This window comes from Streptomyces sp. MS06, from assembly GCF_047200655.1.
Classification (GTDB): domain Bacteria; phylum Actinomycetota; class Actinomycetes; order Streptomycetales; family Streptomycetaceae; genus Streptomyces.
In genome coordinates this window covers 1-57,671 of the sequence record NZ_JBJZOJ010000049.1, presented here as the reverse complement: position 1 = coordinate 57,671, position 57,671 = coordinate 1, and the positions used below count along the sequence as shown (strand labels likewise).

The 57,671-nt window shown below is 72.8% G+C and carries 50 protein-coding genes and 2 tRNA genes; 42 read left to right on the top strand and 10 right to left on the bottom strand.

Going from position 1 to position 57,671, the window contains the following annotated elements:
• Window positions 1–119 precede the first annotated feature (119 nt).
• Together ACL02U_RS23990 and ACL02U_RS23985 are read right to left on the bottom strand one after the other, a co-directional pair.
• Window positions 120–680: a CGNR zinc finger domain-containing protein gene (locus ACL02U_RS23990; RefSeq protein WP_412792977.1), complete on the bottom strand. Its 561-nt coding sequence runs from the start codon at window positions 678–680 to the stop codon at window positions 120–122.
• Between the two features lie 329 nt (window positions 681–1,009).
• The gene (locus ACL02U_RS23985) at window positions 1,010–1,423 is read right to left on the bottom strand and encodes an SsgA family sporulation/cell division regulator (protein ID WP_004002642.1); all 414 of its coding nucleotides are present in this window, start codon (window positions 1,421–1,423) and stop codon (window positions 1,010–1,012) included.
• A 191-nt stretch (window positions 1,424–1,614) separates the two neighbouring features.
• On the opposite strand from ACL02U_RS23985, the gene ACL02U_RS23980 reads away from it, so the two are divergent.
• Complete coding sequence (locus ACL02U_RS23980; RefSeq protein ID WP_412792976.1) at window positions 1,615–2,085, top strand: TIGR02611 family protein; 471 nt, start codon at window positions 1,615–1,617, stop codon at window positions 2,083–2,085.
• A gap of 95 nt (window positions 2,086–2,180) precedes the next feature.
• Window positions 2,181–2,252: transfer RNA gene (locus ACL02U_RS23975), tRNA-Val, on the top strand.
• Window positions 2,253–3,272: 1,020 nt separating this feature from the next.
• Here ACL02U_RS23975 and ACL02U_RS23970 read toward each other — a convergent pair.
• Complete coding sequence (locus tag ACL02U_RS23970) at window positions 3,273–5,756, bottom strand: SCO7613 C-terminal domain-containing membrane protein (protein WP_412792975.1); 2,484 nt, start codon at window positions 5,754–5,756, stop codon at window positions 3,273–3,275.
• Between the two features lie 103 nt (window positions 5,757–5,859).
• Between ACL02U_RS23970 and ACL02U_RS23965 the strand changes: the two genes are divergently transcribed.
• Window positions 5,860–6,306 carry an SRPBCC family protein gene (locus tag ACL02U_RS23965; RefSeq protein WP_412792983.1) on the top strand — a complete coding sequence of 149 codons (447 nt, stop codon included), beginning with the start codon at window positions 5,860–5,862 and terminating at the stop codon, window positions 6,304–6,306.
• A 39-nt stretch (window positions 6,307–6,345) separates the two neighbouring features.
• Window positions 6,346–6,417, top strand: a tRNA-Val gene (locus ACL02U_RS23960).
• A gap of 164 nt (window positions 6,418–6,581) precedes the next feature.
• Here ACL02U_RS23960 and ACL02U_RS23955 read toward each other — a convergent pair.
• The gene (locus ACL02U_RS23955; protein ID WP_412792982.1) at window positions 6,582–7,307 is read right to left on the bottom strand and encodes a 3'-5' exonuclease; all 726 of its coding nucleotides are present in this window, start codon (window positions 7,305–7,307) and stop codon (window positions 6,582–6,584) included.
• 169 nt (window positions 7,308–7,476) lie between these two features.
• On the opposite strand from ACL02U_RS23955, the gene ACL02U_RS23950 reads away from it, so the two are divergent.
• The 3 genes from ACL02U_RS23950 to thrS all read left to right on the top strand — a co-directional run bounded on the left by ACL02U_RS23950 (window position 7,477) and on the right by thrS (window position 11,366).
• The gene (locus ACL02U_RS23950; RefSeq protein WP_412792974.1) at window positions 7,477–8,043 is read left to right on the top strand and encodes a DUF4365 domain-containing protein; all 567 of its coding nucleotides are present in this window, start codon (window positions 7,477–7,479) and stop codon (window positions 8,041–8,043) included.
• Window positions 8,040–9,266 carry a hypothetical protein gene (locus tag ACL02U_RS23945; protein ID WP_412792973.1) on the top strand — a complete coding sequence of 409 codons (1,227 nt, stop codon included), beginning with the start codon at window positions 8,040–8,042 and terminating at the stop codon, window positions 9,264–9,266. Before ACL02U_RS23950 ends, ACL02U_RS23945 begins: the two co-directional genes overlap by 4 nt.
• Window positions 9,267–9,389: 123 nt before the next feature.
• Entirely contained in the window at window positions 9,390–11,366 is a 1,977-nt protein-coding gene (gene thrS / locus ACL02U_RS23940; RefSeq protein WP_412792972.1) for a threonine--tRNA ligase, read from the top strand.
• Window positions 11,367–11,463: 97 nt separating this feature from the next.
• On the opposite strand, the gene ACL02U_RS23935 is transcribed toward thrS, so the two are convergent.
• Window positions 11,464–12,120 carry a potassium channel family protein gene (locus ACL02U_RS23935; RefSeq protein ID WP_412792971.1) on the bottom strand — a complete coding sequence of 219 codons (657 nt, stop codon included), beginning with the start codon at window positions 12,118–12,120 and terminating at the stop codon, window positions 11,464–11,466.
• Between the two features lie 78 nt (window positions 12,121–12,198).
• Between ACL02U_RS23935 and ACL02U_RS23930 the strand changes: the two genes are divergently transcribed.
• Window positions 12,199–12,744 (top strand): HIT family protein, encoded by a 546-nt coding sequence (locus ACL02U_RS23930; RefSeq protein WP_412792970.1) that lies wholly within the window; start codon window positions 12,199–12,201, stop codon window positions 12,742–12,744.
• A 50-nt stretch (window positions 12,745–12,794) separates the two neighbouring features.
• Here the strand turns inward: ACL02U_RS23930 and ACL02U_RS23925 are convergent, their stop codons facing one another.
• Together ACL02U_RS23925 and ACL02U_RS23920 are read right to left on the bottom strand one after the other, a co-directional pair.
• The gene (locus tag ACL02U_RS23925; protein ID WP_412792969.1) at window positions 12,795–14,456 is read right to left on the bottom strand and encodes a hypothetical protein; all 1,662 of its coding nucleotides are present in this window, start codon (window positions 14,454–14,456) and stop codon (window positions 12,795–12,797) included.
• A 209-nt stretch (window positions 14,457–14,665) separates the two neighbouring features.
• Window positions 14,666–16,861 (bottom strand): elongation factor G-like protein EF-G2, encoded by a 2,196-nt coding sequence (locus tag ACL02U_RS23920; protein ID WP_412792968.1) that lies wholly within the window; start codon window positions 16,859–16,861, stop codon window positions 14,666–14,668.
• Window positions 16,862–17,136: 275 nt separating this feature from the next.
• Here ACL02U_RS23920 and pgsA point away from each other — a divergent pair, with 275 nt between their 5' ends.
• The 16 genes from pgsA to ACL02U_RS23840 all read left to right on the top strand — a co-directional run bounded on the left by pgsA (window position 17,137) and on the right by ACL02U_RS23840 (window position 34,027).
• Window positions 17,137–17,871, top strand: a complete 735-nt coding sequence (gene pgsA, locus ACL02U_RS23915) for a phosphatidylinositol phosphate synthase (protein ID WP_412792981.1) — start codon at window positions 17,137–17,139, stop codon at window positions 17,869–17,871.
• Window positions 17,868–18,800 carry a phosphatidylinositol mannoside acyltransferase gene (locus ACL02U_RS23910; RefSeq protein ID WP_412792967.1) on the top strand — a complete coding sequence of 311 codons (933 nt, stop codon included), beginning with the start codon at window positions 17,868–17,870 and terminating at the stop codon, window positions 18,798–18,800. Before pgsA ends, ACL02U_RS23910 begins: the two co-directional genes overlap by 4 nt.
• The gene (locus ACL02U_RS23905) at window positions 18,797–20,014 is read left to right on the top strand and encodes a glycosyltransferase family 4 protein (RefSeq protein WP_412792966.1); all 1,218 of its coding nucleotides are present in this window, start codon (window positions 18,797–18,799) and stop codon (window positions 20,012–20,014) included. The genes ACL02U_RS23910 and ACL02U_RS23905 overlap by 4 nt, the downstream gene beginning before the upstream one ends.
• A 492-nt stretch (window positions 20,015–20,506) precedes the next feature.
• Complete coding sequence (locus ACL02U_RS23900) at window positions 20,507–21,337, top strand: alpha/beta fold hydrolase (protein ID WP_412792965.1); 831 nt, start codon at window positions 20,507–20,509, stop codon at window positions 21,335–21,337.
• Between the two features lie 99 nt (window positions 21,338–21,436).
• Window positions 21,437–21,979, top strand: a complete 543-nt coding sequence (locus ACL02U_RS23895) for a hypothetical protein (protein WP_412792964.1) — start codon at window positions 21,437–21,439, stop codon at window positions 21,977–21,979.
• A gap of 256 nt (window positions 21,980–22,235) precedes the next feature.
• A complete protein-coding gene (gene pdxS, locus ACL02U_RS23890) occupies window positions 22,236–23,141 on the top strand; it encodes a pyridoxal 5'-phosphate synthase lyase subunit PdxS (protein ID WP_412792963.1) in 906 nt (301 codons plus the stop codon).
• Window positions 23,142–23,188: 47 nt separating this feature from the next.
• Window positions 23,189–23,788 (top strand): pyridoxal 5'-phosphate synthase glutaminase subunit PdxT, encoded by a 600-nt coding sequence (gene pdxT, locus ACL02U_RS23885; protein WP_412792962.1) that lies wholly within the window; start codon window positions 23,189–23,191, stop codon window positions 23,786–23,788.
• 65 nt (window positions 23,789–23,853) lie between these two features.
• Window positions 23,854–24,606: a YebC/PmpR family DNA-binding transcriptional regulator gene (locus ACL02U_RS23880; protein WP_412792961.1), complete on the top strand. Its 753-nt coding sequence runs from the start codon at window positions 23,854–23,856 to the stop codon at window positions 24,604–24,606.
• Window positions 24,607–24,773: 167 nt separating this feature from the next.
• Window positions 24,774–25,361: a crossover junction endodeoxyribonuclease RuvC gene (gene ruvC, locus ACL02U_RS23875; protein ID WP_412792960.1), complete on the top strand. Its 588-nt coding sequence runs from the start codon at window positions 24,774–24,776 to the stop codon at window positions 25,359–25,361.
• Complete coding sequence (gene ruvA / locus ACL02U_RS23870) at window positions 25,358–25,963, top strand: Holliday junction branch migration protein RuvA (protein ID WP_412792959.1); 606 nt, start codon at window positions 25,358–25,360, stop codon at window positions 25,961–25,963. The genes ruvC and ruvA overlap by 4 nt, the downstream gene beginning before the upstream one ends.
• A gap of 26 nt (window positions 25,964–25,989) precedes the next feature.
• Window positions 25,990–27,057: a Holliday junction branch migration DNA helicase RuvB gene (gene ruvB / locus ACL02U_RS23865; RefSeq protein WP_412792958.1), complete on the top strand. Its 1,068-nt coding sequence runs from the start codon at window positions 25,990–25,992 to the stop codon at window positions 27,055–27,057.
• Between the two features lie 166 nt (window positions 27,058–27,223).
• Window positions 27,224–27,733, top strand: coding sequence for a preprotein translocase subunit YajC (gene yajC, locus ACL02U_RS23860; RefSeq protein WP_412792957.1), 510 nt, complete (start codon window positions 27,224–27,226; stop codon window positions 27,731–27,733).
• A 129-nt stretch (window positions 27,734–27,862) separates the two neighbouring features.
• The gene (gene secD, locus ACL02U_RS23855) at window positions 27,863–29,638 is read left to right on the top strand and encodes a protein translocase subunit SecD (protein WP_412792956.1); all 1,776 of its coding nucleotides are present in this window, start codon (window positions 27,863–27,865) and stop codon (window positions 29,636–29,638) included.
• A 1-nt stretch (window position 29,639) separates the two neighbouring features.
• Window positions 29,640–30,749 carry a protein translocase subunit SecF gene (gene secF, locus ACL02U_RS23850; RefSeq protein ID WP_412792955.1) on the top strand — a complete coding sequence of 370 codons (1,110 nt, stop codon included), beginning with the start codon at window positions 29,640–29,642 and terminating at the stop codon, window positions 30,747–30,749.
• Entirely contained in the window at window positions 30,746–31,285 is a 540-nt protein-coding gene (locus ACL02U_RS23845; protein ID WP_412792954.1) for an adenine phosphoribosyltransferase, read from the top strand. The genes secF and ACL02U_RS23845 overlap by 4 nt, the downstream gene beginning before the upstream one ends.
• A 171-nt stretch (window positions 31,286–31,456) precedes the next feature.
• A complete protein-coding gene (locus tag ACL02U_RS23840) occupies window positions 31,457–34,027 on the top strand; it encodes a RelA/SpoT family protein (RefSeq protein WP_412792953.1) in 2,571 nt (856 codons plus the stop codon).
• A gap of 197 nt (window positions 34,028–34,224) precedes the next feature.
• Here the strand turns inward: ACL02U_RS23840 and ACL02U_RS23835 are convergent, their stop codons facing one another.
• Complete coding sequence (locus ACL02U_RS23835; RefSeq protein WP_412792952.1) at window positions 34,225–35,454, bottom strand: DUF349 domain-containing protein; 1,230 nt, start codon at window positions 35,452–35,454, stop codon at window positions 34,225–34,227.
• Between the two features lie 157 nt (window positions 35,455–35,611).
• Complete coding sequence (locus ACL02U_RS23830; protein ID WP_412792951.1) at window positions 35,612–36,430, bottom strand: peptidylprolyl isomerase; 819 nt, start codon at window positions 36,428–36,430, stop codon at window positions 35,612–35,614.
• A gap of 177 nt (window positions 36,431–36,607) precedes the next feature.
• Here ACL02U_RS23830 and ACL02U_RS23825 point away from each other — a divergent pair, with 177 nt between their 5' ends.
• The 5 genes from ACL02U_RS23825 to rpsD all read left to right on the top strand — a co-directional run bounded on the left by ACL02U_RS23825 (window position 36,608) and on the right by rpsD (window position 41,818).
• On the top strand, window positions 36,608–37,324 hold the full coding sequence (locus ACL02U_RS23825) for an MBL fold metallo-hydrolase (protein ID WP_412792950.1): 717 nt from the start codon (window positions 36,608–36,610) through the stop codon (window positions 37,322–37,324).
• A gap of 13 nt (window positions 37,325–37,337) precedes the next feature.
• On the top strand, window positions 37,338–38,600 hold the full coding sequence (hisS, locus tag ACL02U_RS23820) for a histidine--tRNA ligase (protein WP_412792949.1): 1,263 nt from the start codon (window positions 37,338–37,340) through the stop codon (window positions 38,598–38,600).
• A 227-nt stretch (window positions 38,601–38,827) separates the two neighbouring features.
• Window positions 38,828–39,490 carry a vitamin K epoxide reductase family protein gene (locus ACL02U_RS23815; protein ID WP_412792948.1) on the top strand — a complete coding sequence of 221 codons (663 nt, stop codon included), beginning with the start codon at window positions 38,828–38,830 and terminating at the stop codon, window positions 39,488–39,490.
• Between the two features lie 53 nt (window positions 39,491–39,543).
• Window positions 39,544–40,899 (top strand): replication-associated recombination protein A, encoded by a 1,356-nt coding sequence (locus tag ACL02U_RS23810; protein WP_412792947.1) that lies wholly within the window; start codon window positions 39,544–39,546, stop codon window positions 40,897–40,899.
• A 304-nt stretch (window positions 40,900–41,203) separates the two neighbouring features.
• On the top strand, window positions 41,204–41,818 hold the full coding sequence (rpsD, locus tag ACL02U_RS23805; RefSeq protein WP_412792946.1) for a 30S ribosomal protein S4: 615 nt from the start codon (window positions 41,204–41,206) through the stop codon (window positions 41,816–41,818).
• 19 nt (window positions 41,819–41,837) lie between these two features.
• On the opposite strand, the gene ACL02U_RS23800 is transcribed toward rpsD, so the two are convergent.
• Window positions 41,838–44,033, bottom strand: coding sequence for an ATP-binding protein (locus tag ACL02U_RS23800; RefSeq protein ID WP_412792945.1), 2,196 nt, complete (start codon window positions 44,031–44,033; stop codon window positions 41,838–41,840).
• Between the two features lie 152 nt (window positions 44,034–44,185).
• Between ACL02U_RS23800 and ACL02U_RS23795 the strand changes: the two genes are divergently transcribed.
• The 13 genes from ACL02U_RS23795 (at window position 44,186) to nusB (ending at window position 57,596) form a co-directional block, all read left to right on the top strand.
• Window positions 44,186–44,641 carry a DUF948 domain-containing protein gene (locus tag ACL02U_RS23795; protein ID WP_412792944.1) on the top strand — a complete coding sequence of 152 codons (456 nt, stop codon included), beginning with the start codon at window positions 44,186–44,188 and terminating at the stop codon, window positions 44,639–44,641.
• A 9-nt stretch (window positions 44,642–44,650) separates the two neighbouring features.
• Window positions 44,651–45,016 carry a hypothetical protein gene (locus ACL02U_RS23790; RefSeq protein WP_412792943.1) on the top strand — a complete coding sequence of 122 codons (366 nt, stop codon included), beginning with the start codon at window positions 44,651–44,653 and terminating at the stop codon, window positions 45,014–45,016.
• Window positions 45,016–47,688, top strand: a complete 2,673-nt coding sequence (alaS, locus tag ACL02U_RS23785) for an alanine--tRNA ligase (protein WP_412792942.1) — start codon at window positions 45,016–45,018, stop codon at window positions 47,686–47,688. Before ACL02U_RS23790 ends, alaS begins: the two co-directional genes overlap by 1 nt.
• A 10-nt stretch (window positions 47,689–47,698) precedes the next feature.
• Window positions 47,699–48,163: a Holliday junction resolvase RuvX gene (ruvX, locus tag ACL02U_RS23780; protein WP_412792941.1), complete on the top strand. Its 465-nt coding sequence runs from the start codon at window positions 47,699–47,701 to the stop codon at window positions 48,161–48,163.
• A 121-nt stretch (window positions 48,164–48,284) separates the two neighbouring features.
• A complete protein-coding gene (mltG, locus tag ACL02U_RS23775; RefSeq protein WP_412792940.1) occupies window positions 48,285–50,144 on the top strand; it encodes an endolytic transglycosylase MltG in 1,860 nt (619 codons plus the stop codon).
• On the top strand, window positions 50,141–50,992 hold the full coding sequence (locus ACL02U_RS23770) for a shikimate dehydrogenase (RefSeq protein WP_412792939.1): 852 nt from the start codon (window positions 50,141–50,143) through the stop codon (window positions 50,990–50,992). The genes mltG and ACL02U_RS23770 overlap by 4 nt, the downstream gene beginning before the upstream one ends.
• Window positions 50,993–51,190: 198 nt before the next feature.
• Window positions 51,191–52,375 (top strand): chorismate synthase, encoded by a 1,185-nt coding sequence (gene aroC, locus ACL02U_RS23765; protein ID WP_412792938.1) that lies wholly within the window; start codon window positions 51,191–51,193, stop codon window positions 52,373–52,375.
• A complete protein-coding gene (locus ACL02U_RS23760) occupies window positions 52,372–52,887 on the top strand; it encodes a shikimate kinase (protein WP_412792937.1) in 516 nt (171 codons plus the stop codon). The genes aroC and ACL02U_RS23760 overlap by 4 nt, the downstream gene beginning before the upstream one ends.
• The gene (gene aroB / locus ACL02U_RS23755) at window positions 52,884–53,978 is read left to right on the top strand and encodes a 3-dehydroquinate synthase (protein WP_412792936.1); all 1,095 of its coding nucleotides are present in this window, start codon (window positions 52,884–52,886) and stop codon (window positions 53,976–53,978) included. Before ACL02U_RS23760 ends, aroB begins: the two co-directional genes overlap by 4 nt.
• A 168-nt stretch (window positions 53,979–54,146) precedes the next feature.
• Window positions 54,147–55,028: a Pro-rich N-terminal domain-containing protein gene (locus tag ACL02U_RS23750; protein ID WP_412792935.1), complete on the top strand. Its 882-nt coding sequence runs from the start codon at window positions 54,147–54,149 to the stop codon at window positions 55,026–55,028.
• 398 nt (window positions 55,029–55,426) lie between these two features.
• On the top strand, window positions 55,427–56,530 hold the full coding sequence (locus ACL02U_RS23745) for a M24 family metallopeptidase (RefSeq protein WP_412792934.1): 1,104 nt from the start codon (window positions 55,427–55,429) through the stop codon (window positions 56,528–56,530).
• 59 nt (window positions 56,531–56,589) lie between these two features.
• A complete protein-coding gene (efp, locus tag ACL02U_RS23740) occupies window positions 56,590–57,156 on the top strand; it encodes an elongation factor P (protein ID WP_412792933.1) in 567 nt (188 codons plus the stop codon).
• A 2-nt stretch (window positions 57,157–57,158) separates the two neighbouring features.
• Window positions 57,159–57,596, top strand: coding sequence for a transcription antitermination factor NusB (nusB, locus tag ACL02U_RS23735; protein WP_412792932.1), 438 nt, complete (start codon window positions 57,159–57,161; stop codon window positions 57,594–57,596).
• Window positions 57,597–57,671 lie beyond the last annotated feature (75 nt).

The window sequence follows — 57,671 nt, the reverse complement described above, 5'->3', positions numbered from 1 at the left end:
CCTGCTCGCCGTCTCCCGTACCCGCCGTGGATCCCGCCCGGCCCCACCGGCCCTCGCCCCCTCCGCCGGCCCGCTCCGGCCCGCCATGCGCCGACGGCTCCGCGGGCACGGCGGCCGCCTCAGCCCGTCGCCTCCTTGCGGCGCGCCCGGTAGGCGGCCACGTGCAGACGGTTGCCGCAGGTGCGGCTGTCGCAGTACCGGCGCGACCGGTTGCGGGAGAGGTCGACGAAGGCGTGCCGGCAGTCGGGTGCCTCGCAGCGCCGCAGCCGCTCCTGCTCCCCGGCCATCAGGAAGAACGCCAGCGCCATCCCGCAGTCCGCCGCCAGGTGGTCGGCCACCGAGGCGCCCGGCGCGAAGTAGTGGACATGCCAGTCGTAGCCGTCATGGTCGGTGAGCCGCGGCATGGTTCCCGCGGCGGCCACCATCTCGTTGATCATTTCGGCCGCGGTCCTGGCGTCCGGGGCCGCGAAGACGGCCGCGAACCGAGCCCGGATCCGGTGTACGGCCGAGAGGTCGTGCTCCGACAGCACGCCGACATCGCTGACCTGGTGCTTCCGTACGAAATCCGCCAGAGCGGCTACGTCCGGCAGCCCGTCCGGCGTCGTCTCGCCCTCCGGCGCGGTGTTCACCAGATCCACCACGGCGTCGAGCGCACGCCGGGTGTCGTGGGTGATCAGCACGATTCGCTCCCTGGCTGGTGGTCGGGCGGGCGCCCGCCGGTGGTGGCCGATCGTAGTGGCTCCGAGCCCGACAGCACCTGCCGCGTTCCGATCCTCGGACGTCGCCGGAACGCGGGAAGCCCGGTCCGGGTTCCCGTCCGGCCGCCGCGGCACCCCGGTCGCCGCACTCCTCCCGTCCCGGTCGCCGCTCCCCGCAGCACGTCGTTCGGCGCCGCCTCCGCAGGGACTCCCCTGCGGAGGCGACGCCGAACGACATGCCGTATGCGGTTGTCCCGGTCCGGGCCGTCTCCCCGAGTGGACGGCGCCGGGAGGCTTCGGGCGGCCTCTGCCTAACTCTCCGCGAGGATGTGGGAGAGCTCCTGATCGAGATCGAAGTGGCGGTGTTCGGTGCCGGGCGGCACCGCGGCGTCGGTCCGCTTCAGAAACGACTCCAGGGCCCGCGCGGGGGCCTCCAGCAGGGCCTCGCCCTCCGGAGAGCTGAGGGCGATGCAGACGACCCCCTGACCGTGGCTGCGCGACGGCCAGACTCGGACGTCGCCGGTTCCGGTGGGCCGGTGGAGGCCCTCGGCGAGGAGGTCGCGGGCGAACACCCACTCGACGGTCTCCTCGGCTCCGGTGTGGAAGGTGGCGTGCACTGCGTAGGGGTCGGCCGTGTCGTACCGCAGGCCTGCGGGGACAGGCAGGGAGGACTCGCTCGACACAACGAGGCGCAGGTGCAGCTCGCAGCTGACCGTGGTGTTCATAAGCGCCAGGGCCTTTCGCTCAGTGTGCGCTCGGGGATTCGCACGTCGGCGAAATCGACATGCCACCTACGGTGCCGTTGTAAACCCCTCTGAGTGTTTTGCGTGGCTTTACGTACCTCTTCCGGCCGAGTGGGCGTTCGGAACCTTCGCCCATTCCGGTGACTGGTTTCCCTCCGGTAGGGTTTCAGCCTATGAATACGGGGAGTGACGAGCCTGGCGGGACGGCCATGGCGACGGCGGACGGGGTGACGGTGGACGAACAGCCGACGGACGGGGGGACGGCCGGACAGGGGCTCGGCTCGCGCGCGCCGGAGTTCGTCAAGGAGCGCCGGGCCCTCCACCTCAGCTGGCAGGTCGGTGTCTTCATCGTCGGGCTCGCGGTGGTCGCCGCCGGCGTCGTCATGCTGCCGCTGCCCGGGCCCGGCTGGGTCGTCATCTTCGGCGGCATGGCGATCTGGGCGACCGAGTTCGTCTGGGCCCAGCTGGTGCTCCGCTGGACCAAGCGCAAGGTCACCGAGGCCGCACAGCGCGCCCTCGACCCCGAGGTGCGCCGCCGCAACCTGGTGCTCACGACGATCGGCCTGGTGATCGTCGGTGTGGTCGTCGGCATCTACCTGTGGAAGTTCGGCTTCGTGATGCCCTGGAAGATCGAGAACCAGTAGGCCCCGGCGGCCGGCCGGGCCCGAGGGGCCCGGCTGCGGCCGGGCAGGGTGGTCGGAGGCACCCCCTGACATGGGGTAATCTTCTTCCTGCGCCCGGGCGATTAGCTCAGTGGGAGAGCGCTTCGTTCACACCGAAGAGGTCACTGGTTCGAACCCAGTATCGCCCACCCGGAACACCGGCCCACCTGCCGAGGAGCAGGTGGGCCGGTGTCGTGTCCGCCTCCGTGCCGGTCCGCCGCCGTGATCCTCCCGGTCCCGCCGGCCGGCCCGGTGTCCGGCTCGCGCGCGTGCGGCGCAGCCCCGGCCGTGCGGGCCCGCGTCCCCCGACGCAGCGCCGGGTCCGCCCCGGAACGCCGGAACGCTGGCGCGTCCACCGGCGCCTTCCGCACCCGTCCCGGTGCCCCGCCCCTCCCCGCCCCGTGGCCCCGGACCCGTGCCTCCTCCCGGGCCCGGACGGGCAAGCGCTTACTCCGGTCGCCTCCGTCCCGAGGTGCCGACGCGGCCGCGAAAGAGGGCCCGCCCCCGGGAACCGCCTCCCGCACGTCCGCGGAACGGTCACGATCAGTCATTCCCGGCGGGCCGGGAGCGGGCCGAGGAGATCGATCGGCACGGTGCGCTCCTCGCGACGAAGTATTCGAAGATCGGGGCGAAGGCGACTTCCCGGAGCGTCAGGCATTCCGGCAGGAGTTCCGGGCGCCGCCGGCGACCGGAATGATTCTCCCGGCGCTTTTCCAAAACATCGTCACTTTCCTTCGGAAGTAGGACGATCGATCCGTATCCGTTCTCTCGGACGGCGACTCCCGAGTCGGTGCGGACAAAGCGGGCCCGGCCGCTTTCCCGCCGACGGGACCCGCGCCGGCGACGGCCGGCACACTGCTCCCGCCCGCTCCGGTACCCCGGCTCCGGCGCCCGGCGGGCAGAGCGGTTCGGCTTGCTCCCGGACGGACCTGACGGAGCGACGGCCCGGCGACCCGAACCGATACGGACGCTTCCCACGGTCCCGCCCGGCGTCTGGACGCCCGCCCCCGGACGCCCGCCGAGCGGGACCGTGGCCCGGCAACCGCCCCGGTCGCCCCCTCCCGCACGCCGCCGCGGTCGCCCCCTCCCTCCTCCCGCACACCGCGCCCGCCACGGCACCGCCACCGCCCTGCCACCGCCCGGCCAGGAGCGTGGGCGACGCCCGGCGCTCAGGTCATCCCGCCGAGGATCTCCCGAACCCGCCGGACGTCCCTCAGTCGCCGCTCGTACGTCGCGCCCACGGCGAGCAGCAGCAGTCCGGCGAGCGCGGGCGGCACCCAGCGGGGCAGCGCTCCGGCGACCTGCACCAGGTACGGGGCGAGTTCGTGCAGCGCGTCCAGCAGCAGCACCGCACCGCCCAGCACGAGGGGTGCCTGAAGGCGATGCCGGCCGCCCAGCAGTGTCAGCACCAGCGCCGCCGTGCCCAGCAGCAGGGGACGCAGCCAGTGCGGGTCGCCCCAGGCGGCGGCCAGGCTGGGCAGCAGCGTGGCGGCGAGCCCGGCACCGTAGGCCGTCCACGAGGAGGCGAGCGGGTCCCGGCGCCTGCGCACGGCGCCGACCACCAGTGCCGAGACGGTCACCGGCAGGGTGTACGCCTCCACGACCGGGACCTGCCAGGCCGCCAGACGGATCCAGCCGGCCGTCAGGAAGCAGGCGGCGGCGACGTAGCCGGCCGCCCGGCGGTCCGGGCGGACGGCCGTTGCGGCGGCGACCACCCCGCACAGCGCCAGCACCAGCGCCAGCACCGGAAGGTCGGGGACCGCCAGGCAGAGAGCGAGCAGTGCCGCGGCACCGCCCGCCGCCTCGACCGCGACCGCCGTACGCGGCTGCCCGCACCGCGGGGCGACCGCCGCGGCCGCCGCGGGCACCACCAGCACCAGCAGCGCGACATGCGGAGCCGGCAGGCCCGCCGCGGCACCTGCGGCGCAGGCCAGCCCGGTGGAGTAGCCGAGCGCGGCCGGGGCGGTGAGCGGGGCCGGACCCGGCCTGGCGGAAGCCGCCGCGCACAGCACCGCCAGGATCCCGAGCACGGTGAGCGTCGTGGGCCGGGTGGCCAGTGCGAGCAGGACCAGGGGGAGGGAGGTGAGGAGCGCGAGCACCGCCGCGATCGTCCCGGGGGCCGGAACCGGCAGGGTGCGCGGGCCGCCCCCGGTGGCCGGCCCCTCCGCTGCGCGCGGTTCCGGTCCGGGCGGTCGTGCCCGCGGCCCCTCCGCCGGTCGCGTCCCCGGCCGCGCGGACCGCTCCGGCCGGGCGGCCACCCCCAGCGCAGCCGCGGCCGTGGCCCCCAGCATCACCAGCCCGAGGTGGTAGGGGACGTCGAGGGCCGCCGGCAGGACCAGCAGCGCCGCCCAGCCCAGCACGGCCGCACCGGCCGGGGCCCACGGCCACCGGGCCCGCGTACCGGGAGCCAGGACCAGCGCCGCGGCGGCGGCCGCCAGGGCGATGGGCACGGTCGGCGCGTAGGGCGGCCACGGCGCCTCACCGGCCACCGCCCGGCGCAGGTGCCCCGGTGCCCCGCTCCAGATCCGCGCCGCCCGGCCCACCGGGCCCAGCAGCACGGTCGCGACGACCGGCAGCGCGCCCAGCACGGCCAGGGCCTGCACGGCGGCGGAGGCTCCGGCGAGGCCGCGGCGCACCGCGTCCGGCAGCCGTCGCACGGCGGGCGCCGCCGCCAGCGCGACACCGGCCGCCAGAGGGGCCAGCGGCACCCACGCGTCCGGAAGCCGGGGCCGTGCCGCGCCGCCGACGGCGGCAACCGCGAGCAGCCCGCCCGCGACTGCCAGTGCGCGGGCATGCTGCTCGGGTCCGGCCCGCCACGCGGCCGCCAGCGCGATCACCGCCCCCAGCAGCAGGAGCGCCGCCGCACGGGCGGCGGCGCCCGGACCGGCGGCCGTCCAGCACAGCCAGCCGGCCGTCGCCGCGCCCCAGACACCGCAGCCGTAGGCGCCGGCGGTGGCGGTGGCCCGCACCGGCGCCGTGCCCGCCCGCAGCGCCGCACCGGTGTCGGCCAGCGCCGTCACCAGCAGTGCGGTCGCGAGACCGTACGGCCCGGCCCCGGCCGCCACCGCGGCCAGCGGCAGCGGCGACTGCGCGGCCGCCAGTGCCGCGGGCCGCGGCAGCCGCAGCGACGCGGCCCGCGGCAACCGGCCGTACCCGGCCCAGCCGGTCGCCAGCACCGCCGCCGCGGCCGCCGCGTACCGGGCACCGCCGGCATCCGGGAGGACGGCCCCGTGCAGCGCGTACGCGTCCAGCACCGTCAGCGCCAACCCGAGCCCGGCCACCGACTCCGCCGTCGACCTCAGCCCCCGGCCCAGCAGCGGCAGCGGCGCGGCGAGCGCGCCCAGGGTGACCGCGCCGAGCACCGCGAAGCGCCCCGCGATGCCCAGATGGCCCCAGCCGACCAGCGTGAACGCCGCCGCCGCGATCGTCAGCAGCAGGCCGCCCAGGATCAGCAGCACGTTCTGCACACCCGGTGCGCCGGTCTCCCGGCGGGGTACCGTGGCCGGCGGCGCCCCGCCGGGAGACCGGGCAGGCTGCAGAGCGCCGACCAGCCAGGTACGCCTGGCCAGCAACTGGGAGCGCCGGGCGTCGAGTTGCCGCAGCTCGGCGTCGATGAGCCGCAGTTCCTCGGCCGGTGGCGGAAGATGCGTCATGCCGGCGAGTGTGGCCCCTGCCACGGTGCGCCGCATGAGCGCGGGTACTCAGAACGTACTCACCTCCCGCGAGGAGTCCTCCGCGCGCGGGCACACTCTCCGCATGGACCGGAACCACTACCGTTTCCTCAGCGTGTGGCGTCTGCCCGCCCCGCCCGCCGCCGTGTACGCCGCCCTGGCGCGGGTCGAGGACTATCCCCGCTGGTGGCCCCAGGTGCGGCGGGTCACCCGCCGGGACGCCGACGCCGCCGACATCACCGTCCGCTCGGCGCTGCCCTACGCGCTCACCTTCACCGTGCGCCAGGTGCGGCGGGACGCGGCCGGCGGCGTCCTGGAGGCCGCGATGTCCGGGGACATCGCCGGACGGGCCCGCTGGACGGTGACCGCCGACGGCGCCGGCAGCCTCGCCCGCTACGAGCAGAGCGTCGACGTGAACAAGCCGCTGCTCAGGAGGTTCGCCGTGCCCGGACGTCCGCTGTTCCGGGCCAACCACCGGCTGATGATGCGGGCCGGCGAACGCGGCTTGGCCGCCCGGCTGCGAGCGGTTTGAACGAAGCCCGCGGGGACCTGTATTGTTCGGTGCGTTCCCGGGCGATTAGCTCAGTGGGAGAGCGCTTCGTTCACACCGAAGAGGTCACTGGTTCGAACCCAGTATCGCCCACGTCCGGAAGAGCGACGTACGTCCGCGCGGCAAGCGGACGGCGTCGCTTTCCTCATGTCCGCCGCCGGTCACCGCCCCGGCGCGTGCCCGCACCCGCCGCCCGCCGTCCGGCCGCCGATCTGCACCCCGGCCGCGGCGGCCGCCGCCGACCGGAACAGCGCCCGCTACGCCGCCGCCGGCAGGACCGGGCGCAGCGGCCACGCCGGGTCGACCGTCTCCTCCGCACCCGTCCGGGCGAACCACGCCTGCAGGCCCCGGGCCTGTGCCGCATGCCAGCCCGCCTGGAGGGTGTGCAGTTCGGCGGGGGAGAGGCGCTCCAGGCGGGAGGCGAAACGCCGGCCGAGCGCGCGGACCACCTCCAGCGCGGCGAGCGCGTCCGCGGAGGCGTCGTGCGCCCCGTCGAGCGGGACGTCGTAGTGCGCGCACAGGTCGGTGAGCGTGCGGCGCCCCTTGCGGTAGCGGTCCAGGTGCTTGTCCAGCACCCGCGGGTCCAGGACCAGCAGCGGATGCGTCTCGAACCAGCGGTTCAGCCCCGAGGCGCGGTGCCGGCGCAACTCGCGGTCCAGCAGCGTGAGATCGAACGGCGCGTTCATCACCGCCAGCGGTCGCCGGGCCGCGGCCTGTTCGGCCAGCAGCTCCGCTATCTCGTACATCACCGGCGCCGGCCAGCGGCCGTTGCGCTGCAGGTGGTCCTCCGTCAGTCCGTGCACCGCCGTCGCCGCCTCCGGCACCGGCACCCCGGGGTTCACCAGCCAGCGGCTCACCCGCGGCCGGTAGCCGGGCCCGTCCTGGACGACGAGCGCGGCCGACACGATCCGGTCGGTCTCGACGTCCACTCCCGTCGTCTCCGTGTCGAACGCCGCCAGAGGGCCTTCGTACCAGCACACCATCCTCACCCAACTCCTCTTCCTGACACGGCAGCTGACGCCCCGTTCTCTGCCCGTTTGGTGATACCCGGGCTGTTTGCGCCGTACGCCGCCAGGACACAACAGGAGTGCGGGTCTTTGCAGTTCAGCGACCCGCTGATGGGGTTTCCTCCGGCACGGAAGGCTGTCCGCCATGGCGATAGCGCAGCCCGAGCGGGGTGGGCTGCTTCCCGAGCGCACGGCCCCCCAGCGCGGCACCCTCGCCACCACCGCCTGCATGGAGACACTGCAGGTCGGCTATCTGCACGCGGTCGCCGCGGCCGCGGGATGCTCGCTCTCCCAGCCGTTCCCGGACAACGGCATCGACTGGCACGTCAGCCACAGCGCACCGGGCCACACCGTGGACGACGAGGTCACCATCAAGGTCCAGCTGAAGGCCACCTACCAGGTCGCGCCGAACCCGCCCGGTCCCTCGTTCTCCTTCACCCTCGACAACGACCACCTGGCGAAACTGGCCCGCACGCCGGTCTCCGTGCACAAGATCCTGGTCGTCATGATCGTGCCGCGCTCCCGGGAGCAGTGGCTGCGCGCCGGCCACGACCGGCTGGACCTGCGCCACTGCTGCTACTGGGTCAACCTCGCCGGCCACCCCGTCACCGGCCGGTACCGGACCACGGTGCGGGTACCGACCTCGCGCGTCTTCGACGACCGGGCCCTGTGCGAGATCATGACGAGGGTCGGGACCGGAGGCAGACCGTGAGCCACCGCCCGCTCGGCGAACCCCCGCGGCCCGTACCGCCGCACCCCGCGCCGCGGCACCGGCCGGGCGGGGCCGGCGACGTGGACCCCGGAGTGCTCGCCGCCCTGCTGCTGCGGCACGGCTGGCAGCGCCGCGGCGGGGCCGCCGGACGCTACGGCCGCTGGGTGCCGCCCGGCCGGGCCGCGCCCGGCACCAGCCTCCTGGTGCCGGTCAGCCGCGCCTTCCCCGACAGCGACGACCTGCTCGGCGAGGCGCTCGCCGCCCTGGCCCGCAGCTCCACCCCCTCCGCGCGGGAGGTACTGCTCGCCCTGGCCGTCCCCAGCGACGAGATCCGCTGGCGGCGGGACGTTCCCGGCGGGCCGGCCGGCTCCACGCCCTGGACCGCGGAGGAGCAGCTCCGCACGGCCGCCCGCGATGTGCTGCTGGCCGGGGCGCTCGCCACCCGCGCGCGGGCCGGCTACCACGGAGCCCGGCACCGCGGGCCGGCCGCCGCCCTCCTGGAGCACGTCCTCGTCGGCCCCGCGGACGGCGGCCGCGGTGTCACCGCCTTCCTGCCCGTCGACGTCGGCCGTCCGCTGGCGGTGCGGCTCCACCACGCCCTGTACGCAGTGCGCGAGGCCGTCGACTACCGGCGGGCCGCCGGCCGCATGGACGCCTTCGACGGCGCCGTCGAGGCGGGCGTCAGCCGCGAGCTCACCGACGCGCTGGTCGGCCTCGTCCGCGGCACCGAGGGTGCCCGGATCGCCGTCGCGTGGGCTCCCGCCGCCGGTGTGCCCGAGGGGTGCGCGGCCACCGTCGAACCCGTCGAGTTCTCGCCCGGCGACCTGCCCGCGCTGCGCGAGGCCGGGGCACGCTACCTCAGCCGGGAGCCCTCCGTGCCGGTCCGCGTCACCGGCACCGTCGTGCGGATGCGCCGGCTGGAGCCGCGCGGCGCGGGCAGCGTCCGACTGCGCGTGCTCGCCGGGGCGGAGGTACCGCACGTCCGGCTCACCCTGGAGGAGGACGACTACCGCATCGCCGGCCACGCCCACCTGGTCGGGATGCCGGTACGGGTGGAGGGCCGGCTGGAGAGCCGGGGCGGCTTCCGCAGGCTCACCGCCGCGGGCGGAGTCGTCCCCGTCCAGGTCGACGAGGCGGAGCGGGACCGGCTCGTGAAGTCGCTCCAGGAGACCGCGGAGATCACCGCCTCCTTCGAGGAGGCGTGCGGCGGGGACTGCGACTGAGCGTGGCGGTCGCCGGGCCTGCGGTAACCGTTTAGCGGTCGGCGCCCCCGGGTCGGTACGATCCATACCCGTGCGCGCGCTCCGGTATGGCGCCGCGACCCCACCTGCAGTCAGGAGAGACCGGTGTCAGACGTCCGTGTGATCATCCAACGCGATTCCGAGCGGGACGAGCGCGTGGTGACGACGGGCACTACGGCCGCCGACCTCTTCGCCGGCGAGCGCCCGGTCGTGGCCGCACGCGTGGGCGGCGACCTGAAGGACCTCGCGTACCCGCTCGCCGAGGGCGACGTCGTGGAGCCGGTGGAGATCTCCTCCCCGGACGGCCTCGACATCCTCCGCCACTCCACCGCGCACGTGATGGCGCAGGCGGTGCAGGAGCTGTTCCCCGAGGCCAAGCTGGGCATCGGCCCGCCGGTCAAGGACGGCTTCTACTACGACTTCGACGTCGCGGAGCCGTTCCACCCCGACGACCTCAAGCGCATCGAGAAGAAGATGCAGGAGATCCAGAAGCGGGGACAGCGGTTCTCCCGCCGCGTCACCACCGACGAGGACGCCCGCGAGGAACTGGCGGACGAGCCGTACAAGCTGGAGCTGATCGGCCTGAAGGGCGCGGCCTCCAGCGACGACGGCGCGGACGTCGAGGTCGGCGCCGGCGAACTGACGATCTACGACAACCTGGACGCCAGGACCGGCGAGCTGTGCTGGCGGGACCTGTGCCGCGGCCCGCACCTGCCCACCACCCGGCACATCCCGGCCTTCAAGCTGATGCGCAACGCCTCCGCGTACTGGCGGGGCAGCGAGAAGAACAAGCAGCTGCAGCGCATCTACGGCACCGCCTGGCCGTCGAAGGACGAGCTGAAGCAGCACCTGGACTTCCTCGCCGAGGCGGAGAAGCGCGACCACCGGAAACTGGGCCACGAGCTGGACCTGTTCTCCGTCCCCGAGCAGATCGGTTCGGGTCTCGCCGTCTTCCACCCCAAGGGCGGCATCGTGCGCCGGGTGATGGAGGACTACTCGCGCCGCCGCCACGAGGAGGAGGGCTACGAGTTCGTCTACACCCCGCACGCGACGAAGGGGAAGCTCTTCGAGACCTCGGGCCACCTGGACTGGTACGCCGACGGCATGTACCCGCCCATGCAGCTCGACGAGGGCGTGGACTACTACCTCAAGCCCATGAACTGCCCGATGCACAACCTGATCTTCGACGCGCGCGGGCGGTCCTACCGCGAACTGCCGCTGCGGCTCTTTGAGTTCGGGACGGTGTACCGGTACGAGAAGTCGGGCGTCGTGCACGGCCTGACCCGGGCCCGCGGCTTCACCCAGGACGACGCGCACATCTACTGCACCCGCGAGCAGATGGCCGAGGAACTCGACCGGACCCTCACCTTCGTCCTCGGACTGCTCCGGGACTACGGCCTGACCGACTTCTACCTGGAGCTGTCCACCAAGGACCCGGAGAAGTTCGTCGGCTCCGACGCGGCGTGGGAGGAGGCCACCGACACCCTCCGGCAGGTCGCCGAGCAGCAGGGCCTCCCGCTGGTCCCCGACCCGGGCGGCGCCGCCTTCTACGGGCCGAAGATCTCCGTGCAGGCCAAGGACGCCATCGGCCGCACCTGGCAGATGTCGACCATCCAGCTCGACTTCAACCTGCCCGAGCGGTTCGACCTGGAGTACACCGCGGCCGACGGCACCAAGCAGCGCCCGGTCATGATCCACCGCGCGCTGTTCGGTTCCATCGAACGGTTCTTCGCGGTGCTGCTGGAGCACTACGCGGGCGCGTTCCCCGCCTGGCTGGCGCCGGTCCAGGCGACCGGTATCCCGATCGGGGACGCGCACGTCGAATACCTCCAGGAGTGGACGGCCGCCGCACGGAGGAAGGGGCTGCGGGTCGAGGTCGACTCCTCCTCCGACCGCATGCAGAAGAAGATCCGGAACGCCCAGAAGCAGAAGGTCCCGGTGATGGTGATCGTCGGCGACGAGGACATGGCCAACAGCACCGTGTCCTTCCGCTTCCGCGACGGATCGCAGAAGAACGGCATCCCGCGGGACGAGGCGATCGCCGAACTGCTCGAGATGGTGGAGCGCCGCGCCGAGGCGTGACCGCCGGGCCGCGAGGGCGGTGACCCCGCGCGCGTCCGCGCGGGCGGCCCGCCCGGCCGCCGCCGGCGCCGGCGGTGGCCGGGCGGCCCCCGGCGACTCAGCTCCCCGGGGGCCGCTCGCCGCCCTCCCGCGCGAAGACCTGGAGCAGCCAGGAGGCGAAGGTACCGGTCACGGCGCCGAGCAGGGCCAGACCGACGCCCATCATCAGGACCGCGATCAGCCGGCCCGCCGGCGTGACCGGCACGACGTCCCCGTAACCGACCGTGGCGAAGGTCGCGCAGGTCCACCACAGGGCGTCGCCGAAGGTGCGGATGGTCGCGCCCGGGGCACCCCGCTCCTGCTGGAACACGGCCAGCGCGCCCGCGAAACCGAGCAGCGAGGTGGCCAGTCCCGCGTAGGCCATCACCCGGGCGTGCAGGGAGAGCCGAGAACGCCCGTGCCGCCGCTGCACCGCCTCGTACACCTTCACGATCCGCACCGGGCGCAGCAGCGGCAGGGCCACCACCACGGTGTCCAGCCAGTGCGTGCGCACGAAGCGCGCACCCTGGCCGCTGAGCCGCCAGCGCACCGCGTAGTCCGCGGCGAACAGCGCCCAGCAACCCAGGACCAGCGCCAGGCACAGGTCCCGCCAGACGTCCCACAACCCCTGCCCGAGCACCCGGACCGCGTACGCGGCGAGGAACACCAGCGACGCGGCACCCAGCGGAACCTCGGTGCGCCGCTCCCAGCGGGCCGGCCGGCTGTCGTCGTCCACCGGCCCAGCTTCGCCCCGGCCCCCGTCTCCTCCGCCCCGGCGACACGCCGCGAACGGGCGACGCCATATGCTGCACGCATGACGAGTGAGCCGGAGCAGCAGATCGGAGTGGGAACGCGGGACGCGTTCCAGCGTCTGTGGACGCCCCACCGGATGGCCTACATCCAGGGCGAGAACAAGCCGAGCGGCCCGGGCGCCGAGGACGGCTGCCCCTTCTGCTCGATCCCGGCCAAGTCCGACGAGGACGGCCTGGTCGTCAGGCGGGGGGAACGGGTGTACGCCGTGCTCAACCTGTACCCCTACAACGGCGGCCACCTGATGACGGTGCCCTACCGCCACGTCGCCGACTACACCGACCTCACCGTCGCGGAGACCGCCGAACTCGGCGAGCTGACCAAGCAGGCCATGACGGCGCTGCGCACGGCGTCCGGCGCCCAGGGATTCAACATCGGGATGAACCAGGGCGCGGTCGCCGGCGCCGGCATCGCCGCGCACCTGCACCAGCACATCGTCCCGCGCTGGGGCGGCGACACGAACTTCATGCCGGTGGTCGGCCACACCCGGGTGCTGCCGCAACTGCTCGCGGACACCCGCACGATGCTGGCGGACGCCTGGCCGGAGTGAGCCGCGGGGAGGGACGCCCCGGCCGGGACGTCCCTCCCCGCGCCCGCCGGTCAGGCGTCGTAGACGTCCGCCTTGCGGGGGGTCGGGTCCTGCACGGCCGTGCTGAGGGCCGCCGAGCGGGAGCCGAACTTCTCGGTGTCCACGCCGTTCTCCTCCAGCACCCTCATCGCCGCCGCGTGCACCACGCGCAGTACCGGGGTGGCCGCGCGCAGCGCGTCGTCGGCCATGAAGCGGTGCCGCCAGGGCTGGTCCGCCCACGCGTGCCGCAGGCCGAACGGCTCCGGCAGCGACATCGAGCCGCCGAGCCAGTTCAGCAGCGGGGGATACCAGGTCAGCGGTGCGCGCACGGTGAGCCGGACCACCTCGTCCGTGGTGACCAGCGGCAGGTTCACCGTGCGGGTCTCCCACGGTTTGAACGACTTGGTGACCTCCTTCGTCGGCGCCGACGGCTTGCTGGTGAACAGCGGGTTGACCGGCCCGAGCGCATGGCCGGTGACCTCGATGCGCAGCGTCTCGTGCAGCACCGTGACCGTGATCATCATGGTGATGACCAGTTGGCCGTCCCAGAGCGTCCACTGCACTCCGAGATAGTGCCGGTCGCCGGCGCCGAACTGCTGCTTGTTGCAGATGTCCTGTATCGCGTGCGGCTTGACCTGGTAGTCCTCCACGTCGGTCCCCTCGGGGCGGGACACCGCCGTGGCGTTCTCCCCGACCGGGCTGACGATCCAGTGCCGCAACGTCGGCTTGGGGAAGCCGCCGGTGTTCAGCGGGCCGCGCTCCAGCAGGCTCAACCGGTCGTGGATGGCGCGTACGACGTCCCAGCTGCGGAACGGGTTGATGTCCCGGTCCGGGTCGACCGGCACCAGGTTCTCGGCGAGCTGCCAGGCCCCCCAGCGGGTGCCCAGGCCGAGGACGCCCTTGGGCCCGGCGTAGAAGACGGAGTTGGACTGCTGTTCCGCGCTCAGCCGGGCCAGAGCCTGGCGCAACTGCTCGGCCGCGGTCTCCCGCGGGCTGGTCGGCACCGCCTCGGGCACCTTCGCGCCGACGCTGCTGCCCGACAGGAGGTTGTCCCAGCGCGCCCTCAGGTCCTTCGCGGTGTTCTCGCAGATCCGCCGGGCCCAGAACCAGCCGATCACCGGCATGAGCACCGAGGCCCGCGCGTACCACGCCCAGAAACCGGTGAGCGGCATCCGGATCAGGAAGACCACCGCGAGCGCGCCGACGCCGAGGAGCAGGGCGGTGGCGAGCGTGGAGGCCCGCCGGTCGTCACGCCTGTCGATCGTCATGCGGATCTGGAAGACCAGCAGCCAGACCAGGAATCCCGGCAGGAAGAGCATGCCGCAGACCACCAGGACGGCGGCGAGCCGGTTGTCGCGCTCCCGGCGGATGTTGTTCGCCGCCAGGCAGTGCTCGACCACCACGTGCGGCTCGGTGCCGAAGGACTGGATGAGCGGCTTGCGGCCCTCGCCCAGCATCCGGTCGACCACCGCGCGGCAGAAGGCCTCGCCGAGGTTCGGCCGGAAGATCCTGCCCCAGGACCGGCCGGTGTCCACCGCGGTCTGGTGCCATTCGTTGTCGGCCTTCTTGATCTCCTCCACCGGGCTGTCCCGGTACGCGGCCGAGGCCAGCGCGAAGGTCGCCGTCTGGCCCTCGTTCCCGGTACGCGGAACCTGTGGTCCGAAGATGTCCGCGTAGCCGCTGTCAACGGTCATTCCCACCCCCCGGTAGCCGCACGGTCGCTCCTGCGGCCTTCCCGACTTCCTTTTGGCGCACACCTGTTGATCAGGTATTCAGCGTATCCGCACTCGCCGCCGTCCGTCGGCGGACGGCCGAAGCGGTCCCGGCCGCACCCGCCGGCCGCGGGCGGCGGGTGCACCGCACCGGGGCCGGACCGGACGGGGCCCGCCCGGTCCGGCGCGCGTCAGGCCTCCTGCGCCTGGGCGCGGATCCGGTCCGCGATCTGCGCCGGCATCGGCTCGTGCCGCACGTAGCGGCGGCTGAAGCGGGCGGTGCCGTGCGACAGGGAGCGCAGGTCGACGGCGTACCGGCCGATCTCGATCTCGGGCACCTCGGCCCGTACGAGCGTGCGCCCGCCGGGTGTCTGCTCGGTGCCCTGGACCCGGCCGCGCCGCCCGGACAGATCGCTCATCACGGCACCCACGTAGTCGTCGCCGACCAGCACGCTCACCTCGGCCACCGGTTCCAGCAGGTGGATCCCCGCGTCCGCGGCCGCCTCCCGCAGGGCGAGTGCACCGGCGGTCTGGAAGGCGGCGTCCGAGGAGTCCACCGAGTGCGCCTTGCCGTCCAGGAGCGTCACCCGGACGTCGATCAGCGGGTACCCGTCGGCCACCCCCTTCGCGGACTGCGCGCGCACCCCCTTCTCGACCGACGGGACGAACTGCCGGGGCACCGCCCCGCCGACCACCTTGTCCACGAACTCGATGCCGGAGCCGCCCGGCAGCGGCTCGACCTCGATCTCGCAGATGGCGTACTGGCCGTGCCCGCCGGACTGCTTGACGTGCCGGCCGCGTCCGGCGGACCGGCTGGCGAAGGTCTCCCGCAGCGGCACCCGGTGCGGGACGATGTCGACCTGGACGCCGTAGCGGCTGCGCAGCCGCTCCAGCGCGACGTCCGCGTGGGCCTCGCCCAGGCACCACAGCACGACCTGGTGGGTGTCCTGGTTCTGCTCCAGCCGCATCGTCGGGTCCTCCGCGACCAGCCGGGCCAGGCCGTGCGAGAGCTTGTCCTCGTCCGGCTTGCTGTGCGCCTGGATGGCGAGCGGCAGCAGCGGGTCGGGCATCTGCCACGGCTCCAGCAGCAGCGGATCCTCCTTCGCGGACAGCGTGTCGCCGGTCTCGGCCCGGCCCAGCTTGGCCACGCACACCAGATCGCCAGCCACGGCGTGCGTCACCGGGCGCTGCTGCTTGCCGAACGGCATGGAGAGCGCGCCGACGCGTTCGTCGACGTCGTGGTCCTCGTGCCCGCGGTCGGTCATGCCGTGCCCGGAGACGTGCACGGTGCTGTCGGGCCGCAGGGTGCCGGAGAAGACGCGGACCAGGGAGATCCGGCCGACGTACGGGTCGGAGGACGTCTTCACCACCTCGGCGGCGAGCGGGCCGTCCGGGTCGCACGGGGCGAGTTCGCGCGGCTTCCCGTCGATGGTGGTGACCCCCGGCACCGGGTGCTCCAGCGGGGTGGGGAACCCACCGGTGACCAGTTCCAGCAGTTCCACCGTGCCGAGGCCCTGGCGGGCGCCCTCGGCCGCGGGAGCGGCGGCCAGCACGGGGAAGAAGGTGCCGCGCGCCACGGCCCGCTCCAGGTCCTCCACCAGCGTCCCGACGCTGATCTCCTCGCCGCCGAGGTAGCGGTCCATCAGGGTCTCGTCCTCGCTCTCGGCGATGATCCCCTCGATGAGCCGGTTGCGGGCCTCCTCGATCAGCGGGAGCCGGTCGGGGCCCGGAGCGGACTCCTCGCGCTCGCCGCCGGAGTAGTCGTACAGCCGCTGCGACAGCAGGCCGATCAGCCCGGTCACCGGCGCGTGCCCGTCGCCCTGCCGCGTGCCGTGCACGGGCAGGTACAGCGGCAGCACGGCGTCGGGGTCGTCGCCGCCGAAGGCCTCCGCGCACACCCGGGTCATCTCCTCGAAGTCCGCCCGGGCGGCGTCCAGATGCGTGACGACGATGGCGCGCGGCATCCCGACCGCGGCGCACTCCTCCCACACCATGCGGGTCGACCCGTCCACGCCGTCGGCGGCCGAGACGACGAAGAGGGCCGCGTCCGCCGCGCGCAGACCGGCCCTGAGCTCCCCGACGAAGTCGGCGTATCCGGGGGTGTCGAGCACATTGACCTTGATACCGTCCCGTTCCACCGGCACCAGGGAGAGCTGCACCGAACGGTGCTGCCGGTGCTCGATGCCGTCGTAGTCCGAGACGGTCCCGCCGTCCTCCACCCGGCCCGCCCGCTTGACCGCCCCCGCGGTGAGCGCGAGGGCCTCCACCAGCGTCGTCTTGCCCGATCCGGAGTGGCCGACCAGCACCACATTCCGTATGGACGCGGGGTGGTCGGCCGCCACTGCCCTGCCGGCGGCCCCGGGGTGTGTCTGCGTCTTGTCGCCCATGATCCTGCCTCCCGTGCACGGTGAGGTCACTGTGGGCGCGGACGCGCGGGGCCGGCCCGGACTCCGTCCGGGGGGCGCCCCTCGGCGGCGGCTCCGGCGACGCCCGCGGTTATTCGAGCTTTCCACTCCCGTCACGGCTCGTCCATACGGCGGGCGTGATCGCGGTGCCCGCACCGTCCGGCGGCCGCTGCCCGCACCGGCCGCCGGGCGGGCAGGAGGCCGCTGACACGGGTGTCCGGGTGCCCCGCCGTCGCGCGGGCGCACGCGTGGCTACGATGGGCCAGCCGGCGGCCAGCACGGGCCGCGGCGCCACACCGACCGTCGGGAAGGCCATGCTGAACAAGTACGCGCGTGCATTCTTCACGCGTGTTCTCACACCGTTCGCCGCGTTTCTCATCCGCCGGGGCGTCAGCCCGGACACGGTGACGCTCCTCGGCACCGCCGGCGTGATGGCCGGCGCGCTGGTCTTCTACCCCCGGGGGGAGTTCTTCTGGGGAACGGTCGTGATCACGCTGTTCGTGTTCTCGGACCTGGTCGACGGGAACATGGCGCGCCAGCTCGGGCGCTCCAGCCGCTGGGGGGCCTTCCTGGACTCCACGCTCGACCGGGTCGCCGACGGGGCCGTCTTCGGCGGCTTCGCGCTCTGGTACGCGGGCAGCGGCGACGACAACCTGCTCTGCGCGGTGTCGATCTTCTGCCTGGCCAGCGGCCAGGTGGTCTCCTACACCAAGGCGCGCGGAGAGTCGATCGGGTTGCCGGTCGCCGTCAACGGGCTGGTGGAGCGTGCCGAACGGCTGGTGATCTCCCTGGTGGCGGCCGGCTTCGCGGGTCTGCACAAGTTCGGGGTGCCGGGCATCCAGTACCTGCTGCCCGTCGCCCTGTGGATCGTCGCCGTCGGCAGCCTGGTCACGCTGGTGCAGCGGGTGGTCACGGTCCGCAGGGAGGCGGCCGAGGCGGACGCCGCCGCGGCCGCCCGGCCCGAGGCGCAGGGCAGGGAGGCGGCGACGTGAGTGCCGCGGAGCGCGTGACCGACGCGCTGTACGGCATCGGCTGGGGCACGGTGAAGAAGCTCCCCGAGCCGGCCGCCGTGCGCCTGGGCCGCACCCTCGCCGACCTCGCCTGGAAACGCCGCGGCAAGGGGGTGCGGCGGCTGGAGTGCAACTACGCGCGGGTGGTGCCCGACGCGGGCCCGGAACGGCTCGCCGAGCTGTCCCGGGCGGGCATGCGGTCCTACATGCGGTACTGGATGGAGTCGTTCCGGCTGCCTGCCTGGAGCACCGACCGGATCAGATCGGGCTTCGCCCCGAAGGACGTGCACTACCTGACCGACGGCCTCGCCGCCGGCAAGGGCGTCATCCTCGCCCTGCCCCACCTGGCCAACTGGGACCTGGCGGGCGCCTGGGTGACCACCGAGCTGGGCACGCCCTTCACCACCGTCCAGGAGCGGCTGAAGCCCGAGTCGCTGTACGACCGCTTCGTCGCCTACCGCAGCGGACTCGGCATGGAGGTCCTCCCGCACAGCGGCGGCGCCGCCTTCGGCACGCTGGCGCGGCGACTGCGCGACGGCGGCCTGGTGTGCCTGGTCGCCGACCGCGACCTGTCCGCCTCCGGCGTGGCCGTGGACTTCTTCGGCGACACCGCCCGGATGCCCGCCGGACCGGCCCTGCTGGCCCAGCAGACGGGCGCCCTGCTGCTTCCGGTGACCCTCTGGTTCGACGACTCGCCCGTGATGCGGGGCCGGGTCCATCCGCCGATCGAGGTCCCCGGGTCAGGTAGCCGGGCCGAGAAGGCGTCTGTCATGACACAGGCGCTGGCCGACGCCTTCGCCACCGGCATCGCAGACCATCCGGAGGACTGGCACATGCTGCAGCGGTTGTGGCTCGCCGACCTGGATCCCGCGCGGGATCCGGCCGGGGAGCAGACGAAGGGGTCCGCGTGAGGATCGGCATCGTCTGCCCGTACTCCTGGGACGTGCCCGGCGGGGTCCAGTTCCACATCCGCGACCTGGCCGCGTACTTCATCCGTCAGGGCCACGAGGTGTCCGTGCTGGCACCCGCCGACGACGACACCCCGCTGCCGCCGTACGTCGTCTCCGCGGGCCGCGCGGTGCCGGTGCCGTACAACGGGTCCGTGGCCCGGCTCAACTTCGGCTTCCTCAGCGCCGCGCGGGTACGCCGCTGGCTGCACGAGGGCGCCTTCGACGTCATCCACATCCACGAGCCGACCTCGCCCTCGCTGGGCCTGCTGGCCTGCTGGGCGGCGCAGGGCCCGATCGTGGCGACCTTCCACACCTCCAACCCGCGCTCCCGGGCCATGATCGCCGCCTATGCGATCCTCCAGGCCGCGCTGGAGAAGATCAGCGCCCGGATCGCGGTCAGCGAGTACGCCCGCCGCACCCTGGTCGAGCACCTGGGCGGCGACGCCGTGGTCATCCCCAACGGGGTGGACGTCGGTTTCTTCGCCGGGGCCGAACCCCGGCCGGAGTGGCAGTCGGCGCCGGCCCCGGACCCCGCCGGCGGCGCCGATCCGGAGCCGGGCGGGACCATCGGCTTCATCGGGCGGATCGACGAACCCCGCAAGGGCCTTCCGGTGCTGATGCGGGCCCTGCCGAGGATCCTCGCCGCCCGGCCGGGGACCCGGCTGCTGGTGGCCGGGCGCGGTGACGAGGAGGAGGCGGTGCAGTCGCTGCCCGCCGAGTACCGCTCGCGGGTGGAGTTCCTCGGCATGATCAGCGACGAGGACAAGGCGCGGCTGCTGAGCAGCGTCGACCTGTACGTCGCCCCCAACACCGGAGGGGAGAGCTTCGGGATCATCCTGGTCGAGGCGATGTCGGCGGGCGCCCCCGTGCTCGCCTCCGACCTCGACGCCTTCGCCCAGGTGCTCGACGGGGGTGCGGCGGGCGAGCTCTTCGCCAACGAGGACGCCGACGCGCTGGCCGAGGCGGCCGTACGCCTGCTCGGGGATCCGGCGCGCCGGGCGGAGCTGAGCGAGCGCGGCCGGGTGCACGTGCGCCGCTTCGACTGGTCCACCGTCGGCGCGGACATCCTCTCCGTGTACGAGACGGTGACCTCGGGTGCGGCCGCGGTGGCCGCCGACGAGCGGGCCGCGGGCGGCGGCGGCCTGCGGGCACGCCTGGGGCTCGCCCGGGACTGATCCCGGCAACACCGGTCCCGGTACCGCCCGCCAGCGGGCGGTACCGGCAAGCGGGCGGTACCGGAGTCCAGGCGTGACGGCTTCCGTGCACGCTCCGCCGACGGACCGCCGTTGTCGCCGTGCCTCGTCCGGAGGCGGCTGGCGCCCGGTCCGTCACGTGCCTTGTGCGCCCGGCTGTCACCTGACCGGTGCGTCCGGCCCCGTCAGGTGCCCGGTGCGTCCGGCCGTCAGGTGCCCCGTGCGCCCGGCCGTCACGTGCCCCGTGCACTGGACCGTCATGCGCCCCCTGTCCGCGGCCTTCGTCCTGGAATGCGTGCCCGCCGGGGGGCAAGTAGCTTGAAAGCCGGCCATGCGCCCGCAGACCGTCCCACGAGCGCGGTGCACGCGGCGGATCCCGGGGCCCCGCTCCGCGGTCCGTCCCGCGTCCCGGGGCCCGGCGCCCGGGTGACCGACCCGTGGCCGACCCCCGCTTCGCCTTCCCGGAGGACCGACATGAGCACGGTGACCACCTCTGACGGCACCGAGATCTTCTACAAGGACTGGGGCCCGCGCGACGCGCAGCCGATCGTCTTCCACCACGGCTGGCCCCTCAGCTCCGACGACTGGGACGCCCAGCTGCTGTACTTCCTGGCCGAGGGCTTCCGCGTCGTCGCACACGACCGCCGGGGGCACGGCCGCTCCGGCCAGCCCGCGTCCGGCCACGAGATGGACACCTACGCCGCCGACGTGAACGCGCTGACCGACGCCCTGGACCTGAGGGGAGCAGTGCACGTCGGGCACTCCACCGGGGGCGGCGAAGTCGCCCGGTACGTCGCGCGGGCCGCGCCGGGCCGCGTCGCCAAGGCCGTCCTCGTCGCCGCCGTACCGCCCGTCATGGTGCAGAAGGAGGGCAACCCGGAAGGCACCCCCCTCGAGGTGTTCGACGGCTTCCGCGCCGCCCTGGCCGCCAACCGCGCCCAGTTCTACATCGACGTGCCGACCGGACCCTTCTACGGCTTCAACCGGCCCGGCGCCGAGGTGTCCCAGGGCCTGATCGACCGCTGGTGGCTGCAGGGCATGACGGGCGCCGCCAACGCGCACTACGAGTGCATCAAGGCGTTCTCGGAGACCGACTTCACCGAGGACCTCAGGAAGATCGACGTGCCGGTGCTCGTGATGCACGGGACGGACGACCAGGTCGTGCCCTACGCCGACTCCGGGCCGAAGTCCGCCGAACTGCTGAGCAACGGCACCCTGAAGACCTACGAGGGCTATCCGCACGGGATGCTGTCGACCCACCCGGACGTCCTCAACCCCGACATCCTCGCCTTCATCCGCTCCTAGCGTGCCCGCAGCAGCGGGCGGGCCGGCGGGCCGCCCGCTGCTGCGGCCGGGTGCGGTGGCAGGCCGGCCCGTCCGGGCGCGGTACTAGGCTGACGGGCCGTGACCCCAACCCTGATCTGGATCGCCGTCGCCCTCGCGCTCGTCGCGCTGTACCTCAGCTGGACGGCGGGCCGGCTGGACCGGCTGCACGCGCGGATCGACGCCGCCCGCGCCGCGCTCGACGCCCACCTGCTGCGCCGGGCCTCCGTGGCCCAGGAACTGGCGACCTCGGGCGTGCTGGACCCGGCCGCCTCGATCGTCCTGTACGAGGCCGCGCACGCGGCCCGGCAGGCGGAGGAGGAGCAGCGGGAGGTCGCCGAGAGCGAACTCAGCCAGGCCCTGCGCGCCGTGTTCGCGGACCCCCAGCAGGTCGAGGCGGTGCGCGAGGCGCCCGGGGGAGAGGCGGCGGCCCACGAGCTGACCGAGGCGGTCCGCCGGGTGCCGATGGCCCGCCGCTTCCACAACGACGCGGTGGGCGCGGCCCGCCGACTGCGCGAGCACCGCAAGGTCCGCTGGTTCCGGCTGGCCGGACACGCCCCGTTCCCGCTCGCCTTCGAGATGGACGACGAACCGCCTGCGGCACTGGTGGCGCGGGCGGCGTAGGCACCCGGTCCGCGGGACCGGACAGCGTCCCCCGCCCTGCCGCGCGCCGGGAGGGGGGCGGGCGGACGGCGGCGGGGCCCGGGACGGGGCGGCGCTGAGGAGTCCCAGGCGCGACGGCGGCGCCGACGGCGAGGCCACGGCAAGGGCCGCCGAAGGGAAAACGATCCACCGTCCTGCCATTGGCCCTTGCAGTGGCCTGGTCAGCTCGCGTTTCCTCGGTACGGCACCACCCCCTTCTTCTTCAGCGAGGTCATCCGTGTCCACCACCGAGAACCAGGCTCCCGAGACCGGCACCGCCCGTGTGAAGCGCGGCATGGCCGAGCAGCTCAAGGGCGGCGTGATCATGGACGTCGTCACGCCGGAGCAGGCGAAGATCGCCGAGGACGCGGGCGCCGTCGCCGTCATGGCCCTGGAGCGGGTCCCGGCCGACATCCGCAAGGACGGCGGCGTGGCGCGCATGTCCGACCCGGACATGATCGAGGGCATCATCGAGGCCGTCTCGATCCCGGTCATGGCCAAGTCCCGCATCGGCCACTTCGTGGAGGCACAGGTCCTGCAGTCCCTCGGCGTCGACTACATCGACGAGTCCGAGGTGCTCACCCCCGCCGACGAGGTCAACCACTCCGACAAGTGGTCCTTCACCACGCCGTTCGTCTGCGGCGCCACCAACCTGGGTGAGGCCCTGCGCCGCATCGCCGAGGGCGCGGCGATGATCCGCTCCAAGGGCGAGGCCGGCACCGGCAACGTCGTCGAGGCGGTCCGCCACCTGCGGCAGATCAAGAACGAGATCGCCCAGCTCCGCGGCCTGGACAACCACGAGCTGTACGCCGCCGCCAAGGAACTGCGCTCCCCCTACGAGCTGGTCGCCGAGGTGGCAAGGCTCGGCAAGCTGCCCGTCGTGCTGTTCTCCGCCGGCGGTGTCGCCACTCCCGCCGACGCCGCGCTCATGCGCCAGCTCGGTGCCGAGGGCGTCTTCGTCGGCTCCGGCATCTTCAAGTCGGGCGACCCGGCCAAGCGCGCCGCCGCCATCGTGAAGGCGACCACCTTCTACGACGACCCCAAGATCGTCGCGGACGCGTCCCGCAACCTCGGCGAGGCCATGGTCGGCATCAACTGCGACACCCTCCCCGAGACCGAGCGCTACGCCAACCGCGGCTGGTGACCTCCGGCAACCGCACAGCAACGGGTACGACCAGGTACATCCCTGCCATGAACACTCCTGTCATAGGCGTCCTGGCCCTCCAGGGCGACGTCCGGGAGCACCTCGCAGCCCTGGCCGCGGCGGACGCCACGGCCAGGGCGGTGCGGCGCCCCGAAGAGCTCGCCGAGGTCGACGGCCTCGTCCTCCCCGGCGGCGAGTCCACGACCATCTCCAAGCTGGCCGTCCTGTTCGGCATGATGGACCCGCTGCGCGCGCGGGTCCGGGACGGCATGCCGGTCTACGGCACCTGCGCCGGCATGATCATGCTGGCCGACAAGATCCTCGACCCGCGTTCGGGGCAGGAGACGATCGGCGGCATCGACATGATCGTGCGCCGCAACGCCTTCGGCCGGCAGAACGAGTCCTTCGAGGCCGCGGTCGACGTGCGGGGCGTCCCGGGCGATCCCGTGGAGGGCGTCTTCATCCGCGCCCCCTGGGTGGAGTCGGTCGGCGCCGGGGCCGAGGTGCTCGCCGAGCACGACGGCCACATCGTCGCGGTCCGCCAGGGCAACGCGCTCGCCACGTCGTTCCACCCCGAACTGACCGGCGACCACCGCGTGCACGCCCTGTTCGCCGACATGGTGCGCGCCCACCGGACGCCGGAGTAGCACGCGAGTCCTTGTAGGATCTCTGGCGTTCGTACAGAGATGGGTTACGCGAAGGAGACAGGCAGATGTCCGGCCACTCTAAATGGGCCACGACGAAGCACAAGAAGGCCGTGATCGACGCCAAGCGCGGCAAGCTCTTCGCGAAGCTGATCAAGAACATCGAGGTCGCGGCCCGGATGGGCGGTGCCGACCCGGAGGGCAACCCGACGCTGTACGACGCCATCCAGAAGGCGAAGAAGCAGTCGGTCCCCAACAAGAACATCGACTCCGCCGTCAAGCGCGGCGCGGGCCTGGAGGCCGGCGGCGCCGAGTACGAGACGATCATGTACGAGGGCTACGGCCCCAACGGCGTCGCCGTGCTCATCGAGTGCCTCACCGACAACCGCAACCGGGCCGCCTCCGAGGTGCGCGTCGCCATGACCCGCAACGGCGGCTCGATGGCCGACCCGGGCTCGGTGTCGTACCTGTTCAACCGCAAGGGCGTGGTGATCGTCCCCAAGGGTGAACTGGGCGAGGACGACGTGCTGGGCGCGGTGCTCGACGCCGGTGCCGAGGAGGTCAACGACCTCGGCGAGACCTTCGAGGTCATCAGCGAGCCGACCGACCTGGTCGCGGTCCGCACCGCCCTGCAGGACGCCGGCATCGACTACGAGTCCGCCGACGCCAACTTCGTCCCGACCATGCAGGTCGAGCTGGAGGAGGAGGGCGCGAAGAAGATCTTCAAGCTGATCGACGCCCTGGAGGACAGCGACGACGTGCAGAACGTCTTCGCCAACTTCGACGTCAGCGACGAGGTCATGGAGAAGGTCGACGCCTGATCCGGCGCCGACCGGCCGGGCGGGCCGGCCGCGGCCGCACCACCGGGCCGCACCCTCCCGCGGAGGCTCCCGCCCGCCCCTCCCTCCCGGTCCGTTCATGTCGGCCGGCCGCTTTGTCAGTGGCACCCGATAGCCTGCACAAACAGGCGAGCGAAGGGAGGGGCGCGGTGCGCGTGCTCGGCGTGGACCCGGGACTGACCCGCTGCGGCATCGGCGTCGTGGAGGGCGTCGCGGGGCGACCGCTCAGCATGATCGGCGTCGGTGTCGTCCGCACCCCCGCGGACATCGACCTGAGCCGCCGGCTCCTCGCCGTCGAGCAGGGCATCGAAGGGTGGCTGGACGAGCACCGCCCCGAGTTCGTCGCGGTGGAGCGCGTGTTCAGCCAGCACAACGTCCGCACCGTGATGGGCACCGCCCAGGCCAGCGCGGTCGCCATGCTATGCGCCGCCCGCCGCGGCATCCCGGTCGCCCTGCACACCCCCAGCGAGGTCAAGGCCGCCGTCACCGGCACCGGGCGCGCCGACAAGGCGCAGGTCGGCGCCATGGTCACCCGCCTGCTGCGACTGGACGCCCCGCCCAAGCCGGCCGACGCGGCCGACGCCCTCGCCCTGGCCATCTGCCACATCTGGCGCGCCCCCGCCCAGAACCGGCTCCAGCAGGCCGTCGCCGCGCACGCGCACGGGACCCGGCCGGCGGCGCCCGACACCCCCGGGGCCCGCCGGGCCCGCCACACCCCGAAAGGCCGCACCGCATGATCGCCTTCGTCAGCGGCCCGGTCGCCGCCCTCGCCCCCGACACCGCGGTACTCGAGGTGGGCGGGGTCGGCATCGCCGTGCAGTGCACACCGAACACGCTCTCCGTGCTGCGCGTCGGCGACCGGGCCCGGCTGGCCACCTCCCTCGTCGTCCGGGAGGACTCGCTGACCCTGTACGGCTTCACCGACGACGACGAGCGCCAGGTCTTCGAGCTGCTGCAGACCGCCAGCGGCGTCGGCCCCCGGCTCGCCCAGGCCATGCTCGCCGTGCACACGCCCGACGCACTGCGCCGAGCGGTCGCCACCGGTGACGAGAAGGCGCTGACCGCCGTCCCCGGCATCGGCAAGAAGGGTGCCCAGAAGCTGCTTCTGGAGCTCAGGGACCGCCTCGGCGAACCGGTCGGAGCCCCCGCCGCCGCCGGGGCGCCGGCCGCCGGCGGCTGGCGCGACCAGCTCCACGCCGCACTCGTCGGCCTCGGCTACGCCCCCCGCGAGGCCGACGAGGCCGTCACCGCGGTGACCCCGCAGGCCGAGGCCGCCGACCACCCGCAGGTGGGGCAGCTCCTGAAGGCCGCCCTGCAGACGCTGAACCGAGCCCGCTGACCCCGACCCGCCGAGGCACACCACACATGAACCGGGACGAAGCGACCGACACCGCCGCCGAGCGGCTGGTGGGCCCCGCCGCCGACGGGGAGGACCAGGCCGTCGAGGCCGCCCTGCGGCCCAAGGACCTGGGCGAGTTCATCGGCCAGGAGAAGGTCCGCGAGCAGCTCGACCTCGTCCTGCGCGCCGCACGCGCGCGCGGGGCGACCGCCGACCACGTGCTGCTGTCGGGCGCCCCCGGCCTCGGCAAGACCACCCTCTCCATGATCATCGCAGCCGAGATGGGTGCCCCGATCCGCATCACCTCCGGACCCGCCATCCAGCACGCCGGCGACCTCGCCGCGATCCTCTCCTCCCTCCAGGAGGGCGAGGTCCTCTTCCTCGACGAGATCCACCGCATGTCGCGGCCCGCCGAGGAGATGCTCTACATGGCGATGGAGGACTTCCGCGTCGACGTCATCGTCGGCAAGGGCCCGGGCGCCACCGCCATCCCCCTCGAACTGCCCCCGTTCACCCTGGTCGGCGCCACCACGCGGGCGGGCCTGCTGCCGCCGCCGCTGCGGGACCGCTTCGGCTTCACCGCCCACATGGAGTTCTACGAGCCCACCGAACTGGAACGGGTCGTGCACCGCTCGGCCCGGCTGCTCGACGTGGAGCTCGACTCCCACGGTGCCGGGGAGATCGCCGGCCGGTCCCGCGGCACCCCCCGCATCGCCAACCGCCTGCTGCGCCGCGTGCGGGACTACGCGCAGGTCAAGGCGGACGGGGTGATCACCCGGGAGATCGCCGCGGCCGCCCTCGCCGTCTACGAGGTCGACGCCCGCGGTCTCGACCGCCTCGACCGGGCCGTGCTGCAGGCCCTGCTGAAGCTGTTCGGCGGCGGGCCCGTCGGCCTGTCCACCCTCGCGGTCGCCGTGGGGGAGGAGCGCGAGACCGTCGAGGAGGTGGCCGAACCCTTCCTGGTCAGAGAGGGTCTGCTGGCCCGCACGCCGCGCGGCCGGGTCGCCACCCCCGCCGCCTGGGACCACCTCGGCCTCACCCCGCCCCGTTCCACGGTGGCGGGAAACGGACAACAGGACCTGTTCGGGGCGTGACGGCGCGGTATTCGCGGCCTCGGGAACGCGGGTGCCATGCTGAGCGTTGTTCCATGCACGCGGACTCGCCTAGACTCCGCCGGTGCCGCCCCTGCAGGCGGCGCAGCCCGCACCCCCATACACCAGGCCGCTCACCGCCGCGGTCGTGCGAAGGAAAATTCGTCCCGTGAATAGCCTCGTGACCCTCCTCCCCTTCATCGTGCTCATCGGGGCCATGTTCCTGATGACCCGCTCCGCCAGGCGCAAGCAGCAGCAGGCCGCGGACATGCGGAACAAGCTGCAGCCCGGCTCCGGCGTCCGCACCATCGGGGGCATGTACGCGACGGTCAAGGAGGTCAACGAGGAGACGGTCCTCCTCGACGCCGGGCCGGGTGTGGAACTGCTCTTCGCCAAGAACGCCATCGGCGCCGTGCTCACCGACGACGACTACAACCGGATCGTCCACGGCATCGAGCACGACCTGAAGTCCGACGCCGACATCGTCCCGGACGACGCCTCCTCCCTCACCGAGGCCGACGAGACCGACGCGCCCGCCGACGCTGCCGCCTCGCACGACGACAAGATCGACCTCGGCAAGGATGACGCGGCCGGGGAGTCGTCCGACGACGCCGAGGCCACCGAGGCCGGCGCCGAGGAGGAGTCGAAGAAGACCGAGGGCGGCTCCGAGGCGAAGTAGCCGTGTGCCGGGGTGCGCGGGACGGCTCCCGCACCCCGGGACGCGTGCCGGACGCAGGGGTCCCCAACCATGTCATGGCCGCCGCCGCGCCCACCCGGCGCGGAGCGGCCCGAGAGGGAGTACAAGAAGGTGGCAGCACCTAAAAAGGGCCGGAGCGCAAGCGCCCAGAGCAAGCCGTGGCGCTCGCTGGCCCTGATCCTGATCGCCATCGCGGCGCTCACCGGAGGCATGTTCGCCTCCGGGAACACCACTCCGCGTCTCGGCATCGACCTGGCCGGCGGCACGAGCATCACGCTCCGAGCCGTCCCGGAGGCCGGGCAGGAATCCGCGATCAACAAGACCAACATGGACACCGCGGTCGAGATCATGAACCGCCGCGTCAACGGTCTTGGTGTCTCGGAGGCCGAGGTTCAGACCCAGGGCAATGACAACATCATCGTCAACATCCCCAGGGGCACGAACTCCAAAGAGGCGCGGCAGCAGGTAGGCACCACCGCCAAGCTGTACTTCCGCCCCGTACTCGCGACCGAGGTCTCCGCCCCCGCCGGGAAGGCCAGCCCCTCGCCCAGCGCTTCCGGCAACCCCTCGGCCGCCGCCACCGACAAGGCGACCGACAAGGCCACCGGCAGCGCCGCGCCCTCCGCCTCCGCGAGCCCGTCGAGCAGCGCCACCTCCCAGGGCCGCGCGGTCACCGACGCGCTGAAGGCCGACTCCTCGCCCTCGGCCGGCAGCTCCGGCAGCCCGAAGGCGTCCTCCACCCCGTCCGGCGCCAGCAGCGCCGCCGCCGACGCCAGCAAGCTCCAGGCCCAGTACGCCGCGCTGAACTGCGCCGACGAGAAGGTCCGCGCCACCGCCGGCAAGGGCGCCAAGCCCAGCGAGGCCACCGTGGCCTGCGGACAGAACTCCCAGGGCGCCTGGCAGAAGTACGTGCTCGGCCCGGCCGAGGTCGACGGCACCGACGTGAAGAAGGCCCAGGCCGTCTACAACACCCAGACCGCCGCGGGCTGGACGGTGACCATGGAGTTCACCTCCGGCGGCGCCAAGAAGTTCGCCGACATCACCGGCAAGCTGGCCAAGAACCAGACCCCGCAGAACCAGTTCGCGATCGTCCTGGACGGCGAGGTCGTCTCCGACCCGTACGTCAACCAGGCGCTGACCGGCGGCAACGCGGAGATCTCCGGCAACTTCGACCAGGAAGAGGCGCAGAGCCTCGCCAACATGCTGTCCTACGGCGCCCTGCCGCTGACCTTCAAGGAGGACAGCGTCACCACGGTGACCGCCGCGCTGGGCGGCGACCAGCTCCACGCCGGACTGATCGCGGGCGCCATCGGCCTGATCCTCGTCGTGCTCTACCTGCTGGTCTACTACCGCGGCCTGTCCATGATCGCCGTCGCCTCGCTGCTGATCTCCGCGGCCCTGACGTACTCGATCATGTCGCTGCTCGGCCCGGGCATCGGCTTCGCGCTGAACCTGCCCGCCGTGTGCGGCGCCATCGTCGCGATCGGCATCACCGCGGACTCGTTCATCGTCTACTTCGAACGCATCCGCGACGAGATCCGCGAGGGCCGCTCGCTGCGGCCCGCCGTCGAGCGCGCCTGGCCGCGCGCCCGGCGCACCATCCTCGTCTCCGACTTCGTGTCCTTCCTCGCCGCCGCGGTGCTCTTCATCGTCACCGTCGGCAAGGTGCAGGGCTTCGCGTTCACCCTCGGCCTGACCACCCTGCTCGACGTGGTCGTCGTCTTCCTGTTCACCAAGCCGCTGATGACGATCATGGCGCGCCGGAAGTTCTTCGCGAGCGGCCACCGCTGGTCCGGCCTGGACCCGAAGGCCCTGGGTGCCAAGCCACCGCTGCGCAGCAACCGCCGTCCCCGCCCCGCCGGCCCCGTCGACCCGAAGGAGGCCTGAGATGTCGAAACTCGGCAACCTCGGTGCCCGGCTCCACCGCGGCGAGGTCGGCTACGACTTCGTCGGCAACCGCAAGATCTGGTACGGCATCTCGATCCTCATCACCATCACGGCCATCGTGGGCCTGGCGGTGCGCGGGCTGAACATGGGCATCGAGTTCCAGGGCGGTGCCGTCTTCACCACCCCGAAGCACACCAACGTCTCCGTCTCCCAGGCCGAGACGTACGCGCAGGACGCCTCCGGGCACGACACGATCGTGCAGAAGCTCGGTGACGGCAGCCTCCGCATCCAGATCGCCGGCATCGACACCGGCGCGGCCGACAAGATCAAGGACAAGCTGGCCGGCGACCTCAAGGTCGACGCCGAGAAGATCAACGCCGACCTGGTCGGCCCGAGCTGGGGCGAGCACATCGCCAACAAGGCCTGGCAGGGCCTGGCGATCTTCATGGTGCTGGTCGTGATCTACCTGGCGATCGCCTTCGAATGGCGGATGGCGGTGGCGGCGCTCGTCGCCCTGATCCACGACATCACCATCACCACCGGCATCTACGCCCTCGTCGGGTTCGAGGTCACCCCGGGCACGGTGATCGGTCTGCTGACCATCCTCGGCTACTCGCTCTACGACACGGTCGTCGTCTTCGACAGCCTCAAGGAGCAGACGAAGGACATCACCCGGCAGACCAGGTGGACCTACAGCGACATCGCCAACCGCTCCATCAACGGCACCCTGGTCCGCTCGATCAACACCACGGTCGTGGCGCTGCTCCCGGTCGCGGGCCTGCTGTTCATCGGCGGCGGCGTGCTCGGCGCCGGCATGCTCAACGACATCTCGCTGTCGCTGTTCGTCGGCCTCGCCGCCGGTGCGTACTCCTCGATCTTCATCGCCACGCCGCTCGTCGCCGACCTCAAGGAGCGCGAGCCGCAGATGAAGGCCCTGCGCAAGCGGGTCCTGGCCAAGCGCGCCAAGGCCGCCGCGGACGAGGAGACCGCCGAGGCCCGTGCCACGGTGCCCGACGACTCCGAGGACGCCGCGCCCGCGGTCGTCGGCCCCCGCGACCAGCCCGTCTCCCGCACCCGCGGACGCGGCCGGCCCTCGGGCAAGCGCCGATGACCGGCGTCGAGGAGCTGCTGCTCAGCCGCATCCGCGACGTCGCCGACTACCCGCAGCCGGGCGTGATGTTCAAGGACATCACCCCGCTGCTGGCCGACCCGGCCGCGTTCACCGCGCTCACCGACGTCCTCGCGGACACCGCGGTACGCACCGGCGCCACCAAGATCGTCGGCCTGGAGGCCCGCGGGTTCATCCTGGGCGCTCCGGTCGCCGTCCGCGCCGGACTGGGCTTCGTGCCCGTGCGCAAGGCCGGCAAGCTGCCCGGCGCCACCCTCAGCCAGGCCTACGACCTGGAGTACGGCTCCGCGGAGATCGAGGTGCACGCCGAGGACCTGGTCGCCGGCGACCGGATCCTGATCGTCGACGACGTCCTCGCCACCGGGGGCACCGCCGAGGCGTCCATCCGGCTGATCCACCGCGCGGGCGCCGAGGTCGCGGGCGTCTCGGTGCTGATGGAGCTCGGCTTCCTGGCCGGCCGCGCCCGGCTGGAGCCCGCTCTGGGCGCGGCCCCGCTGGAGGCGCTGCTCACCGTCTGACAGGCCCCGAAGAGGGCCGGGGCGGGCTCCGGGGGAATCCGGAGCCCGCCCTTCGCGTTCGTGCCGTGGAAGGCCGCACAGCGGCCTGAAGGCGAGCCCGGAGCACGGGATCGCTACGATGGGGACTCCGGAGCCTGACCGGGGGACCCGGATCGCGCACGAGGAGTCCTCTTGCCAGACGAGGCCCAGCACCTGACCGCCGCCAAGCCCGAGCCCCCCTCGGCCGCGGCGGCGAAGCCCGCGCCGAGCGCACCGCACGCCAAGAACGACGACCGCGGTCCGGTCGAGCACGCCCAGTCCGCGCCCCCCGACCGGCCCGCGGAGAGCACCGCCGCGAAGCCGGCCGAGCAGGCACGGCCCAAGCCGGCGCCGCCCGAGCGCCCGGCCAGCACCCCCGCGGTCCGCCCCAACGTCGGCCAGCCCGCCCGCAGCGGCTCCTCCAACCGGGTGCGCGCCCGGCTCGCCCGCCTCGGCGTCCAGCGCGCCAACCCGTACAACCCGGTCCTGGAGCCGCTGCTGCGCATAGTGCGCAGCAACGACCCCAAGATCGAGACCGCGACGCTGCGCCAGATCGAGAAGGCGTACCAGGTCGCCGAGCGCTGGCACCGCGGTCAGAAGCGCAAGAGCGGCGACCCCTACATCACGCATCCGCTCGCCGTCACGACCATCCTCGCCGAGCTGGGCATGGACCCGCCCACCCTGATGGCGGGCCTGCTGCACGACACCGTCGAGGACACCGAGTACGGCCTCGACGACCTGCGGCGCGACTTCGGCGACGTGGTCGCCCTCCTCGTCGACGGCGTCACCAAGCTGGACAAGGTCAAGTTCGGCGAGGCCGCGCAGGCCGAGACCGTGCGCAAGATGGTCGTCGCCATGGCCAAGGACCCGCGCGTCCTGGTCATCAAGCTCGCCGACCGGCTGCACAACATGCGCACCATGCGCTACCTCAAGCGGGAGAAGCAGGAGCAGAAGGCCCGCGAGACGCTCGAGATCTACGCGCCGCTCGCCCACCGCCTGGGCATGAACACCATCAAGTGGGAGCTGGAGGACCTCGCCTTCGCGATCCTCTACCCCAAGATGTACGACGAGATCGTGCGGCTGGTGGCCGAGCGGGCGCCCAAGCGTGACGAGTACCTGGCCATAGTGATCGACGAGGTCCAGCAGGACCTGCGCGGGGCCCGTATCAAGGCGACCGTGACCGGCCGCCCGAAGCACTACTACAGCGTGTACCAGAAGATGATCGTCCGCGGCCGGGACTTCGCGGAGATCTACGACCTGGTGGGCATCCGCGTCCTGGTGGACACGGTCCGCGACTGCTATGCGGCGCTGGGCACGATCCACGCCCGCTGGAACCCGGTTCCGGGGCGGTTCAAGGACTACATCGCGATGCCCAAGTTCAACATGTACCAGTCGCTGCACACGACGGTCATCGGACCCAACGGCAAGCCGGTCGAGCTGCAGATCCGCACCTTCGACATGCACCGCCGCGCCGAGTACGGCATCGCCGCGCACTGGAAGTACAAGCAGGACGCGGTGGCCGGTGCCTCCAAGGTCCGCACCGACGCCCCGAGGCCCGCCGGGAAGTCGGGCAAGGACGCCGGCGCCATCAACGACATGGCCTGGCTCCGCCAGCTTCTGGACTGGCAGAAGGAGACGGAGGACCCGGGCGAGTTCCTGGAGTCCCTGCGCTTCGACCTCTCCCGCAACGAGGTCTTCGTCTTCACCCCCAAGGGCGACGTGATAGCGCTCCCGGCCGGGGCGACCCCGGTGGACTTCGCCTACGCGGTCCACACCGAGGTCGGCCACCGCACGATAGGAGCCCGGGTCAACGGACGCCTGGTTCCGCTGGAGTCGACCCTCGACAACGGCGACCTGGTGGAGGTCTTCACCTCCAAGGCGTCCGGCGCCGGCCCCTCCCGCGACTGGCTGGGCTTCGTCAAGTCGCCGCGCGCCCGCAACAAGATCCGGGCCTGGTTCTCCAAGGAGCGCCGCGACGAGGCGATCGAACAGGGCAAGGACGCCATCGTGCGGGCGATGCGGAAGCAGAACCTGCCGATCCAGCGGATCCTGACCGGCGACTCCCTGGTGACGCTGGCGCACGAGATGCGGTACCCGGACATCTCCGCGCTGTACGCCGCGATCGGCGAGGGCCATGTCTCCGCGCAGCACGTCGTGCAGAAGCTGGTGCAGGCGCTCGGCGGCGAGGAGGCGGCCAGCGAGGAGATCGACGAGTCGGTCCCGCCCACCCGCGGCCGCAGCCGCAAGCGGCGCAGCAGCAACGATCCCGGAGTCGTCGTCAAGGGCGTCGACGACGTCTGGGTGAAGCTGGCCCGCTGCTGCACGCCCGTACCCGGCGACCCGATCATCGGCTTCGTCACCCGCGGCAGCGGAGTATCGGTTCACCGCAGCGACTGCGTCAACGTCGATTCGCTGTCCCGCGAGCCCGAACGCATCCTGGACGTCGAGTGGGCGCCCACCCAGTCCTCGGTCTTCCTGGTCGCCATCCAGGTCGAGGCCCTGGACCGCTCCCGTCTGCTGTCGGACGTCACCCGCGTGCTGTCCGACCAGCACGTCAACATCCTCTCGGCGGCCGTGCAGACCTCCCGCGACCGCGTGGCCACCTCCCGCTTCACCTTCGAGATGGGCGACCCCAAGCACCTCGGGCACGTCCTGAAGGCCGTACGCGGCGTCGAGGGCGTCTACGACGTGTACCGCGTGACCTCGGCCCGCGCCCGCTCCTAGGGCACCCGCCGCGGCCCCTCGGGCGCCCGGCCCGGAGCAACCGTGGGGGAGAGGGACGGTGCCCCCACCACTCAGGGGCCCCGCCCGCGGCGGATCCCGCCCCCGTGCGGCACCGGGTGCCGTCCGCCACGCACGGCCGAGGGCCCCGTACGAGACGTACGGGGCCCTCGACCGAGCCGTGCGGTGGCGGTGTGCGGTCAGCCGCCGAACTCCTCCAGGCCCTTCAGCGCCTGGTCCAGCAGCGCCTGCCGCCCGGCGAGCTCCTTCTGCAGCTTGTCCGCCCGGGCCGTGTTGCCCTGCGACCGCGCCTGCTCGATCTGGGCGTTCAGCTTGTCCACCGCAGCCTGGAGCTGGCCGGTCAGCCCCTCGGCACGTGCCCGCGCCTCCGGGTTGGTCCGGCGCCACTCGGTCTCCTCGGCCTCCTGGAACGCCCGCTCGACGGCGTGCATCCGGCCCTCGACCTTCGGCCGGGCGTCCCGCGGCACGTGGCCGATGGCCTCCCAGCGCTCGTTGATCGAGCGGAACGCGGCGCGCGCCGCCTTCAGGTCGGTCACCGGCAGGAGCTTCTCCGCCTCCCCGGCCAGTTCCTCCTTCAGCTTCAGGTTCTCCGCCTGCTCCGCGTCGCGCTCGGCGAACACCGCGCTGCGCGCCCCGAAGAAGACGTCCTGGGCGCCGCGGAAGCGGTTCCACAGATCGTCCTCGTGCTCGCGCTGGGCGCGGCCGGCGGCCTTCCACCGGGTCATCAGGTCGCGGTAGCGGGCCGCCGTGGGCCCCCAGTCCGTCGAGCCCGACAGCTCCTCGGCCTCGGCGACCAGGCGCTCCTTGGCCCGCCGTGCCTCCTCGCGCTGCGCGTCCAGCTGCGCGAAGTGCGCCTTGCGGCGCTTGGAGAACGCCGAGCGGGCGTGCGAGAAGCGGTGCCACAGCTCGTCGTCGGACTTGCGGTCCAGCCGGGGCAGCCCCTTCCAGGTGTCCACCAGGGCACGCAGCCGTTCACCGGCCGCCCGCCACTGATCGGACTGAGCCAGCCCCTCGGCCTCCGCGACCAGTTCCTCCTTGGCCCTGCGGGCCTCGTCGGACTGCTTGGCCCGCTGTGCCTTGCGCTCCTCGCGGCGCGCCTCCACGGCCTCGACCAGCTTGTCCAGACGGACCCGCAGCGCGTCCAGATCACCGACCACGTGGTGGGCGTCCACCTGCTCGCGGATGTGGTCGATCGCGGCCCGGGCGTCCTTCGCCGCCAGGTCGGTGGTCTTCACCCGCTTCTCGAGGAGGCCGATCTCGACAACCAGGCCCTCGTACTTGCGCTCGAAGTAGGCCAGCGCCTCCTCGGGGGAGCCGGCCTGCCAGGATCCGACGACCTGCTCGCCGTCGGCCGTACGCACGTACACGGTCCCCGTCTCGTCGACGCGGCCCCACGGGTCGCTGCTCACAGCGCCTCCTCCACATGATGCCTGCGGGGGGCCTCGGCTCCCCCGGCATCGTCCACAGTTTCGTACTCGCCAACATAGGCGACCAGCGGGATCCCTGTCCGCATCCAGCGCGACCGAATTGGACGGCCGGCGCCGGACGACCTCGGCACCCCCGACGTCAGGACTTGGTCACCGTCGCCTTGTTGATCACGACCGTCGCGTTCGGGGCGCCGTCCCCGGCACCCGTGCTCTCGCCGGCGGCGGCGATCTTCTTCAGCACCTTCATGCCCGACGCGGAGACCGTACCGAACGGCGTGTAGCTCGGCGGCAACTGGCTGTCCTGGTAGACCAGGAAGAACTGGCTGCCGCCGGTGTGCGCCTGCCCCGTGTTGGCCATCGCCACGGTGCCCGCGGGATAGACGTTGCCCTTCAGGCTGGCGTCCTTCAGGTTCTCGTCCGGGATCGTGTAGCCCGGACCGCCGGTGCCGGCGCCCGTCGGGTCGCCGCACTGCAGCACGTAGATGCCGTTGGTGGTGAGGCGGTGGCACTTGGTGTGGTCGAAGTAGCCCTTGCCCGCGAGGAAGTGGAAGGAGTTCACGGTGTGCGGGGCGGCCGAGGCCTTCAGCGCGACGTCGATGTCACCGCAGGTCGTCGCGAGCTTCATGGTGTACTTCGCCGACTTGTCGATGGTCATCGCCGGCTCCTTCTTCCAGGTCTCCTTCTTGACCTGGCCCGCGGCCGGCTTGTCGCACGGGTCCGGCACCTTGCTCGGCGCGGAGGCGCTCGGGGTGACGTCGGCGCTCGCGTTGGCCTTGTCGTCGCCCTTGAGGGTCCCGGTCGTGTACAGCGCGACGCTGCCCACGAGGACCACACCGAGCACCGAAGCGATCACCGCATTGCGCATCCGCGCCTTGCGCCGCGCGTCGGTGCGCCGCTGCTGCTGCCGCAAGAACTTCTCCCGGGCGAGCTGACGCCGCCGCTGCTCCTGGCTGACCACCGCGTTTACTCCTCATACGTCTCGTACGTCGACTGGGGCGTGTGCGTCTCGTGCGCCGACCGCCTGCATGTGCCCCGTACCGTATATGGGTTCGCTGAGGAAACGGCAGCGCCGGTAGGCTCTGAGCGCTGGCATGCCCTTCCAAGCCGCCCGTTATCGACCCAACGAAGGACGATCGTGCTCATTGCCGGGTTCCCCGCCGGGGCCTGGGGGACGAACTGCTACCTCGTCGCCCCCGCCGCCGGAGAGGAGTGCGTGATCATCGACCCGGGCCACCAGGCCTCCCCAGGAGTCGAGGAAGCGCTGAAGAAGCATCGCCTCAAGCCGGTCGCCGTCGTCCTCACCCACGGCCACATCGACCATGTGGCCTCCGTCGTCCCGGTGTGCGGCGCGCACGACGTGCCCGCCTGGATCCACCCCGACGACCGGTACATGATGAGCGACCCCGAGAAGGCGCTCGGCCGCTCCGTCGGCATGCCGCTGATGGGGGAGCTGACCGTGGGGGAGCCGGACGACGTCAGGGAGCTGGGCGACGGCACCGTCCTGGAACTGGCCGGGCTGGAGCTGTCCGTCGCGCACGCCCCCGGCCATACCAAGGGGTCGGTGACCTTCCGGATGCCCGAGACCGCGGACGTTCCGCCGGTCCTCTTCTCGGGCGACCTGCTCTTCGCCGGCTCCATCGGACGCACCGACCTGCCCGGCGGCGACATGGCCGAGATGCTCGACTCGCTGGCCCGCGTGTGCCTGCCGCTCGACGACTCGACCGTGGTGCTGTCCGGCCACGGCTCCCAGACGACCATCGGGCGGGAGCGGGCCACCAACCCGTACCTGCGGCAGGTGGCCGCAGACCGCCCCGAGCGGGGCGCCGCCGGCGCCCCGCGACGAGGAATGTGACGAGAGACCTTCCGTGAGCACCTTCAAGGCCCCCAAGGGCACCTACGACCTGATCCCGCCGGACTCCGCCACGTACCTGGCGGTCCGGGAGGCGATCGCCGCCCCGCTGCGCAACTCCGGCTACGGCTACATCGAGACGCCCGGCTTCGAGAACGTGGAGCTGTTCGCGCGCGGGGTGGGCGAGTCGACGGACATCGTGACCAAGGAGATGTACGCCTTCGAGACCAAGGGCGGCGACCGGCTGGCCCTGCGCCCCGAAGGCACCGCCTCCGTGCTGCGCGCCGCGCTGGAGGCCAACCTCCACAAGACGGGCAACCTCCCCGTCAAGCTCTGGTACTCCGGCTCGTACTACCGCTACGAACGCCCGCAGAAGGGCCGCTACCGGCACTTCTCGCAGGTCGGTGCCGAGGCGATCGGCGCCGAGGACCCGGCCCTGGACGCCGAGTTGATCATCCTGGCCGACCAGGCGTACCGCTCGCTGGGGCTGCGCGACTTCCGCATCCTGCTCAACAGCCTCGGTGACAAGGAGTGCCGCCCGGTCTACCGGCAGGCGCTCCAGGACTTCCTGCGCGGACTGGACCTGGACGAGGACACCCGCCGCCGGATCGACATCAACCCGCTGCGCGTCCTGGACGACAAGCGCGAGGCCGTGCAGAAGCAGCTCACCGGGGCGCCCCTGCTGCGCGACTACCTGTGCGACGCCTGCAAGGCGTACCACGAGGAGGTCCGCGAGCTGATCGGCGCGGCCGGCGTGGCCTTCGAGGACGACCCGAAGCTGGTCCGCGGCCTGGACTACTACACCCGCACCACCTTCGAGTTCGTCCACGACGGTCTGGGCTCCCAGTCCGCGGTGGGCGGCGGCGGCCGCTACGACGGGCTGTCGGAGATGATCGGCGGTCCGGCGCTGCCGTCCGTCGGCTGGGCCCTGGGCGTCGACCGCACGGTCCTCGCCCTCCAGGCGGAGGGCGTCGAGCTCCGGCTCCCGTCCACCACCAGCGTGTTCGCCGTCCCGCTGGGCGAGGAGGCCCGCCGGGTGCTGTTCGCGAAGGTCACCGAACTGCGCAGGGCGGGCGTCGCCGCCGACTTCTCGTACGGCGGGAAGGGGCTGAAGGGCGCGATGAAGAACGCCAACCGCAGCGGCGCCCGGTACGCCGTCGTCGCCGGGGAGCGCGATCTCGCCGAGGGGGTCGTGCAGCTCAAGGACATGGAGTCCGGCGAGCAGACGGCGATCGGCCTGGACGAGGTCGTGGCCGAACTCCGGTCGCGGCTCGGCTGAGCCCGCCCCGACCGGGACCGAGCCGCCGCGGCGACGGAGCGCCGGGAGCCCCCGGCGGGCCCCGGCGCTCCCGCCGTACCGGACCGGTTCGCACACGCGGCCGGAATCGAACGCCGGAGGGTGATCGTCCGTACCTCCTTACGGGCACCGGACGGTGGAAAGCCGTACGCGTGCGGCACAATGGCCGTGCCCGAAGAAGGCCAACTCTCAACCGACGGATCGGCGTGATGAGCAAGACGACAGTCAAGGACGTCTCCACGGAGCCCGAGCCGCAACCCGGCGGAGCCGCCGTGCCCCGCTCGGTGGGCGCCGGCCGGCCCTTCGCCCTGATGCTGGTGGTCACCGGCGCGCTGGGCGTGCTCGCCTCCTGGGTCATCACGCTGGACAAGTTCAAGCTGCTGGAGGCGAAGGTCGAGGGGAAGACCTTCGTCCCGGCCTGCAGCGTCAACTCGGTCGTCTCCTGCGGCAGCGTCATGGAGAGCGACCAGGCCTCGGTCTTCGGTTTCCCCAACCCGATGCTCGGCCTCGTCGCCTACGGCATCGTCGTCTGCGTCGGGGTGAGCCTGCTCACCCGGGTGACCTTCCCCCGCTGGTACTGGCTGACGTTCAACGCCGGCTGCCTGTTCGGCGTCGTCTTCGTCACCTGGCTCCAGTTCCAGACGCTGTACCGGATCAACGCGCTGTGCCTGTGGTGCTCGCTGGCGTGGGTCGTGACGATCGTCATGTTCTGGTACGTCACCGCCGCCAACATCCGCAACGACTTCCTGCCCGCCCCCCGCCCGGTGCGGACCTTCCTCGGCGAGTTCCCCTGGGTGCTGCCCGTCACCCACGTCGGCATCATCGCCATGCTGGTGCTCACCCGCTGGGGCAGCGACCTGTGGACCAGCTGACCGGCCGCCGCCGGGGCGGGGCACTGTCGGCGGGGTGAATTAGGGTTTCCGGAGTGGAACCCGACCTGTTCACCGCCGCAGCAGAAGAACGCCAGGAGAAGGACCCCACGGGCAGCCCCCTGGCCGTCCGGATGCGCCCTCGCACCCTCGACGAGGTGGTCGGCCAGCAGCACCTGCTCAAGCCCGGGTCACCGCTGCGCCGCCTTGTCGGCGAGGGCGCCGGCGGCCCGGCCGGACCCTCCTCGGTGATCCTCTGGGGCCCGCCCGGCACCGGCAAGACCACCCTCGCCTACGTCGTCTCCAAGGCCACCAACAAGCGCTTCGTCGAACTGTCCGCGATCACCGCCGGGGTGAAGGAGGTCCGCGCGGTCATCGACGGCGCCCGGCGCGCCAGCGGCGGCTACGGCCAGGAGACCGTCCTCTTCCTCGACGAGATCCACCGCTTCAGCAAGGCCCAGCAGGACTCCCTGCTGCCGGCCGTGGAGAACCGCTGGGTGACCCTCATCGCGGCGACCACGGAGAACCCGTACTTCTCGGTGATCTCCCCGCTGCTGTCCCGCTCCCTGCTGCTCACCCTGGAACCGCTCACCGACGACGACGTCCGCGGCCTGCTCGACCGGGCGCTCACCGACGAGCGCGGCCTGACCGGTGCCGTCGCCCTCCCCGAGGACACCGCCCACCACCTCCTGCGCATCGCCGGCGGCGACGCGCGCCGCGCCCTCACCGCCCTGGAGGCGGCCGCCGGCGCCGCCCTCGACAAGGGCGAGACGGAGATCGGGCTGCAGACCCTGGAGGAGACCGTCGACCGCGCCGCGGTGACCTACGACCGCGACGGCGACCAGCACTACGACGTCGCCAGCGCTCTGATCAAGTCGATCCGCGGCTCCGACGTGGACGCCGCCCTGCACTACCTGGCCCGCATGATCGAGGCCGGCGAGGACCCCCGGTTCATCGCCCGCCGCCTGATGATCTCCGCGAGCGAGGACATCGGCCTCGCCGATCCGGGCGCCCTGCCGATCGCCGTCGCCGCCGCTCAGGCCGTCGCCATGATCGGCTTCCCGGAGGCCGCGCTCACCCTCAGCCACGCCACCATCGCCCTGGCCCTGGCCCCCAAGTCCAACTCCGCGACCACCGCGATCGGCGCCGCGCTGGACGATGTGCGCAAGGGCCTGGCCGGGCCGGTGCCCGCGCACCTGCGCGACGGCCACTACAAGGGCGCCGCCAAGCTCGGCCACGCGCAGGGCTACGTCTACCCGCACGACCTGCCCGAGGGCATCGCCGCCCAGCAGTACGCCCCGGACGCCCTGAAGGACCGCGAGTACTACGCACCGAACCGGCACGGCGCCGAGGCCCGGTACGCGGACGCGGTGGAGTGGACCAGGAAGCACCTCGGTCGCAGGCGGTCCTGAGCACCCTGTAAACTTCTCGGGAGTGCCGAGTCCCGCGCTGTCAGAGCGGGACACCCGGCCGGAGCCGGACCCTCGCGGGCCGGATCCAGGAGCGTCGCGCACCGTCGAACGGTGTCGCGGGCAGCCCACCACCACCCGGATCCCCGGGAGCGGCCGGTGGGCCACTCGCGTGCTGCACGTATGTGCCCAGACCAGGGAAGCGGCTGCCCGGCAGGTCCCCTCCGGGACCCGGCGGGTCTTCCCGGCTGCGGATGCGACCTCCGCAACCCTGACGAGCCGACACCAGTGAAATGAGACAGAAGCAGTGGCGAACCAGTCCCGCCCCAAGGTCAAGAAGTCGCGTGCCCTCGGCATCGCGCTGACCCCGAAGGCCGTCAAGTACTTCGAGGCCCGCCCCTACCCGCCGGGTGAGCACGGCCGCGGCCGCAAGCAGAACTCGGACTACAAGGTCCGGCTGCTGGAGAAGCAGCGCCTGCGCGCCCAGTACGACATCTCCGAGCGCCAGCTCGTCCGCGCCTACGACCGCGCCGTCAAGGTCCAGGGCAAGACCGGCGAGGCCCTGATCGTGGAGCTGGAGAAGCGCCTCGACGCGCTGGTCCTGCGTTCGGGCATCGCCCGCACGATCTACCAGGCCCGGCAGATGGTCGTCCACGGCCACATCCAGGTCAACGGCAAGAAGGTCGACAAGCCGTCCTTCGTGGTCCGTCCCGACGACGTGGTCCAGGTCCGCGACCGCAGCCGCGAGAAGACCCTCTTCCAGATCTCCCGTGAGGGCGGCTTCGCGCCGGAGGGCGAGACCCCGCGCTACCTCCAGGTGAACCTCAAGGCCCTGGCGTTCCGCCTGGACCGCGAGCCGAACCGCAAGGAGATCCCGGTGATCTGCGACGAGCAGCTCGTCGTCGAGTACTACGCCCGCTGACCCAGCCGGGCCCACCACCTCAGCCCGCCGCCTCCCCGCCCCCACGGGCGGGCGAGGCGGCGGGCTGAGGTGTCCCGGGGGTACCGGCGCCGCTCCGGCCCGCACGCCCGCGCCCCCGCGGCCCCGGCACCCCCGGCCCGCCCCGGCCCAGCGCCCGGGCCACCGCCTGCGCCCGGGTCAGCTCCCCGCCCCGCCGTACGCACTCCTCGTACCGCTCGTCGCCCAGCCGCTCCCGGGCGGTCGCCTCGCACAGCCGGTGCGGGGCGCCGAAGTGGACCGAGCCGAACAGCGGCAGCCCCACCGAGGGCCACATCCGCGCCGCCGCACCCTGCAGCACCGCCGCCTCCTCCGGATCGCCCTCCGCGGCCGTGACCAGCGCGAGCAGCTCCACCGAGAGCACCGACCCGAGCAGGTCGTCGAAGCCGTGGGCGCCGGACAGGCACTCGGCCAGCAGGGTGCGCGCCCCGCCCGGATCGCCGCCGGCCCAGGCCGCGTAGGCCAGCACGAACAGCGCGTAGGCGCGCGCCCACCGCTCCCCGTGGTCCTCGCACACCCGGCGCACGTCCTCGCACAGCCGCACCGCGCCGTGCAGGTCCCCCCGGAACGCCTGCGCCATGGCCAGCTCCACCCGGCCCATCAGCACGTTGCTGTTCAGCTCGCCGATCTCCTCGTACCGCGCCAGCGCGGACCCCAGCAGCGCCTCGGCACCCGCCATGTCGTCGCAGACCAGGGCGAGGCAGCCGGTGCGGTGCTCCGCGTACGCGACGGCCAACGGGTCCGCGACCCGCTCCGCCTCCTGCCGGCACTCGTGGAGGGCGGCCAGCGCGGGGCCCCTGTCCCCCTGGAGGACCGCGACGTAGCCCAGTACCCACAGTGCCTTGAGCCGGGGCAGGGCCCTGAGCCGTGGCTGCTCGCCGGTCCTCGGCCCGGCCCCGGACTCCAGGCAGCGCTCCAGCCAGCGCCGCCCCTCCGACAGCCGGCCGCAGCCCACCCAGCAGAACCACAGGGTGCCCGCCAGGTACTGCCCCAGACGGGCCTCGTCCGGGTCCTGGGTCAGGCAGAGCTCCAGAGCGGCCCGCAGATTGGGCAGTTCGGCCTCCATACGGGCCGCCACCTGCACCTGCCGCGGGGAGAACCAGTCCAGCTCGCACCAGGTGGCCAGCCCCACGTACCAGTCGCGGTGGCGGCGCCGCAGCCGTCCCGCGTCCCCCGTCGCCTCCAGCCAGTCCCGCCCGTAGGCCCGGACCGCGTCCAGCATCCGGTACCGCACCCCGGCGGCGGTCTGCTCGCGCATCACCACCGACTGCGCGATCAGCTCCGTCAGCACGTCGAGGATCTCGTCGGCGGGCAGCCCGTACCCGCCGCACACGTACTCCACGGCCTCCAGCTCGAACCGCCGGGCGAACACCGACAGCCGCGCCCACAGCAGCCGCTCCCGCGGGGCGCACAACTCGTGGCTCCAGCCGATCGTGGTGCGCAGCGCCCGGTGGCGCGGCAGGACGTCGCGCACCCCGCCGGACAGCAGGCCGAACCGGTCGGCGAACCGGTCCAGCAACTGCCGGGGCGACAGCGCCCGCAAGCGGCCCGCGGCCAGCTCCACCGCGAGCGGGATCCCGTCCAGGCGCCGGCACAGCCGGCGCACGTCCGGGTCGTCGACGACGGTCACGCCGTGGCCGCAGGCCCGGTCCGCGAGAAGTTCCACCGCCTCGTCCTCGCCGAGCGGCCCCAGGGGCAGCAGCCGCTCGCCGGCCAGCCGCAGCGGCCGCCGCCCCACCGCGAGCACCCGCAGTCCGGGCAACCGGCCCAGCAGGGCCGCCACCAGGTCGCCGCCCGCGTCCGCCAGATGCTCGAACCCGTCCAGCACCAGCAGTAGTTCGCGCCCGGCGAGCCGGTCGAGCAGCGTCTCGCGCGGCCCCCGCGCGGTGTGGTCGGTCAGACCGAGCGCCTCGACGACGGCGTGGCCGACCAGCTCCGGATCGCGCAGGGCCGCCAGTTCCACGCGCCACACGCCGTCCGCCGGTGTGCGACCCGCGGCCGCCCGGGCCGCCAGCCGCGACTTGCCGACCCCGCCGGGACCGGTCACGGTCACCAGACGCGCGGTGTCGAGAGCGCTCGCCAGCGCCGCCAGTTCGGCCCCCCGGCCCACGAACGCGTCGGGTTCCGCGGGGAGATTGCCGACGGCCCTGGAGCCGTCGCGGCGCTGGTCGTCTCGCATGGAACACGCAGCGTACTGAACCGTATTCACTCCGTACAATCGCTTCGCCCGCCGCTGGACCCCCCGCCGGGAATCCGGTACGGAGCCGCACCCCCGGCGCGATAGGCTCGGGACACTACTTTCTCGATGTTCAGGCACGTTTCAGGGAGCGGGTGCACAAGGTGTCCGGTGGAGAGGTGGCCGGGATCCTGGTGGCCGTCTTCTGGGCGATTCTGGTCTCCTTCCTCGCGGTGGCTCTCGCGAGGCTGGCCCAGACGCTCAGGGCGACGACCAGGCTCGTGGCGGACGTGACCGACCAGGCCGTTCCGCTGCTGGCCGACGCCTCCACGGCGGTGCGCTCCGCGCAGTCGCAGCTCGACCGGGTCGACGCGATCGCGACCGACGTCCAGGAGGTGACGTCGAACGCCTCCGCGCTGTCGACGACCGTCGCCTCCACCTTCGGCGGCCCCCTGGTCAAGGTCGCGGCCTTCGGCTACGGCGTGCGCCGGGCGCTCGGCGGCCGCAAGGACGGCGTGCCCGCCAAGGCGCCCCGGAGCGCCGTGATCGTGGGGCGAACCGTCCCGGGCGCGCGGCGGGAGAAGCGCAACGCCCGCGGGAAGAAGGACTGAGACCTAGCGATGTTCCGCCGTACATTCTGGTTCAGCACGGGCGTCGCCGCCGGTGTGTGGGCCACCACCAAGGTCAACCGCAAGCTGAGGCAGCTCACCCCGGAGAGCCTCGCCGCCACCGCGGCGAACAAGGCGCTGGAGACCGGCCACCGCCTCAGGGACCGCGCCGTCGGCTTCGCGGTCGACGTCCGCGACAACATGGCCCGGCGGGAGGCCGAACTCGAGGCGGCCCTGGGCATCCAGGACGCCCCCGGACTCCCCGCGCCGCGGCGCCACGCCGCGATCGAGAACGACCGCAGCACCACCGAGCACACCAACTCCCCCGAGTACGTGGAACCCACGACGTACTCGTTCGATCGGAATGAGGACCACTGATGGAGTCGGCTGAGATCCGCCGCCGCTGGCTGAGCTTCTTCGAGGAGCGCGGGCACACCGTCGTCCCTTCGGCGTCGCTCATCGCGGACGACCCGACTCTGCTCCTCGTCCCGGCCGGCATGGTGCCCTTCAAGCCCTACTTCCTGGGCGAGGTCAAGCCCCCGTTCCCGCGCGCCACCAGCGTGCAGAAGTGCGTGCGCACGCCGGACATCGAAGAGGTCGGCAAGACCACCCGGCACGGCACCTTCTTCCAGATGTGCGGCAACTTCTCCTTCGGCGACTACTTCAAGGAAGGCGCCATCAAGCTCGCCTGGGAGCTGCTCACCGGCGCCCGGGAGGAGGGCGGCTACGGACTCGACCCCGAGCGCCTGTGGATCACCGTCTACCAGGACGACGACGAGGCCGAGCAGATCTGGCGGGAGGTCGTCGGCGTGCCGGCCGAGCGCATCCAGCGCCTCGGCATGAAGGACAACTTCTGGTCGATGGGCGTCCCCGGCCCCTGCGGACCCTGCTCCGAGATCAACTACGACCGCGGCCCCGAGTTCGGTGCCGAGGGCGGACCCGCCGTCAACGACGAGCGGTACGTGGAGATCTGGAACCTGGTCTTCATGCAGTACGAGCGCGGCGAGGGCATCGGCAAGGACAACTTCGAGATCCTCGGCGACCTGCCCAGCAAGAACATCGACACCGGCCTCGGCCTGGAGCGGCTCGCGATGATTCTGCAGGGCGTGCAGAACATGTACGAGATCGACACCTCCATGGCCGTCATCAGGAAGGCCACCGAGCTGACCGGCGTCTCCTACGGGGACGCCCACGACTCGGACGTGTCCCTGCGCGTGGTCACCGACCACATGCGCACCTCGGTGATGCTCATCGGCGACGGCGTCACCCCCGGCAACGAGGGCCGCGGCTACGTGCTGCGCCGCATCATGCGCCGCGCCATCCGCAACATGCGGCTGCTCGGCGCCACCGGCCCGGTCGTCCGGGACCTGATCGACGTCGTGATCGGCATGATGGGGCAGCAGTACCCGGAGCTGATCACCGACCGCGAGCGCATCGAGAAGGTGGCCCTCGCCGAGGAGAACGCCTTCCTCAAGACGCTGAAGGCCGGCACCAACATCCTCGACACGGCCGTGTCCGAGACGAAGGCCGCCGGATCCGCCGTACTCCCCGGCGACAAGGCCTTCCTGCTCCACGACACCTGGGGCTTCCCCATCGACCTCACCCTGGAGATGGCCGCCGAACAGGGCCTGTCCGTGGACGAGGACGGCTTCCGCCGCCTGATGAAGGAGCAGCGGGAGCGCGCCAAGGCCGACGCCCGGTCCAAGAAGACCGGCCACGCCGACCTCGGCGCCTACCGCGAGATCGCCGACGCCGCGGGCGAGACCGACTTCATCGGCTACGCCGACACCGAGGGCGAGTCGACCGTCGTCGGCATCCTCGTCGACGGCCTGTCCTCCCCGGCCGCCACCGAGGGCGACGAGGTCGAGGTCGTCCTCGACCGCACCCCGTTCTACGCCGAGGGCGGCGGCCAGATCGGCGACACCGGCCGCATCCGGCTGGACAGCGGGGCCGTCGTGGAGGTCCGCGACTGCCAGAAGCCGGTGCCGGGGGTGTACGTCCACAAGGGCGTCGTCCAGGTCGGCGAGGTCACCGTCGGCGCCAAGGGGCACGCCTCCATCGACACCCGCCGCCGCAAGGCCATCGCCCGCGCCCACTCCGCCACCCACCTCACCCACCAGGCGCTGCGCGACGCGCTCGGCCCCACGGCCGCCCAGGCCGGCTCCGAGAACCAGCCGGGTCGCTTCCGGTTCGACTTCGGATCGCCCTCCGCCGTGCCGCAGACGGTCATGCTCGACGTCGAGCAGAAGATCAACGAGGTGCTCGCCCACGACCTGGACGTGCACGCCGAGGTCATGGGCATCGAGGAGGCCAAACGCCAGGGCGCCATCGCCGAGTTCGGAGAGAAGTACGGCGAGCGGGTCCGCGTCGTCACCATCGGCGACTTCTCCAAGGAGCTGTGCGGCGGCACGCACGTGCACAACACGGCCCAGCTCGGCCTGGTCAAGCTGCTCGGCGAGTCGTCCATCGGTTCCGGGGTGCGCCGTATCGAGGCGCTGGTCGGCGTGGACGCCTACCAGTTCCTGGCCCGGGAGCACACGGTCGTGAACCAGCTGACCGAGCTGCTCAAGGGGCGTTCCGCGGAGCTGCCGGAGAAGGTCTCCGCGATGCTCGGCAAACTGAAGGACGCCGAGAAGGAGATCGAGAAGTTCCGCGCCGAGAAGGTGCTCCAGGCGGCCGCCGGGCTCGCCGACGCCGCCAGGGACGTCCACGGCGTCGCCCTGGTCACCGGACAGGTGCCGGACGGCACCGCGGCGGACGACCTGCGCAAGCTGGTCCTCGACGTGCGGGGCCGCCTCCAGGGCGGCCGGGCCGCGGTCGTGGCCCTGTTCGCGGTGAACAACGGCAAGCCGCTGACGGTGATCGCCACCAACGAGACCGCCCGGGAGCGCGGTCTCAAGGCCGGCGACCTGGTCCGCACGGCCGCCAAGACCCTCGGCGGCGGTGGCGGCGGCAAGCCGGACGTCGCCCAGGGAGGCGGCCAGAACCCCGCCGCGGTCGGTGAGGCCGTGGATGCCGTGGAGCGCCTCGTGGCCGAGACGGCGAAGTAGGGCGGCCGCGATGCGAAGAGGACGCCGGCTCGCGATCGACGTCGGGGACGCGCGGATCGGGGTCGCCTCGTGCGACCCCGACGGGATCCTCGCGACCCCGGTCGAGACGGTTCCCGGACGGGACGTGCCGGCGGCGCACCGCCGGCTGCGGCAGCTCGTCGAGGAGTACGAGCCGATCGAGGTGGTGGTCGGTCTCCCGCGCTCCCTCAAGGGGGGCGAGGGGCCGGCCGCCGCCAAGGTGCGCGGCTTCGCGCGGGAACTCGCCCAGGGCATCGCACCGGTCCCGGTGCGCCTGGTCGACGAGCGGATGACGACCGTGACGGCCGGTCAGGGCCTGCGTGCCTCGGGTGTCAGCGCCCGGAAGGGACGCTCCGTGATCGACCAGGCGGCCGCGGTGGTCATCCTGCAGCAGGCGCTCGAATCCGAACGGGTGTCAGGCAGAGCTCCGGGCGAGGGCGTCGAAGTGGTCATCTGATCGCGATACGGTAACGTTCCGCGCGAAGCGGCGGTGTTCGAACAGCAGCCGCACGAAGAGAGGCGGTAGGGAGCCGGGTCTTCACTCCGCGTAACCGCCGCATCGCGGCTCTAGGGGACCGATGACTGAGTATGGCCGGGGCGAGGGCCCCGATCCGTGGCATCCGGACGACCCGTTGTACGGGGACGGCGGATGGTCGGGGCAGCAGCCCCACATGGGCCATCAGCATGCCTACGGTGCCCCGCAGCAGCCCGATCCGCAGCAGCCGTACGCACCGCAGCAGAACTCCTACGACGGTTGGGGGCAGGATCCGGGCGGAGGCTACGACGCGCAGTACCGGCATCCCCAGCAGACGTACCAGCACGACCAGCGGCAGTACCAGCACGATCAGCAGCAGTACCAGCAGCCCCACCAGGGCGGGCAGCAGTACCAGCAGCCACAGCAGTACCAGCAGCAGTACTACGCGCAGAGCCCGCAGCAGGCCCAGCAGCAGTACCAGCAGTACTACGGTGAGCCGTCCGCCGAGCCGCAGTACCAGCAGGGCGGCTGGGACGGCAGCGGCACGTACGCACAGGTGCGGTACCCGGACGATTCCGGCGACCCGTACGGTCAGCAGGCCATGGCGCACGGCGGCGAGCAGCCCGACTACTACCGGACCGCCGACGCGTATCCGCCGCCCGAGCCCCCGGCCCGGCGCCGGCCCGAACCGGAACCCCGCCCCGACTGGGATCCGGACCCCGACGCCGCGGAACACGCCTTCGCGGAGGGCGACCCGGACGGGGACGGCGAGGACGCGGACGGCGAGGACGCGGACCGCGAGCGGCTCCCGGAGGACGGGGAGCCGGGCAGCCGGCGCGCACGCGGCAAGGGCGCCAAGGACGGCAAGGGCCGCAAGCGGCGCAGCGGCTGCGCCTGCCTGGTCGTGCTGCTGGTGTTCGGCGGCGGCCTGGGCGGCGTCGGATACGTCGGCTTCAAGTACTTCCAGGGCCGGTTCGGCGCGGCCCCGGACTACGCGGGCGACGGCAACGGCGAGATGGTGACCGTCGAGATCCCCAAGGGCGCCGGCGGCTACGTGATAGGCCGCAAGCTGAAGGCGGCCGGCGTCGTCAAGAGCGTGGACGCGTTCGTCGCCGCGCAGCAGGAGAACCCCAAGGGCAAGACCATCCAGGACGGCATCTACACGCTCCAGAAGCAGATGTCGGCGGCCAGCGCGGTCGCCCTGATGCTCAGCCCCAAGAGCCGCGACAACCTGATCATCCCCGAGGGCAAGCGCAACTCCTGGGTCTACGCGGCCATCGACAAGCGCCTGAAACTCGCCGACGGCACCACCCGGAAGATCGCCCAGAAGGACTGGAAGGACCTCGGCCTGCCCTCCTGGGCCAACGACGACAAGGACATCAAGGACCCGCTGGAGGGTTTCCTCTACCCGTCCAGCTACGCGGTCGCCAAGGGCATGAAGCCCGAGGACGTCCTGAAGCAGATGGTCGCCCGCGCCACCAAGCAGTACGGGCAGTACGACCTCCAGGGCAAGGCGAAGGAGCTGGGCCTGGACGGCCCCCTGCAGGTCATCACCGTCGCGAGCCTGGTCCAGGCGGAGGGCAAGTACAAGCACGACTTCGACAAGGTGGCCCGCGTCGTCTACAACCGCCTCCAGCCCGACAACCGGGAGACGGTCGGCCGGCTGGAGTTCGACTCCACGATCAACTACCTCAAGGACCAGAGCACCCTGGACGTCGGGCGCGTCGCCGACCTGCGCAAGGTGAAGGACCCCTACAACACCTACAGCATCAAGGGGCTCACCCCGGGGCCCATCGACAACCCCGGCAAGCAGGCCCTGGAGTCCGCGCTGAAGCCGGCCACCGGCCCCTGGTACTACTTCGTGTCGATCAACGAGGAGAAGACGGTCTTCTCGAAGACCTACGCGGAGCACCAGAAGAACGTCGCCGAGTACGAGAAGGAACGGAAGCAGGCGCAGCAATGAGCAAGGCGAAGCGCGCGGCGGTCCTGGGCTCGCCGATCGCGCACTCCCTCTCCCCGGTCCTGCACAGGGCCGCCTACGCCGAACTCGGCCTCGCGGGCTGGACGTACGACCGGTTCGAGGTGAACGAGGCGGAGCTTCCCGGCTTCCTCGCGACGCTGGACGAGTCCTGGGCCGGCCTCTCCCTCACCATGCCGCTGAAACGTGCCGTCATCCCGCTGCTCGACGAGGTCGGCGAGACCGCCCGCTCGGTCGAGGCCGTCAACACGGTCGTCCTCACCGAGCAGGGCCGGAGGGTCGGCGACAACACCGACATCCCCGGCATGGTCGCCGCGCTGCGCGAGCACGGGGTGGAGAAGGTGGACGGCGCCGCGGTGCTCGGCGCCGGGGCCACCGCCTCCTCGGCCCTGGCGGCACTGTCCGGGATCTGCACGGGGCCGGTCACCGTGTACGTCCGCAGCGAGGCGCGGGCCGCGGAGATGCGGGGCTGGGGAGACCGGCTGGGCGTCGAGGTCCGCACCGCCGGCTGGGCCCGGGCGGCCCGCGCCTTCGAGGCACCGCTGGTGGTCGCGACCACCCCGGCGGGCACCACCGACGACCTGGCACCATCCGTGCCCGCCCGCCCGGGAACCCTGTTCGACGTGGTCTACGACCCCTGGCCCACCCCGCTGGCCGCGGCCTGGGCACGCCGCGGCGGTGTCGTCGTCGGCGGGCTCGACCTGCTCGTCCACCAGGCGGTTCTGCAGGTGGAGCGGATGACCGGGCGCGCCCCCGCGCCCCTGGAGGCGATGCGCGCGGCCGGGGAGCGGGCGCTCGGCGGCGACAGCCGCCAGGCCCCGCCGGCGGAGTGACGCCCTCCGCACGACGCCCGGCGGCCCCACCCGTGCCCGAACGTCGGCGGAGGTGCGGCGCCGGCACCGTCGGGGGTGTCCGATGGCTGGGACGGTGATCGGTCGCATGCCGGGGCATGGGAGGATTTGGGCAGGCGGGCCCGGGGCAGCACCCGGCCGCGCCGTCCGCAGGTCCAAGCGCGAGCAGAAGGAGCATCGTTGAGCAGGTTGCGCTGGCTGACGGCGGGGGAGTCGCACGGCCCCGCACTGGTCGCGACGCTGGAGGGCCTTCCCGCCGGTGTGCCGGTCACCACGGAGATGGTGGCCGACCACCTGGCGCGGCGGCGCCTCGGCTACGGCCGCGGCGCACGAATGAAGTTCGAGCGCGACGAGGTCACCTTCCTCGGCGGGGTGCGCCACGGCCTGACCCTGGGCTCCCCGGTCGCGGTCATGGTGGGCAACACCGAGTGGCCGAAGTGGGAGAAGGTGATGGCCGCGGACCCGGTGGACCCGGCCGAACTGGATGAGCTGGCCCGCAACGCCCCGCTGACCCGGCCCCGGCCGGGCCACGCCGATCTGGCGGGCATGCAGAAGTACGGCTTCGACGAGGCGCGGCCGATCCTGGAGCGGGCCTCGGCGCGGGAGACCGCGGCCCGCGTGGCGCTCGGCGCGGTGGCCCGGTCCTACCTCAAGGAGACCGCCGGGATCGACGTCGTCTCGCACGTGGTCGAGCTGGCCTCCGCCAAGGCCCCCTACGGCGTCTACCCGACCCCGGCCGACGTGGACAGACTGGACGCCGACCCGGTGCGCTGCCTGGACGAGGCCGCGTCGAAGGCGATGGTCGCGGAGATCGACCAGGCGCACAAGGACGGCGACACGCTCGGCGGCGTGGTCGAGGTGCTGGCCTACGGGGTCCCGGTCGGCCTGGGCTCCCACGTGCACTGGGACCGGCGGCTGGACGCGCGACTGGCGGCGGCGCTGATGGGCATCCAGGCGATCAAGGGTGTGGAGGTCGGCGACGGCTTCGAGCTGGCCCGGGTGCCGGGCTCGAGGGCGCACGACGAGATCGTCGCCACCGACGAGGGCGTCCGGCGCGCCTCGGGCCGCTCCGGAGGCACCGAGGGCGGCCTGACCACGGGTGAGCTGCTGCGGGTGCGCGCGGCCATGAAGCCGATCGCGACGGTTCCGCGGGCGCTGCGCACGGTGGACGTGGCCACCGGCGAGCCGACCCAGGCCCACCACCAGCGCTCCGACGTCTGCGCGGTGCCCGCGGCCGGGATCGTCGCCGAGGCCATGGTCGCCCTGGTCCTGGCCGACGCGGTGGCGGAGAAGTTCGGCGGCGACAGCGTCGCCGAGACCCGCCGCAACGTGCGCTCGTACCTCGACCACCTGCAGATCCGATGAGCGGGCCGCTGCTGGTCCTGGTCGGCCCGATGGGCGTGGGCAAGTCCACCGTCGGCCGGCTGCTCGCCGAGCGTCTCGGCGTGGGCTACCGGGACACCGACGACGACATCGTGGCCGCGCAGGACCGGACCGTCGCGGACATCTTCGTGGAGGACGGCGAGCCGGCCTTCCGCGCCCTGGAGAAGCAGGCGGTGGCCCGGGCGCTGGCCGAGCACGACGGCGTCCTGGCACTGGGCGGCGGCGCCGTCCTGGACGCGGACACCCGCGCCCTGCTGGCCGGCCGCCCGGTGGTCTACCTGTCGATGGACGTCGAGGAGGCGGTCCGACGCACCGGACTGGGCGCGGCCCGGCCGCTGCTGGCGGTCAACCCGCGCAAGCAGTGGCGCGAACTGATGGAGGCCCGCCGCCACCTGTACGAGGAGGTGGCCGCGGCGGTCGTGCCCACCGACGGCCGCGCCCCCGAGGACGTCGCCCAGGCCGCCCTGGACGCCGTGGAGTTGAAGGAAGCATGAGCAGCGAGGCAGTAACCCGGATCCAGGTCGGCCCGAGCGCGGGCACCGAGGCGTACGAGGTGCTGATCGGCCGGCGACTGCTGGGCGAACTCGCCGGGCTGATCGGTACCCGGGCCAAGCGGGTCGCCGTGATCCACCCCGAAGCGCTGGCGGAGACCGGTGACGCCCTGCGCGCCGATCTCGCCGGACAGGGGTACGAGGCGATCGCCGTCCAGGTGCCGAACGCGGAGGAGGCCAAGACCGCCGAGGTCGCGGCCTACTGCTGGAAGGCACTCGGCCAGTCCGGGTTCACCCGCACCGACGTGGTCGTCGGCGTGGGCGGCGGCGCCACCACCGACCTGGCCGGGTTCGTGGCCGCGACCTGGCTGCGCGGGGTGCGCTGGGTCGCCGTCCCGACCACCGTGCTCGCGATGGTGGACGCGGCGGTCGGCGGCAAGACCGGCATCAACACCGCCGAGGGCAAGAACCTGGTCGGCGCCTTCCACCCGCCCGCGGGCGTACTGTGCGACCTGGCGGCACTGGACTCGCTGCCGGTCAACGACTACGTCTCCGGGCTGGCGGAGATCATCAAGGCCGGTTTCATCGCCGACCCGGCGATCCTGGACCTGATCGAGGCGGACCCGCAGTCCGCCCGCACCCCGGCCGGCCCGCACACCTCCGAACTGATCGAGCGGTCGATCCGGGTCAAGGCGGAGGTGGTCTCCTCGGACCTGAAGGAGTCCGGCCGCAGGGAGATCCTGAACTACGGCCACACCCTCGGGCACGCCATCGAGAAGAACGAGCGGTACAAGTGGCGGCACGGCGCCGCGGTCGCCGTCGGCATGCACTTCGCCGCCGAACTGGGCCGCCTGGCCGGGCGCCTGGACGACGCCACGGCCGACCGGCACCGCACGATCCTGGAGGCGGTCGGGCTCCCGCTGCACTACCGCCACGACCAGTGGCCCAAGCTGCTGGAGACCATGAAGGTCGACAAGAAGTCCCGCGGCGACCTGCTGCGCTTCATCGTGCTCGACGGTCTGGCCAAGCCGACGGTCCTGGAGGGGCCCGACCCGGCGGTCCTGCTCGCCGCCTACGGAGAGGTCGGCCAGTAGGAACCGGAAGGCCCGGACCGCCCGATTCGCACCCCGCCTCGGGCACTTCGCGTCGTCCCCGGCCGTTCACCGATCGGTGGCCGGGGACGGTACGGTTCGACAGCGGCGGTGCGCGCCCGCCGCCAGCGCCCATCGCCAGCCCAGCAAGACGAGACGGAGTGGCACCGGATGCAGCACGCAGTGGGTTCTCCGCTGCCGCCGCCCCACCAGCCGGGGCACGGACCGGCCGTCGGCCGGCCGCCGGCCGCACACCACCCGGGAGCGTACGAGGGGTCCGGTCCGGTACCCCCTCCGCCACCGGGCTTCACCGGGGCACCCGGGCCCGGTCCCCTTCCCCCCGTGCCACCCGCCCCGCCGCGCGGTGCCCCGCCGCGCGTTTCCCCTCCGCACCCGTCGGCCCCGCCACCCGTTGAGGGCACCGGCCACGTGCCGCTGCCGCCGGGCGGTCCGGTCGGGGTGCCCGGCGCGCCGCCCGCCGCCCCGGAACCGGCCACCGCGACGCTGGCCGTCCTGCTCATAGGCCCGGCCGGCGCGGGCAAGACCAGCGTCGCCAAGTACTGGGCCGACCACCGCCGCGTCCCCACCGCGCACATCAGCCTCGACGACGTGCGCGAATGGGTCCGGTCCGGCTTCGCCGACCCCCAGTCCGGCTGGAACGACAACTCCGAGGCCCAGTACCGCCTGGCGCGCCGCACCTGCGGTTTCGCCGCCCGCAACTTCCTCGCCAACGGGATCTCCTGCATCCTCGACGACGCGGTCTTCCCCGACCGCCCCGTCGTCGGCCTCGGCGGCTGGAAGCGTCACGTCGGCCCAGGCCTCCTGCCGCTCGTGCTGCTGCCCGGGCTGGAGATCGTCCTGGAGCGCAACGCGAAACGTTCGGGCAACCGGCGTCTCACCGACGAGGAGGTCGCCCGCATCCACGGGCGCATGGCCGGGTGGTACGGCTCCGGGCTGCCGATCATCGACAACTCCCAGATGGACGTACCGGAGACGGCCCGGGTGCTCGACGAGGCGCTGGCGAGGTCGATAGCCAGCCCGCCGCAGTGGTGAGGCGCGCTCCGCGCCCTCGGCCCGCGCCCACGGTCCGCGCCCACGGTCCGCGCCCACAGTCCGCGCCCACAGTCCGCGCCCTCGGTCCGTGGCTTCCGTCCCCGCACCCCGTCAGTGATCGCCCCGGCGCGGGTTCGGGCCGGTGGGACCGCCGTCCGGGAGTCCGGGAGTTCCCGCCCGACGCCGGTGCGCGCCGCCGGCCGGTCCGCAGGCCGTTGCCCCGGTCGGGGGTGACCGGAGGCGGCCGGTCGACGGGCCGGCGGCAGTCCCGCGGCCCGTTCCGCGGGGCCGTGCGGCCGGTCCGTCCCGCCGCGCCCCGTGGACCGCGCTCCCGCCGTGTCCCCCGAACGGAACCCTCCCGACCGGCACGATCCACCCAGGACTTCTAGGCTCGTCTCATGTCAGAGGTGTACGAGGCCCGCCGAGCCCGCCTGCGGGAGCGCTGCGCCGCGGTCGGTACCGCGGCCGCGGTCGTCTCCAGGCCGGCCAACGTCCGCTATCTCGCCGGTGCCGCCCCACAGGGCTCCGCGCTGCTGGTCGGCAGCGAGGAGGACGTCCTGGTCTGTCCGGCGCCGCCGGACAGACGCCCGGTCGGGAGCAGCCCCGACCCCGCCCTCGGCACGCACGTCCTGCCCGGCCCCGGCGACCCGGTCGTGGCCGCCGCCGACCTGGCGGCGGGTCTCCGCATCGAGTCGCTCGCCCTGGAGGAGCACCACCTCACCGTGGCGCGGTACCGGGCCGTCCGCTCGGTCGCCCCCCGGATGCGTCCGTACGACCTCGGCGCGGCGGTGGAACAACTCCGGGTCGTCAAGGACGAGGAGGAGATCTCCTGCCTGCGCATCGGCGCGGAGATCGCCGACCAGGCCCTGGGCGAACTCCTGGAGTCCATCCTCGTAGGGCGCACCGAGCGCCATCTCGCCCTCGAACTGGAGCGCCGGCTCATCGACCACGGAGCCGAGGGCCCCGCCTTCGCCACCTCGGTCGCCACCGGCCCGCACGCCGGGCTCCGCGGCCACCGGCCCACCGACCGGCGGGTGGAGGACGGCGACTTCCTCTCCGTGTGCCTCGGGGCCGCCTACCGCGGCTACCGCTGCGAGATCGGCCGCACCTTCGTCATCGGCACCCAGCCCGCGGGCTGGCAGGTCGAGCTGTACGACCTGGTCTTCGCGGCCCAGCGGGCCGGGCGTGAGAGCCTGGTGCCCGGGGTCGCCTGCCGCGACGTGGACCGGGCGGCACGCCAGGTGATGGGCTCCGCCGGCTACGCGGAGGGCCTGCCTCCGCTCACCGGTCACGGGGTGGGACTCGAAATCGACGAGGACCCGCAGTTGACCCCGGCGGCCATGGGTAAACTGGACGCTTGTGTGCCGGTCACCGTCGAACCGGGGGTCCACCTCCCGGGCCGGGGCGGTGTCCGGATCGATGACACGCTCGTCGTCCGCCCGGAGGCGGACGGCGGACCCGAGCTACTCACCATCACGACCAAGGAGCTGCTCGCGCTCTAGCCCCGAGCTGGGTGCGTGGCACCGGGGTCGTCCACGTCAGTCCAGGAGATTCCGCAACCGTGGCTTCCACGAACGACCTCAAGAACGGCATGGTGCTCAAGCTCGAAGGCGGCCAGCTCTGGTCCGTCGTCGAGTTCCAGCACGTCAAGCCCGGCAAGGGCCCGGCCTTCGTGCGCACCAAGCTCAAGAACGTGCTCTCCGGCAAGGTGGTCGACAAGACCTTCAACGCCGGCGTCAAGGTCGAAACGGCCACCGTCGACAAGCGCGACATGCAGTTCTCCTACATGGACGGCGACTACTTCGTCTTCATGGACATGGAGACCTTCGACCAGCTGCACATCGAGCGCAAGGTCGTCGGCGACGCCGCCAACTTCCTCGTCGAGGGCTTCGAGGCCACCGTCGCGCAGCACGAGGGCGAGGTGCTCTTCGTCGAGATGCCCGCCGCCGTGGAGCTGAGCGTCGCCGAGACCGAGCCCGGCATCCAGGGCGACCGCTCCACCGGCGGCACCAAGCCCGCCACCCTGGAGACCGGCCACCAGATCCAGGTCCCGCTGTTCATCACCACCGGTGAGAAGATCAAGGTCGACACCCGCAGCAGCGACTACCTCGGCCGGGTGAACAGCTAACCGTGGCTGCCCGCAACACGGCCCGCAAGCGCGCCTTCCAGATCCTCTTCGAGGGCGACCAGCGCGGCACCGACGCCCTGACGGTCCTCGCGGACTGGATCCGGCTGTCCCGGACCGATCCCCGGCAGCCGCCGGTCAGCGAGTACACGATGCAGCTGGTCGAGGGCTACGCCGCGCGCGCGCAGCGCATCGACGAACTCATCGCCCAGTACGCCGTCGACTGGACGCTGGACCGGATGCCGGTGGTCGACCGCAACATCCTGCGGCTGGGGGCGTACGAGCTGATCTGGGTCGACGAGACCCCGGACGCGGTCGTCCTGGACGAGATGGTGCAGCTGGCGAAGGAGTTCTCCACGGACGAGTCGCCCTCGTTCGTCAACGGGCTCCTCGGGCGGCTGAAGGACCTCAAGCCCTCGCTGCGCCGCGGCGAGGAGGCGTAGGGGCCGAGGAGGCTCCGCCGGGGGCACGACCCCGCATGTGCCGGGGGGGGGGGGAGGGGGTGGGGGGGGGTGCGG

Coding starts and splice junctions, on each gene's coding strand:
- ACL02U_RS23985 (WP_004002642.1), bottom strand. CDS start 1,423: ATGAACACCACGGTCAGCTGCGAGCTGCACCTGCGCCTCGTTGTGTCG.
- ACL02U_RS23980 (WP_412792976.1), top strand. CDS start 1,615: ATGAATACGGGGAGTGACGAGCCTGGCGGGACGGCCATGGCGACGGCG.
- ACL02U_RS23970 (WP_412792975.1), bottom strand. CDS start 5,756: ATGACGCATCTTCCGCCACCGGCCGAGGAACTGCGGCTCATCGACGCC.
- ACL02U_RS23965 (WP_412792983.1), top strand. CDS start 5,860: ATGGACCGGAACCACTACCGTTTCCTCAGCGTGTGGCGTCTGCCCGCC.
- ACL02U_RS23955 (WP_412792982.1), bottom strand. CDS start 7,307: ATGGTGTGCTGGTACGAAGGCCCTCTGGCGGCGTTCGACACGGAGACG.
- ACL02U_RS23950 (WP_412792974.1), top strand. CDS start 7,477: ATGGCGATAGCGCAGCCCGAGCGGGGTGGGCTGCTTCCCGAGCGCACG.
- ACL02U_RS23930 (WP_412792970.1), top strand. CDS start 12,199: ATGACGAGTGAGCCGGAGCAGCAGATCGGAGTGGGAACGCGGGACGCG.
- ACL02U_RS23925 (WP_412792969.1), bottom strand. CDS start 14,456: ATGACCGTTGACAGCGGCTACGCGGACATCTTCGGACCACAGGTTCCG.
- ACL02U_RS23920 (WP_412792968.1), bottom strand. CDS start 16,861: ATGGGCGACAAGACGCAGACACACCCCGGGGCCGCCGGCAGGGCAGTG.
- pgsA (WP_412792981.1), top strand. CDS start 17,137: ATGGGCCAGCCGGCGGCCAGCACGGGCCGCGGCGCCACACCGACCGTC.
- ACL02U_RS23900 (WP_412792965.1), top strand. CDS start 20,507: ATGAGCACGGTGACCACCTCTGACGGCACCGAGATCTTCTACAAGGAC.
- pdxT (WP_412792962.1), top strand. CDS start 23,189: ATGAACACTCCTGTCATAGGCGTCCTGGCCCTCCAGGGCGACGTCCGG.
- ACL02U_RS23880 (WP_412792961.1), top strand. CDS start 23,854: ATGTCCGGCCACTCTAAATGGGCCACGACGAAGCACAAGAAGGCCGTG.
- ruvA (WP_412792959.1), top strand. CDS start 25,358: ATGATCGCCTTCGTCAGCGGCCCGGTCGCCGCCCTCGCCCCCGACACC.
- ruvB (WP_412792958.1), top strand. CDS start 25,990: ATGAACCGGGACGAAGCGACCGACACCGCCGCCGAGCGGCTGGTGGGC.
- secF (WP_412792955.1), top strand. CDS start 29,640: ATGTCGAAACTCGGCAACCTCGGTGCCCGGCTCCACCGCGGCGAGGTC.
- ACL02U_RS23845 (WP_412792954.1), top strand. CDS start 30,746: ATGACCGGCGTCGAGGAGCTGCTGCTCAGCCGCATCCGCGACGTCGCC.
- ACL02U_RS23815 (WP_412792948.1), top strand. CDS start 38,828: ATGAGCAAGACGACAGTCAAGGACGTCTCCACGGAGCCCGAGCCGCAA.
- ACL02U_RS23800 (WP_412792945.1), bottom strand. CDS start 44,033: ATGCGAGACGACCAGCGCCGCGACGGCTCCAGGGCCGTCGGCAATCTC.
- ACL02U_RS23790 (WP_412792943.1), top strand. CDS start 44,651: ATGTTCCGCCGTACATTCTGGTTCAGCACGGGCGTCGCCGCCGGTGTG.
- alaS (WP_412792942.1), top strand. CDS start 45,016: ATGGAGTCGGCTGAGATCCGCCGCCGCTGGCTGAGCTTCTTCGAGGAG.
- ruvX (WP_412792941.1), top strand. CDS start 47,699: ATGCGAAGAGGACGCCGGCTCGCGATCGACGTCGGGGACGCGCGGATC.
- mltG (WP_412792940.1), top strand. CDS start 48,285: ATGACTGAGTATGGCCGGGGCGAGGGCCCCGATCCGTGGCATCCGGAC.
- ACL02U_RS23770 (WP_412792939.1), top strand. CDS start 50,141: ATGAGCAAGGCGAAGCGCGCGGCGGTCCTGGGCTCGCCGATCGCGCAC.
- ACL02U_RS23760 (WP_412792937.1), top strand. CDS start 52,372: ATGAGCGGGCCGCTGCTGGTCCTGGTCGGCCCGATGGGCGTGGGCAAG.
- aroB (WP_412792936.1), top strand. CDS start 52,884: ATGAGCAGCGAGGCAGTAACCCGGATCCAGGTCGGCCCGAGCGCGGGC.
- ACL02U_RS23750 (WP_412792935.1), top strand. CDS start 54,147: ATGCAGCACGCAGTGGGTTCTCCGCTGCCGCCGCCCCACCAGCCGGGG.
- ACL02U_RS23745 (WP_412792934.1), top strand. CDS start 55,427: ATGTCAGAGGTGTACGAGGCCCGCCGAGCCCGCCTGCGGGAGCGCTGC.